Source organism: Halorubrum sp. LN27 (assembly GCF_016635065.1).
Taxonomy (GTDB): Archaea; Halobacteriota; Halobacteria; order Halobacteriales; family Haloferacaceae; genus Halorubrum; species Halorubrum salipaludis.
Genome location: NZ_JAEPET010000001.1, coordinates 2,566,758 through 2,622,055, shown reverse-complemented (window position 1 = coordinate 2,622,055; position 55,298 = coordinate 2,566,758). Strand labels below are relative to the sequence as shown.

The following is a 55,298-nucleotide window of genomic DNA, read 5'->3' as shown; positions in this document are numbered from 1 at the left end:
CGGGCCGCCGCACCACAGGGGCTCGACGTCCACGTCGAACCCGTCGAGCCAGTCGGCGAAGGGGCCGACGCGGTCCGCGGGGGCGCGGAGGGGGACGACCACGCGGGCGGGGTCGACCGACTCCAGCGCCGTCAACACCCGATCGGCCGCGAGCGTCCCGTACTCGCGTTCCGTCATCGGCACGACGACCGCCGCCCGGCCGGTGGGGGCGTCCGGCCGGTGGTCGGTCAACGCGTGCAGCGTGGTCACGCGCTCTTGTACGTACTCCATCTATCCGGTACACGGGCGGGACGCCCTAAATAGGTGCGATACCCGTCCCCCCTGCCGGTCTCCCCCTTCGGCGCGCCGCGCCACCCGTGCGCGGACGATCAGGCCGCGCGCTCCGCCCCCGCGGCGCCGCCGGGGACCCGACCGAGGCGCTCCAGGACCGCGTACGCGGCGACGACGACCGCGAGCCCCCCGGCGAGCGCGAGGAAGACGGCGTCGTAGCCGGCGCCGGCCTCGATCGCCTCGCCGACGACCCACGAGCCGGCCGCCTGCGTCGTCATCATCCCGGCGGAGAAGACGGCGTACGCCGACGCCCGCGACTCGTCCGGCAGCGACGCGAGCAGGTAGGTGTCGCTGGCGGGGAACAGCATGTGGATCGCGAAGCCGACGACGACGCTGGCGGCGACGACTGCGACCAGTCCCGAGGAGACGACCACGAAGACGACGCCGACGAGGAACGTCGACACGATGCCGAGCAGGTACGGGACGTGCGGGAGCCGGTCGGCGAGGTCGCCGGAGACGAGGAACGCCGGGACACCCGCGGCGAAGATCACCGTCAGCAGGTTCCGCGCGGTCGCCGCCGGGATCCCCTTGTCGATCATGTACAGCTCGTAGAAGTTGAAGAGCCCCTGCCAGACGAAGCTCGTGAGCCCCATCAGCACGACCCCGGCGAGGATCAGCTTCCACTCCGAGAGGGCGCCGGCGACGAAGTCCGTGTCGCCCGCGCCGGCGTCCGGGAGGTCGGTCCGGCGCGCGAGGGCGACGAAGACCGCGGTGGAGACGGCGGCGGCGAGCGCGAGCCCGTGGAAGGCGAGCCGCCAGTCGTACCAGAGCGCGACCGTCACGACCGGCGCGGCGGCGACGGCGGCGAGCTGGCTCGCCATCCCGTGCACGCCCATCACGCGCCCGACGCGGGTCGGGAACAGCTCCGAGATGAAGGGGTTGGCGGCGACGAAGTAGACGCCGGACGCCAAGCCGATCGCGAACGCCGCGGTCATCAACGTCGGCACGCCCGGCGCCAGTGCGACGCCGAGCGCGCCGAGCGTCAGCATCGCTCCCGAGACGAGGATCACGAACTGGCGAGAGAAGCGCGTCAGCGCCCAGCCCGCCGGGAGCCGCGGGGCCGCCGATCCGAGCCACGCGAGCGTGACGATCAGCCCCGCCGTTCCCTCGCCGATCGCGAACTCGCCGATGAACTCCCCCACGAGGGGTGCGAACACGACCCGCGCGAAGTTGACGAGGAAGACGATCGCACACAGCGACCCGAACAGCCGACTCCGTGACACGGGCGCCGTTGTCGACGGCGGGAGACAAGGGTTGCGAAAGCGACGCGTCCGACCGGCGTCGTACGGGGTTTTTATACGCTCACGCGATCAACTTCGAGCCATGAAATCGACGCGGAAGGGCCTTCGCGACGGCGACCTGTTCAAAGACACCTACGAGCGGTTGAACTGCGCCGACTGCGAGAAGGTGTTGAAAAAGCAGAACGACCCGGACGAGGTGTTTTCCGTCCGCGTCTGCCCCGAGTGCGAGGCGACGTTTAAAGAGCTGCGCTGACGAGTTCTCCCCCCTTCGTACCGTCGCTGAAGTCGATGGTCCCCGCGTCCCCGTGCCGCCTTCTCGGCCGCATCGCGTCCCGTCTCCAGACGCGATGACGATTGACGCGACCGATCACCGTGGATTACACCTCGATCGACTGCGGGAGTGGGTATAGCAAACTGGCTGATCGGTTGTTTATAAGTGGGATTGTGGTGTTGCTGTCGGCTGTTTATAAGTGATCGACGGTGTTGCGGTGAAGACCTGCAAAGCCCCAATCGCGAGGGCGCCGCACGCTCGCTGCGCGCCTCGCTGCCGCTCGCTACGCTCGCGGCGTCCCTCGCGCGCGCTCCGCGCGCCCTTATCAGGGCGCTCGGAGGCGCGCGCCACCGCAACAGCCGTTTTTAAGTAATCGTCGCCGCCGCTCACGCCCCGTTTAAATACGATATCGCTCTCCTCGATCTGCAAGACCCACCCCCGCTATCGGTCGAGACGATCCGATCAGTCGCCGCCCCCGGCCGCGCCGCTCTCCCCGTCCGCTCGCGAGACGACCTCGGCCGGCACGCCGGCGACCGTCGTTCCGGGCGGTACGTCCTCGGCGACGAGGGAGTTGGCGGCGACCTGCGCGCCCTCGCCGATCGTGACGCCCGGGAGGACGACCGCTCCCGCGCCGATCATTGCGCGGTCCTCGACGACCACGTCGCCGAGCCGGTACTCGTCCTGGAGGAACTCGTGACAGAGCAGGGTGGCGTCGTAGCCGACGATGGCGTCGTCGCCGACCGCGATCCGCTCGGGCCAGAACACGTCCGGGGTCGACTCCAACCCCCACGAGACGCCGGCGCCGACCGTGACGCCGATCCGGCGCAACAGCCAGTTCTTCAGCCGGAGGCTCGGGCAGATCCGCGCGAGCACGATCACGACGTAGTTGCGGACGACCGCGAGCGGCGACTTCGCGTCGGGCCACGACCACAGGGAGTTCCGCACGCCGCCGGTCGGGTGGCGCTCCAGCCGATCGGTGCGGTGGCCGCCGGACTCCGCCTCGTCCGTCTCGGACCCCGCGCCGGCGGTCTCGGACCCCGCGCCGCCCGTTCCAGACCCCGCGCCGTCGGTGTGGGCGGCGTCGGAATCTCCGTCCTCGTGAGTCACGGACGCCCGTTCGGGCGGCTCCGGTAAAAGGGTCGCTGACGCGGCGCGCTACTCCCGCAGCTCGGCCATGTGGTCGATCCGGCGCTGGACGAGATCCGCTTTGCCGATGTCGTGGCGGATGCGGACCCGGTCGCCGGCGGCGGCGAGCGCGTCCTCGGCCTGGGCCTCCGCGGCCGCGATGGAATCACCGCGGCCGACGACCGCGAACGACCGCGAGGTGGTGGTGTACAGTCCGTCCTCGCGCTCGTCGACGCTCGCGTAGTAGAGGAGCGCGTCGCCGACGCTCTCCTCGTCGACCGCGACCTCCGCGCCCGCGTCGGGGTCGGTCGGGTACCCCTCCGGGACCGCGTACTTACAGACGGTCGCCTCGCCGGAGAAGTCGAGTTCGGGGAGGTCGTCGCCGTCGCGCGCGGCGGTGAGAACGTCGAGGAAGGGGGTCTCTAGGACGGGGAGCGTGTTCATCGCCTCGGGGTCGCCGAAGCGCGCGTTGAACTCGACGACCTTCGGGCCCGCGTCCGTGAGCATGAACTGGCCGTAGAGGACGCCCTTGTAGTCGGGCAGCGCGTCGACGACCGCCTCCAACACGTCGACGGCGGCGTCGTAGTCGCCCTCGGCCATGAACGGGAGCGAGAGCCCGGTGTCTGTGTACGAGCCCATCCCGCCGGTGTTCGGCCCCTCGTCGCCCTCGTAGGCGCGCTTGTGGTCCTGCACCGCGGGGGTCGTGCGGAGCTCGCCGTTCGCGACGAACGCCTGCACCGTGAACTCCTCGCCGACGAGGCGCTCCTCGAGCACGACCCGATCGTAGTCGGAGTCGCGGAGGTACGCCTTGGCCTCCTCCGCCGTCACCTGATCGCCGATCACCTTCACGCCCTTGCCGCCGGTGAGCCCGGCCGGCTTCACCGCGAGGTCGCCGTCGTACGCGTCGATGTACTCGCAAGCGGCCTCGATGTCGTCGAACACCGCGTAGTCCGGGCAGCCGGGAACGCCCGCCTCGTCCATGAACTCGCGCTGGTACGCCTTGTCCGTCTCCAGGCGTGCCTCCTCGGCCCGCGGGCCGAACGCGTACACGCCCGCCTCGTCGAGGGCGTCGGCGACTCCCGACTCCAGCGCCGACTCCGGCCCGATCACGGCCAGGTCCGCGCCGACCGCGGTCGCGTAGTCGGCGACCGCCGCGGCGTCGGTCTCGTCGATCGTCTCGAAGCCGTCCGCGAGCCGGCGGATCCCCGGGTTCCGGTTGCTCGCGCAGGCGTACAGCGCGCAGTCGTCGGCGACGGCGCGGGCGATCGCGTGCTCGCGTCCGCCGCCCCCCACCAAGAGTACGGTCTCCGTCATGTGCGACCGATCACTACACGGTAGTGTAAACTTTACTCTCCATCTGCGTTCGGATATACATGTTCGTGCAGTACTTCCGGCGGACGCTCGTGTGACGGGTTTTTGCCGCGCCGGGCCGAATCGGACGTATGTCACAGCCGACCGAGCGGAACCGCCTCGACGGGGAGGCAAGTCCGTACCTCCGACAGCACGCGGACAACCCCGTCAACTGGCAGCCGTGGGGCGAGGAGGCGTTCGAGCGCGCCCGGGAGCACGACGTGCCGGTGTTCGTCTCGATCGGGTACTCCTCGTGCCACTGGTGTCACGTGATGGCCGAGGAGAGCTTCGAGGACGAGGCGGTCGCGGAGGTGCTCAACGAGGAGTTCGTACCGATCAAAGTCGACCGCGAGGAGCGGCCCGACGTCGACAGCACCTTCATGACCGTCTCGCAGCTCGTCACCGGCGGGGGCGGGTGGCCGCTCTCGGCGTGGTGTACGCCCGAGGGAGAGCCGTTCTACGTGGGGACCTACTTCCCGCCGGAGCCGCGCCGGAACCAGCCCGGGTTCCGTGACCTCTGCGAGCGCATCGCCGACTCGTGGGCGGACCCGGAGCAGCGCGAGGAGATGAAGCGGCGCGCCGACCAGTGGACGACGAGCGCCCGCGACGAGCTGGAGTCGGTGCCGGAGTCGGAGCCCGTCGGCGACGCGGACGTCGCTGGGGACGCCCCCGACGCCGAGGCGCCCGGCCCCGACCTCCTCGACGAGGCCGCGGCCGCGGCGATCCGCGGGTACGACGACGAGTACGGCGGGTTCGGGGGCGGCGGCGTGAAGTTTCCGATGCCGGGCCGGATCGACGTGCTCATGCGGGCGTACGCGCGGACCGGCCGCGACGCCGCGCTCACCGCCGCGACGGGCACCCTCGACGGGATGGCCCGCGGCGGGATGTACGACCAGATCGGCGGGGGATTCCACCGGTACGCGGTCGACCGCCAGTGGACGGTCCCGCACTTCGAGAAGATGCTCTACGACAACGCGGAGCTCCCGATGGCGTTCCTCGACGCCACCCGGCTCACGGGCGACGCCTCGTACGCCCGGGTCGCGAGCGAGACCCTCGGCTTCCTCGACCGCGAGCTCCGCCACGAGGACGGCGGGTTCTTCAGCACGCTCGACGCCCGGAGCCGACCGCCCGAGAGCCGGCGCGGTGACGCGGGCTCCGACGGGAGCGACGACGACGCTGCCGATGTCGAGGGGGCCTTCTACGTCTGGACGCCCGGCGAGGTCGACGCCGTCCTCGACGAGCCCGCGGCGTCGCTCGCGACGGACCGGTACGGGATCGAACCCGGCGGGAACTTCGAGCGGGGCACGACTGTCCCCACGATCGCGGCGACGGTCGCGGAGCTCGCCGACGAGCACGACATGTCCGCGGAAGCGGTCCGTGAGACCCTGACCGAGGCCCGCGTCGCCCTCTTCGAGGCGCGCGAGTCGCGGCCGCGGCCCGCCCGCGACGAGAAGGTGCTCGCGGCGTGGAACGGCCGGGCGATCTCCGCGTTCGCCGCCGCCGGACAGGTTCTCGGCGAGCCGTACGCCGAGATCGCGAGCGACGCGCTCGCGTTCTGCCGCGAACGGCTGTACGACGAGGAGACCGGCGACCTCGCGCGACGCTGGCTCGACGGCGACGTGCGCGGCCCGGGCTACCTCGACGACCACGCCTTCCTCGCGCGCGGCGCGCTCGACGTCTACTCCGCCACCGGCGACCCGGAGGCGCTCGGCTTCGCGCTCGACCTGGCGGAGGCGATCGTCGCGGACTTCTACGACGACGATGACGGCACGATCTACTTCACGCGGGATCCCGACGAGACCGCAGGAGGGGGAGACAGCGAGGCGCAACGCGCCTCTGGCAGCCGGACGCAGTCCGGCGACAACACCCTCTTCGCCCGCCCGCAGGAGTTCACCGACCGGTCGACCCCGTCGAGCCTCGGCGTGGCCGCGGAGACGCTCGCGGTCCTCGACGGGTTCCGGACCGACCGCGAGTTCGCCGACGTGGCGGAGCGTGTCGTGACGACCCACTCCGACCGGATCCGCGCGAGCCCGCTTGAGCACGTCTCCTTAGTGCGCGCGGCCGACCGCGTCGCGTCCGGCGGGATCGAGGTGACCGTCGCCGCCGACGCGGTGCCGGACGCGTGGCGCGAGACGCTCGGCGAGCGCTACCTGCCGGGCGCGCTCGTCGCCCCGCGCCCGCCGACCGACGACGGGCTGGCGGCGTGGCTCGACCGGCTCGGGATGGACGAGGCGCCGCCGATCTGGGCCGACCGCGACGCGGTCGACGGCGAGCCGACCGCCTACGTCTGCGAGGGCCGGACGTGCTCGCCCCCGGAGACCGACCTCGACGCGGCGCTGGAGTGGCTGGCGGCGCGGGAGCGGTCCGAGTAAGCCGCGTCGCAGTTATAAGTCCCCGTCACCACGCTCCCTCCATGCACGATTTCGTCGTCGTGGGCGCGGGGCCGCCGGGGTCGCGGTTCGCCCGGCGCGCCGCCGCGGCCGGCCGCGACGTCGTCGTCTTCGAGAAGGGGTCGGTCGGGACCCCGCTGGCCTGCTCCGGACACGTCTCCGACGACGTGTGGGAGTACGTCCCGGACGACGCGCGCGGCGAGCTCCTCCAGAACCGGGTGTACGGCGCGCGCTTCCACGTCGGCGGGCCCGGGTCGAAGGCGTATCCCTTCTACAAGCCCGAGCCCGTCTCGAACGTGATCGACCGGGTCGGGCTCGACCGGACCCTCGCCGACTGCGCGCGGGAGGCCGGCGCGGACGTGCGAGAGGGCCACACTGTCGTCGGCGTCGACGAGCGCGACGACCGGGTCGTCGTCGAGGTCCGGACGCCGGCGGGCGACGTGGAGTCGGTCGCGGCGCGGATGGTCGCCGGCTGCGACGGCCCCACGTCGCGGGTCCGGCGGTCGCTCGACCTCCCCGAGCCGGACGAGCTGCTCCACGGGGTGCTCGCGTTCGACGACGCGCCGGACGACGGGGACCTCGTCGACGTCCACCTCACCGCCCCGACGTTCTTCGCGTGGCGGATCCCCCGCGGCGACGCGGGCGTGGAGTACGGGCTCGCGGCGCCGCCGAGCGACGACGTGTCCGCGATGTTCGACCGGCTCACCGACGCCTACGACGTGACGACGGACCGGTTCTGCTCGGGGGCGATCCCGATCGGTCCCCCCGAGCGCGTGACGACCGACCGGGCGTTCCTGATCGGCGACGCCGCCGCGCAGACGAAGCCGTTCACCGGCGGGGGGATCCTGTACGGGATGACCGCGGCGGACGTGGCGGCCGAGGCGATCGACCCCGACGACCCGGACACGCTCGCCCACTACGAGTCCGGGTGGCGGGAGGCGATCGGCACCGAGATCCGGCTCGGCGCGGCGATCCGCCGGTGTTACTCCCTCCCAGAGCCGGTCCAGCGGGCCGGGCTGCGGGCGCTGTCGGGCGAGATCGGCGTCCACATGGACCGGCCGAGCTCCTTCTTCTCGCCGGGGCACCTCAGGAAGCTGTTCTCGCGGAGCGACCCCGAGGACGCGCCGCGGTAGACGACCTCGCCGGACGAGAGAGAAGAGACCTACTCCCCGACGACTTCCGCGAACGAGACGTTCTCGCGGACGCTCGTGATCTCGACGGTCGGCTCGTCGCCCGGCTCGGAGTCCGGGACGATGACGACGTACCCCCGCTCGATCTTCGCGATCCCGTCGCCCTTGTCGCCGAGCGTCTCGATCGTCACCTCTCGCACGTCGCCCTCGGAGACCGGCGGGCCGGAGGCTTCGGCGTCGGTCGCCGCTCGCGTCGTCGTTGACGCTGGGCTTCCCCCCGCGCCGTTGGTGGCGACGGCGCCGGCGTCGTCGGCCGCGACGGTCGCGCCGCCGTCGTCCCCCTCCCGTTTGATCAGGGCGACCCGGTACGACTCGCCCGCCTCGATCGTCCCGTGTTCGATCTCCGTGGCGGGGATCCGAACGACGTGCTCGTCGCCGCGCTCCTCTACTGTCCCGGTAAAGAGACACTTCAGCGAATCCGTGAGTTCGACCATGCGGACAGTTGCGGACACGTCAATGAAAAACCCCCTATTTACGCGGGGGACGGAAAGCGGCGTTCGCGCCGAGCGAACCCTTCCTCAGAGGAACATAAACGTTTACCCTGTTCCGAATGAATCGCCGTCTATGAGCCGAAACTACGAGTCGCTCCACGACCCGAACGCGGAGTACACGATGCGGGAACTCTCCGCCGAAACGATGGGGACCACGGGCTCGCGCGGCGGCGGGCGCGACGTCGAGATCACGGACGTACAGACGACGATGGTCGACGGGAACTTCCCGTGGACGCTGGTCCGCGTGTACACCGACGCGGGCGTCGTCGGCACCGGCGAGGCGTACTGGGGCGCCGGCGTCCCCGAGCTGATCGAGCGCATGAAGCCGTTCGTGATCGGCGAGAACCCGCTCGACATCGACCGGCTCTACGAGCACCTCATTCAGAAGATGTCGGGCGAGGGCTCCGTCGAGGGCGTCACCGTCACCGCGATCTCCGGGATCGAGGTCGCGCTCCACGACGTGGCCGGCAAGATCCTCGACGTGCCCGCCTACCAGCTGCTCGGCGGCAAGTACCGCGACAAGATGCGCGTGTACTGCGACTGCCACACCGAGGAGGAGGCCGACCCCGAGGCGTGCGCCGACGAGGCCGAGCGCGTCGTCGACGAGCTCGGCTACGACGCCCTGAAGTTCGATCTGGACGTGCCGAGCGGCTTCGAGAAGGACCGCGCGAACCGCCACCTCCGTCCCGGCGAGATCCGCCACAAGGCGGAGATCGTCGAGAAGGTCACCGAGCGCGTGAAGGACAAGGCCGACGTGGCCTTCGACTGCCACTGGACGTTCTCGGGCGGCTCCGCGAAGCGCCTCGCGGACGCCATTGAGGAGTACGACGTGTGGTGGCTCGAAGACCCCGTCCCGCCGGAGAACCTCGAGGTGCAGGAGGAAGTGACGAAGAACACGATCACGCCGATCACGGTCGGCGAGAACCGCTACCGCGTCACGGAGCTCCGCCGCCTCATCGAGAACCAGGCGGTCGACATCGTCGCGCCCGACCTGCCGAAGGTCGGCGGCATGCGTGAGACCCGCAAGATCGCGGACGTGGCGAACCAGTACTACGTCCCGGTCGCGATGCACAACGTCGCCTCCCCGATCGCGACGATGGCGGCGGCCCACGTCGGCACCTCCATCCCGAACTCGCTGGCGATCGAGTACCACTCCTACGAGCTCGGCTGGTGGGAGGATCTGGTCGAGGAGGACGTCATCGAGGACGGCTACATCGAGGTGCCGGAGAAGCCCGGGATCGGCCTCACGCTCGACATGGACACCGTCGAGGAGCACATGGTCGAGGGCGAGACGCTGTTCGACGAAGCCTAGCGAAGCTGACCCGTCACGCGGCGTTATTTATCAGCGATCGTCGCCGACGACGCGGTTACTTTTGAGTACTACCTCGATCCCGACCACGGAAACGTTCAATTCGCCGGGCGGCCTATCGGAGCGTATGGACACGACAGCCCCCGCGACGGAGCCGCGTTCCGACCGAACCGAGGTGGCGGGCGCCCGCCCCTGAGGTCGTCGGCGTCGACATCAGCGGTCGCCACGAGGAGGCCGGCGAGTACCTGATGGTCGCGGCCGCGGTCCACGCCCGGATCGACTCGACGCGGATCCGGTCGGTCGAGGGGATGGGCTTTGCCGCCGTGCGCGAGGGGCCGACCCTCGAGGCGACCGTCGCCCTCACGGCGGAGGCGGTCGGGGGCCTCCCGGAGCCGCCCGAGGGACCGATCGTCGCCGAACACGGCGAGTTCTACGAGGAGCCCGCCGAGCGGGTGGGACTGAGCTTCCAACCCGAGTTTAAATACGTCGAGAGCATAGGGGAGCGCGAAACAGTGCAGGCAGCACACCACGCCGCGTACGCCGCCCGGGACCTCCTGTTATGACCGGGAGCACTCAGGGGACGGCGACCGACACCGAGCCGACCGCCGCGGAGAAGCGCGCGGTCGTCGCCAAGCGCGTCGAGTCCGGATCGGCGGACCTGACCGAGATCAGCCAGCTCGCGGCCGCCGCGGGCTACGACGTGGTCGGCGAACTCACCCAGACCCGGACCGAGGACGCCGCGTTCATGTTCGGGAAGGGGAAGGTCGCGGAGCTCCGCGACCTGGTCCGCCGGACCGACGCGACCGCCGTGATCGTCGACAACGACGTGGGGCCGTACCAGACGTTCAACATCGGGGGCGAGCTCCCCGAGGGCGTCGAGGTGATCGACCGGTTCACGCTCATCCTCGAGATCTTCGGGCAGCGCGCGAACACCCGGAAGGCCCAGCTGCAGGTCGAGCTCGCGGAGCTGCGGTACGAGCTCCCGCGCGCCGAGGCGAAGGCGAGCCTCGCGAAGCGCGACGAGCGGCCGGGGTTCATGGGGCTCGGCGAGTACGACGAGAGCGTCGAGCGCGACATCAAACGCCAGATCTCGGAGATCCGCGACGAGCTCGAGTCGATCGCGGAGAAGGAGGAGGCGCGGCGCGAGCAGCGCCGCGACTCCGGGTTCGACCTGGTCGCGCTCGCGGGCTACACCAACGCCGGCAAGTCGACGCTGATGCGCCGGCTCGCGGCCGAGATCGATGTCGACGAGAACGCCGAGCGCCACCCCGATCTCGACACGACCGCGGAGTCGCAGGACATGCTCTTTACCACCCTCGGCACCACCACCCGCCGCGCCGAGATGGAGAAGCGCGACGTGCTGCTGACCGACACGGTCGGGTTCATCGCGGACCTCCCCCACTGGCTGGTGGAGTCGTTCGAGTCGACGCTCGACTCCGTGTACCGCGCCGACCTCGTGCTGCTCGTCGTCGACGCGAGCGAGCCCGTCGAGGAGATGCGCGAGAAGCTCGTCACGAGCCACGACACCCTCTACGAGCGCAACGAGGCGCCGATCGTCACCGTGTTCAACAAGGTCGACCGGCTGGCGCCGGGCGAGCTGGCGGACAAGCGCGCCGCGCTCTCGGGGGTCGCGCCCGACCCCGTCGCCGTCTCGGCGAAGACGGGCGCCGGCGTCGCGGAGCTCCGCGACCGTGTCGAGGCCGAGCTGCCGGACTGGGAGCGCGAGCGGCTCGTCCTTCCCCTCTCCGACGACGCGATGAGCCTCGTCTCGTGGGTCCACGACCACGGCCACGTCGAGGCGGAGACGTACGCGGACGACCAGGTCACGCTCGACTTCGAGGCGAAGCCGTCGATCGTCGCGCGCGCTCGGTCGAAGGCGGCCGGGCTCGCGCCAGCGGAGTCGACGTAGGATTCTGGCTCTCTGTCGGCTCCGGTCTCCACCACCCTTCGTCGGCTCCGGTCTCCACCACCCTTCGTCGGCTCCGGTCCCCCGTTTCCGATCGATCCGGGCGCCGGGTTCGCGGACAAAGTATACATTCCTTCGATTGTGAGGTAGTATCATGGATTACGCCGGAGTCGACGGCCGGCGGACGGACGAGGCCGCCGCCGGCGACGACGAGGAGGTCGTCGAGCCGCCCGCCGCGTTCAGCGACCGGGCTGTCGCGAGCGACCCGGAGCTGTACGCGGCCTTCGCCGAAGAGGGGCCCGAGGCGTGGCGCCGCGCCGCCGACCTGCTCGACTGGGACCGTCCCTACGAGACCGTCCTCGACGACAGCGACCCGCCGTTCTACGAGTGGTTCCCGGACGGGCGGCTCAACGCCGCGGCGAACTGCGTCGACCGCCACCTCGACGAGCGCCGGAACCAGCTCGCGATCCGCTGGTTCGGCAAGCGCGGGGAGCGGCGGTCGTACACCTACCTCGACCTCCACCGCGAGGTGAACGCGCTCGCGGCCGGACTGCGGGAGCTGGGCGTCGAGGAGGACGACGTGGTGACGTTATACCTCCCGATGATCCCGGAGCTGCCGATCGCGATGCTGGCGTGCGCCCGGATCGGCGCGCCTCACAACGTCGTCTTCGCGGGGCTGTCGGCCGAGGCGCTCGCGACCCGGATCGACGCCGCCGACTCGGAGTTCCTCGTCACCTGCGACGGCTACTACCGCCGGGAGGACGCGTTCAACCAGAAGTCGAAGGCGGACAACGCCCGGCTCCGGGCGGACGCCGACCTCTCGGCGACGGTGGTCGTCGACCGGCTCGGCGACGCGCTCGACGTGACCCTCGGGGACGGCGAACACGAGTACGAGGCGCTCGTGGACGCCCACGACGGGGAGGCGGTCGAGCCGGTCGCGCGCGACGCCACCGACCTGCTCTTCGTGATGTACACCTCCGGGACCACGGGGCGCCCGAAGGGCGTCGAGCACGCCACCGGCGGCTACCTCTCGCACGTCGCGTGGACGACCCGGAACGTGCTCGACGTGCGCCCCGACGACACCTACTGGTGCGCGGCCGACATCGGCTGGATCACGGGCCACTCCTACGGCGTGTACGGGCCCCTCTCCGTCGGGACCACGACCCTCCTCTACGAGGGCTCGCCCGACTACCCCGACCGGGACCGCGTGTGGGACCTGATCGAGCGCAACGCCGTCAGCGTCTTCTACACCTCGCCGACCGCGATCCGCTCGTTCATGAAGTGGGGCGCGGAGTACCCCGAGGCCCACGACCTGTCGTCGATCCGCCTGCTGGGGACGGTCGGCGAGTCGATCACCCCGAAGGCGTGGCGCTGGTACCGCGAGCACGTCGGGGGCGGCGAGGCGCCGATCGTCGACACATGGTGGCAGACCGAGACGGGCGCCATCTCGCTGGCGACGCTGCCGGGGGTCACGCCGATGAAGCCCGGCAAGGTCGGGCCGCCCCTGCCGGGGATCGACGCGCGCGTCGTCGACGAGGACGGCGAGCCCGTCGACCCCGGCGAGCCGGGGTACCTCACGATCGCCGCCCCGTGGCCGGGGATGCTCCGCGGGCTCCGCGAGGGCGACGAGCGCTACCGGCGAGAGTACTGGCTGGAGGGCGAGGACGGATGGCGGTACCGCACCGGCGACGGCGCCACCGTCGACGAGGACGGCTACGTGACCATCCTCGGCCGCGTCGACGACGTGATCAACGTCCGGACCCACCGGTTCAACACCGCGGAGCTGGAGTCGGCCATCGTCGGGTGCGACGGCGTCACGGAGGCCGCGGTCGTCGGCGACGACGACGGGCGGATCGTCGCGTACGTCACGACCCGCGGCGACGTCGACCCCGACGAGTCCCTCCGCGAGCAGATCGGAGAGCGGCTGGCGCGGGCGGTCGGCGACGTGGCGCGTCCCGACCGGATCGTGTTCACGCCGGATCTCCCGAAGACCCGGTCCGGGAAGATTATGCGCCGTCTGCTGGAGGACATCGCGCGCGGCGACGAGTTCGGCGACGTGAGCGCCCTCCGCAACCCCGAGGTCGTCGGCGAGATCGAGTCGGCCGTGCACAATATGTAACCATTTGAAGTTTCACAGGAAGTTTTTGGAAACGTCTGGTGGTTTCTTACTCTCGGAGACCGTTGTTCGACCCATGAGTGGACTCGTCTCGCGCTCCGCGATCCACGACCGGAAGCGGGCCGTCGCGAAAACGGTGTGTTACCGGGCGCTCATGGTCGCGATCACGGTTCTCGTGGCGTGGGTGGTCGTCGGAGATGTCGCCGCGGCCGTGAACATCGGAATCGTCGCCAACGTGGTGAAAACGGTAACGTACTACAGTTACGAGCGGCTGTGGGACCACGTCACGTGGGGAGTCGCCGAGACGGCCTGAATCGCGGAGCGGAGTGAGCCGCTGAGCCGATCTGAGTCCGGCAGCGCAGCACGGGGGTCGACGGCGTTCGGATTTTGTTTCGGTTTCGTATTGAGGGGCGAAACAGATCGTCGACATATCGCGCTCATTGAAGCATATATCGATATCCCCGACCGCACTCCGAGAGTCGATCGCCGAATTAGAGCGTCGATGGCTCGGTTGCGGGGAGTTACAGGGAAAGACTTACTTCGCTTTTCTGAGTGTACACGAAACGAATGGCAGACGGACTGGACGACGAGGCGTACGAGGCGCTCGTGACCGCGGCGGAGACGTACCGCGCCGCGCTGACCGTTCGCCTCGCCGGCGAGGCCGGCCTCCGGACCGGCGAGATCACGCGCGTCGCCCCGCGTCACCTCCGGGAGCCGGAGGGCGACGCGGACCTCTCCGTGCTCGCGGTCCCGTCCGACGACGCGGCGACGGGTGTGGAGGCGGGCGCAGACGACGGCTCCGAGTCGGAGGCCGCGGCGCGTGACGGGAGCCCGATCGACCGCGAGACGGCAGTTCCGGCGTCGCTGGCGGCGGAGCTGCGGCGGTACGCCGAGAGCGCCGACCTCGGGGAGTCGGAGCCGTTCGTCGACGTGTCGCCCCGCCGCGTCCAGATGATCGTGAGCGAGACCGCGGAGCGCGCGGCGGCGCGGACCGACGGCCTCGTCGACCCCGGGGTTACCCCGCGGGACCTGCGGCGGACCTTCGCGCGGCGGCTCCTCGTCGACCGCGGCGTCGACCCCCACGCCGTCCGCGAGGCCGGGGGCTGGGAGACGATGGCGACGCTCGACGGCTACCTCGGACCGCTCGACGGGGAGGCGATCGCCGAGGCGTTCGGCGGCGACGGTGTCGGTTCGCCGGACGGATCGGGGGCGATGACGGCGCCGACCGCGCTCGGCGGGTTCGAGGCGCTCGCGGACCGCGAGGGGCGGGAGGACCCCCTCGCGGCGGTCCCGGACGGGGTCGTCGAGGCCGACCGCTGGGCCGAGTCGTGGGTCGTTCGCAGGGCGGGCGACCGCGACCGCGTCGAGATCGCGGGCGCGGCCGGCGTCGGTCGGGAGGCGCTCCGCGACCGTGGCGCGACCGCCGAGGGCCCGTGGCGGGACGCGGTCGCGGAGGGGGAGCCGGTCGCGACTGAGGGGGCGACCGCGACCGCGGGGCGGCCGGCGATCGCGGTCCCCGTTCGGTACCGCGACGTGACCCACGGCGCGCTGTGCGTCGTCGCCGGCGGAGACGCTCCGATTTCCCCCGTCTCGTCGGCGGAGCGGCGTGAGATCGCGGCGCTCGGTCAGTGCCTCGGATGGGCGGTGACCGCGGGGCGCTGGCGCGACCTGCTCCACTCCGACGCGGTGACCGAGGTGGAGTTCCACACCGGCGACGAGGGGGCGTTCCTCGCCCGCGCGAGCGCGGCGCTCGGCTGCCGGATCGGGCTGGCCTCGACGGTGGCGGTCGACGACGACGCCTCCCGCTTCTACCTCTCGGTCGAGGGCGCGCGGCCGCAGGCGCTCGCCGACGTGATCGCCGGCGCGTCCGGCGTCTCCGACCTCCGCGTGATCGAGACCCGCGAGGACGGCTGCGACGTGTCAGCGCGCGTGGCGGGCGGGTCCGCGGTCCGGACGCTCACCGAACACGGCGCGACCGTCCGCGACGCGACTGCCGAGGACGGGCGAGTCCGGGTCGTCGCCGACCTCCCGGAGGGGGCCGACGTCCGCCCCGTCGCCGACGGGTTCCGAGACGCCTTCGCCGACGCGCGGCTCGCGAGCAAGGAGTCGGTGCCGCGGTCGCCCCGGAGCGAGGACTCGCTGCGGGAGGGCGTCGCCGACCGGTTCACCGACAGGCAGTGGGCGGCGCTGTCGGCCGCGTACCACGGCGGGTACTTCGACTGGCCGCGGGGGAGCACCGCCGAGGAGGTCGCCGACGCCATGGACGTCTCCTCCCCGACGTTCCACAACCACCTCCGGAAGGCACAGCGCAGGCTGCTCGACGAGCTCTTCGAAGACGGTCGTCGGACGCGGCGCCCCGATCGGGAGTGAATCGGCTCCGAGGCGGTCGGAGCGTTCCGAATTACACCGCGTATCTATAACGATTTTTCGTATTTAGCGCCAGCGTTTATATGCTGAGATCGGTTGGGTATGCCCGTACCATGACAGAGGGAGACGGTCAACTGGAAGCGAGACTGGCAGAGCAGGAGGTGTTCGAGCCGCCGGAGTCGTTCGTCGAGCAGGCGAACGTCTCGGATCCCGGCGTCTACGACGAGTTCGACGAGAACTGGCCGGAGTGTTGGGAGGCGGCCGCCGATCTGCTCGACTGGGAGACGGACTACGACCAGGTGCTGGACGACAGCAACCCTCCCTTCTACGAGTGGTTCACCGGCGGCGAGCTGAACGCGTCGGCCAACTGCCTCGACCGACACCTCGACGAGCGCGGCGACGAGGTCGCGATCGAGTGGGTCGGCGAGCCCGTCGACGAGGACGACCGGTCGTTCACCTACGAGGAGCTGCACCGCGAGGTGAACGAGTTCGCGGCCGCGCTCCGAGCGCAGGGCGTCGAGGAGGACGACGTGGTGACGATGTACATGCCGATGATCCCGGAGCTGCCCATCGCGATGCTGGCGTGCGCCCGGATCGGCGCGCCCCACAGCGTCGTGTTCGCCGGGTTCTCGGCGGACGCGCTCGCGACGCGAATGAACTCCGCGGACTCGGAGTACCTCGTCACCTGCGACGGCTACTACCGCCGCGGCGACCCCCTCGACCACCTCGACAAGGCCAACGAGGGGCTCGCGGACGTCGAGCACGACACGACCACGGTCGTCGTCGACCGGCTCGGCCCGAACGGCGACGACTTCGGTCACGAGCTCGGCGACGACCAGATCGACTACGGCGACCTCGTCGCGGACCACGAGGGCGCCGAGGTCGAGCCGGTCACCCGCGACGCCGAAGATATGCTGTTCCTGATGTACACCTCGGGGACGACGGGGAAGCCGAAGGGCGTGAAACACACGACCGGCGGCTACCTCTCGTGGGTGTCGTGGACCTCGCAGTCGGTCCTCGACATCAAGCCGGATGACACGTACTTCTGTTCGGCCGACATCGGGTGGATCACGGGTCACTCCTACATCGTCTACGGGCCGCTCGCGCTCGGGACGACGACGATGATGTACGAGGGGACGCCGGACCACCCGGAGCGCGACCGCCTCTGGGAGATCGTCGAGGAGCACGAGGCGACCCAGCTGTACACCGCGCCCACCGCGATCCGCGCGTTCATGAAGTGGGGCGAGGAGTTCCCCGACCGCCACGACCTCTCCTCGCTCCGGCTGCTCGGCACGGTCGGCGAGCCGATCAACCCGCGGGCGTGGAAGTGGTACTACCAGCACATCGGGAACGAGGAGTGCCCGATCGTCGACACCTGGTGGCAGACCGAGACCGGCGGCATGATGGTGACGACGCTGCCCGGGGTCAAAGACATGAAGCCCGGGGCGGCCGGACCGCCGCTCCCGGGGCTCGACGTGCAGATTCTCGACACGCTCGGCGACGAGGTCGAGCCCGGAAAGGCCGGCTACCTCACGGTACAGAAGCCGTGGCCCGGCATGCTCCGGACGCTGTACAACAACGACGAGCGCTACATCGAGGAGTACTGGGCGGAGTACTCCGACACCGACAGCGACGACCCCGACGACTGGGTGTACTTCCCGGAGGACGGCGCCAAGATCGACGAGGACGGCTACATCACCGTCCTCGGGCGCGTCGACGACGTGCTCAACGTCTCGGGCCACCGGCTCGGGACGATGGAGATCGAGTCCGCGATCGTCGGCGTCGAGGGCGTCGCCGAGGCCGCCGTGGTCGGCGGCGACCACGACATCAAGGGCGAGGCCGTCTACGCGTACGTGACTACCGAGGACGGGTACGAGGGCAACGACGAGCTCCGCGACGCGATCGTCGCGGGCGTCGAGGACGCCATCGGCCCGATCGCCCGGCCGGAGCAGGTCGTGTTCACGCCCGACCTGCCGAAGACCCGGTCCGGGAAGATCATGCGTCGCCTGCTGGAGAACATCGCCGACGGCAAGGAGCTGGGGAACACCAGCACGCTCCGGAACCCGGAGATCGTTGAGGAGATCCAGCGGAAGGCGAAAGGCGAGTAACCGCCACACCACCGTTTTCGAGACACCAGACGACGACGCGTTCGACACCGCAGACAACTATCACGAAAAAACCGCACAAACGAACCACGTCAATACACACCACAACACATGACAGACAATAGCTCACGAAACTCGGACGGCGCGGTCACCGATGGTGGCAGCGTAGCCGACGATGCAGCCACCGACGGGGGACGCGCAGCGGACGACGCGGCCACCGACGGGGGGCGCGCAGCAGACGACGCGGCCACCGACGGCGGCGTCGCCGCGACCGGCGCGGCACAGGCGCACAACGACACCGACTACCTCGGCGCGGAGGTGAACATCCTGAATCCGAGCACGCCGTACATGCGCGATCACCTCCGCATCGTCTGGGCCGGGTTCGCGGTCTGGGTCCTCGCGGTGTGGGGACCGGTAACGCTGACGCGGCTCGCGCCCGATACGATGACGTCGACGATGCCGATCCTCGGGTTCCCGATCCACTACTTCCTCGTGGCGTTCGGCGCGCCGACCAGCGCGCTAATCTTAGCGTTCTGGTACTCGCGCAAGCGGGACGCGCTCGACGACAAGTACGGTATCGATCACGGCGCCGCTGACGTCGCGGCCGACGGAGGGACCGACGAATGACGGCGAGTTCGATCCTCCTCCAGAGCGACCTCCTTCCGGAGGCCCTCGACATCTCGTTCAAGGCCGCCCCGGCGCTCCTCGTGCTCGGGATGCTGGCGCTGTTCCTCACCATCGGCTTCGTCTTCCGCGTGGCCGACACGGACGACATGTGGGTCGCCGGTCGGTCCATCGGGAACGTCGAGAACGGGATGGCGATCGGGGCCAACTGGATGTCGGCCGCGTCCTATCTCGGGATGGCGGCGTCGATCGCGCTGGCCGGGTTCTACGGACTGGTGTTCGTCGTCGGCTGGACGACGGGTTACTTCATCCTGCTCATCTTCCTCGCCGCGCAGCTGCGCCGGTTCGGGAAGTACACGGCGCCGGACTTCGTCGGCGACCGCTTCAACTCCGACACCGCGCGCGCCATCGCGGCGGTGACGACGTTCCTCATCGGCTTCGTCTACGCCATCGGGCAGGCGAAGGGGATGGCCTTGGTCGGCCTGTACATCTTCGGTGACTACGGCGGCCTCATCCCCGGCTTAGACGGGTACCAGGTGATGGTCGTCGCCATGATGGTCGTCACCGTCGGCTACCTGACGCTGTCCGGCATGCTGGGCGCCACGAAGAACCAGGCGGTCCAGTATGTCATCCTCATCCTCGCGTTCGTCGTCGGGCTGTTCGTCGTCGGATACACCAACGGCTACTCCACGGTGCTGCCGCAGCTCGAGTACGGGATGCTGATCAGCGAGCTCGGCGGCGAGTTCTCCGAGCCGTTCGCGTCCTCGAGCTACTACCTCTGGGTCGCCACGACGTTCTCGCTGATCGTCGGCACCTGCGGGCTGCCGCACGTCCTCGTCCGGTTCTACACGGTCGAGAGCGAACGGACGGCCCGCTGGTCGACGGTCTGGGGGCTGTTCTTCATCTGTATCCTCTACTGGAGCGCCCCGGCCTTCGCGGCGTTCGGGACCGACCTGTACACCCAGAACGTCGGCGCCACCTACGGCGATCCCGGCATGTCTGGCGCGGCCAGCGAGGTCATCGTCGTGCTGGCGGCGCAGCTGTCCGGGCTGCCCGAGTGGTTCGTCGGCATCGTCGCGGCGGGCGGTATCGCCGCGGCCATCGCGACGGTCGCCGGGCTGTTCATCGCCGGCTCGTCGGCGATCAGCCACGACATCTACACCAACATCATCAACGAGGACGCGACGCAGCGCCAGCAGATCCTCGTCGGCCGCCTCTCGATCGTCGCGCTCGGCGCGCTGACCACGCTGGCCGCGCTCAACCCCGCGTCGTCGATCGCGGCGCTCGTGGGCTACGCGTTCTCGCTCGCCGGCTCCGTGCTGTTCCCGATGTTCTTCCTCGGCATGTGGTGGGAGAACGCCAACCGGCAGGGGGCGCTGGCCGGCATGACGACCGGGCTCACGCTCTGGTCCATCCCGATGATCAACCAGATCGTCCCGACGTACATCAGTTCGCTCGAGGCGCCGCTGTCGGCCGGGCTCGCGACCTGGATGCCCGCCATCGGCTCGGCGCTCATCACGCTCCCGGTCGTGTTCGTCGTCACCATCGTCGTCTCGATGGCGACCGACGAGCCGTCGCTCGAGACGAAGCGGATCGTCCGGCAGTGCCACAGCCCCGAGCCGATGGGGCAACAGGAGACCGCCGAGGACGTCGTCGCCGCGGACGGCGGCGAGGACGTCGCGACCGACGGCGGCCGCACGGTCGACGACGCGGCCGCAGACGGTGACCGCGCAGTCGACGAAGACGCCACGGAGGAGGCGGAGTAATCATGTACGAACGCATTCTCGTACCCACGGACGGAAGCGACGTCGCGGAGTCCGCCGTCGACCACGCGCTCGACCTCGCGGAGAAGTACGACGCCGAGGTCCACGCGCTGTACGTGGTCGACATCGACTCCGTGAACTTCAGCCTCGGAACCGAACAGGTCGACCGGCTCAAGCAGGGCCGGTTCGACGAGATGGGAGAGCTGAAAGACCGGGCGGACGAGGCGACCGGCGTGGTCGCCGGGCAGGGCGCCGAGCGGGGCGTCGACGTCGTCGAACACGTCTCCGGCGGTCGGCCGCACAAGGTGATCGGCGACTACGCCGAGGACCACGACATCGACCTCATCGTGATGGGGAGCCACGGGCGCGCTGGCGTCCGCCGCGCGCTCCTCGGGAGCGTCACCGAACGGACGCTGCGGTCGACGCACGTGCCCGTCCTCGTCGTCGACTACCTCGAAGAGGACTGACGCGGCGCGGTTCCGCCTCTCTCCGCTTTCGCTGCGAAGTACCAGCTGACCAGCCGACCAACCGAGACGCCTTCCTCCGCCCCTCGCGTCTGCGACGGGCGGGACCGACCCGGTCGGTTCCGGAACACCGACGTAGCCAGCCACACACGCCCACCCATGACCGACGCGAACGACACGGACTACGCGAACGACTCGGAGCCCGACGAGACGGTCGCCGACCGCCTCCGGAGACACGTCAGCGAGAACCGAGGTGGGATGCTCTACGACCTCGCGTTCGCGGTCGTGTGGGTGACGACCGTCTCGCTTCTGTACGACTTCCTGTTCTCGAACTCCCCGCGGTGGGTGCTGTACATGTTCATGCTCGCCGGGATCCCGGCGTATTTCGGGTTCTTCATCTCGCTGGAGATGGCGCGGAAACAGGGGTAATCCGAGGGTTCCGGGCCGCGTATCCGGAATTTACGTCCGATTCCGGCGGCACACAACACTTATGACGCAGTCGGGAGTGTGTCCAGACGCGATGGCGACAGGCAAGGTCGACTTCTTCAACGACACCGGCGGCTACGGATTCATCGAGACTGACGACGCTGACGAGGACGTGTTCTTCCACATGGAAGACGTCGGCGGCCCGGACCTCGAGGAGGGACAGGAGGTAGAGTTCGAGATCGAGGAGGCGGACAAGGGTCCGCGCGCGAAGAACCTCACTCGGCTGTAACTCGTTCGGCAGCATCCGCTACCGGCGACATCGGACAGCTCTCGAAACGCGTCTCGCGTATATGACACGCCCCAGCGGCGGCGCCGGTATTTTGACCGTCGAGCGGGGACCTCCGACATGGACGCCGACGACCTCGACAGCGCCGACCTCGACAGCGCCGACCTCGACGCGTTCGTCTCCGAGCATCTCGATCGGTACGCGGAGACGCAGGGCGTCCTGCCCGAGCGGCTCGACGAGTTCGGCGAGACGTACCGGTCGCAGGGGTACCTGACGCGCGACCAGCTGTACGAGATCGCCTACGAGTCGTCGACGCGGAGCGCGTACCACGTCGAGAAGAACCCCGAGGCCCGCTGCCGAGAGGTGACTCGCAACGCCCGGACGGTCGACGGCGACTTCTCGGCGATCCAGCTGATCACCGGCCTCTCGGGGTTCAAGGCGCCGACCGCGTCGTGCGTGCTGGCCGCGCTCGACGGCGACCGTCACGCCGTCGTCGACACCCGCGTGTGGGCCTCGCTGGAGCGGCTGGGCTACCTCGACCGGCGGAAGGAGTCGTTCGACGCCGCCGACTACGTCGCGATGATCGGTCCGATCCGCGAGATCGCCGACCGGACCGGTCATCGGGCGGTCGACGTGGGATACGCGCTGTTCGCCCACGACGACCGCGTGCGGGAGGGAACGTTACACTAGCGCGGGCCGCCGACTCAGACCGGGAACTCCACGCCGGTCGCCTCCTCGGAGTACTCCCAGAGCTTCCGGGCGTCCTCGCGGTCGTAGGAGGCGTCGTTTGACCGGCCGATCGTCGGCGCGCCGCGCATGTTCAGCAGTCCGCCGGGCTCGACGTAGGCGCCGCCGTCGACGTCGGCGGTGGTCGCGTACAGCATCGGAAGCGCACCGGTGGCGGCGTCCTGCCCGAGCACCGCGTTCGCCAGCCGCATGCCGACCTTCATGAGGGGGTTGCCGCTCTCCTCGCCGGTCCGGATCTGGAGGTTCGTGTCCGCGTATCCGGGGTGGCACGCGACGCTGCGGACGCCGAGGTCGTCGTCGCTCGCGGCGTCGATCCGGCGCTGGAGCTCGTAGGCGAAAAGCAGGTTCGCGAGCTTGCTCCGGCCGTACGCCTTCCACTTCCCGTACGACTCCTCCCAGTTGAGGTCCGAGAAGTCCATCTCGCCGCTCTCGTGGGCGCCCGACGACTGGGTGACGACGCGCGCGTCACCCTCGATCCCCTCGGCGGCGTTGAGGAGATCGAACACCCGTCCGGTGAGCGCGAAGTGCCCGAGGTGGTTGACGCCGAACTGCGTCTCGAAGCCGTCCTCGGTCTCGCTGCGGGGGATCGCCATCACGCCGGCGTTGTTACAGAGGGCGTCCACCGCGTCGTAGTCGTCTCTCAGTCCCTCCGCGAAGGCCGCCACCGAGTCGAGAGAGGCGAGGTCGCACTCGCGCACGTCGAGCTCCCCCACGACCTCGCCGCCGGCGTCGGCCCGGAGCTCGTCGGCCGCGCCCTCGCCGCGCCCGACGCTCCGGCACGCCAGCACCACGGTGGCGCCCTTGGCGGCGAACGCGCGCGTCCCCTCGTAGCCCAGCCCGCTGTTCGCGCCGGTGACGACCACCGTCTTCCCGTCCAGTCGCGGCATCTCGTCGGTCGTCCAGCCTGACATGGCCGAACGGAGGGGCGTCACGGGGAGAAAGCTGTCGGCGGGATCGGACGTTGCTCGTTCGTGCGACGCGTTGTCGATCAGGGCGACGAGACGGCGTCTGACGCCGGGATACACTTTCACCGCGCCGGCGGTGCGTTTTTAGGTGCCTCGGTGAAAGGGGAGGGTACCGAATGACGTCCTTCCAGTCGACGATCGGCGACGAGGAGGGGATCGCGGAGGAGCTGGCCGAGGGCCAGCGCGAGATCTCCATCGCCGAGTTCTTCGAGAAGAACAAACACATGCTCGGGTTCGACTCGGGCGCCCGCGGGCTCGTCACCGCCGTCAAGGAGGCGGTCGACAACGCCCTCGACGCGACCGAGGAGGCCGGCGTCCTCCCCGACATCTACATCGAGATCGAGGAGGTGGGCGACTACTACCGGCTCGTCATCGAGGACAACGGGCCGGGCATCACCAAAGAACAGCTCCCGAAGGTCTTCGGGAAGCTCCTGTACGGCAGCCGGTTCCACGCCCGCGAGCAGTCGCGCGGCCAGCAGGGGATCGGGATCTCGGCGGCCGTACTGTACTCACAGCTGACCTCCGGCCAGCCCGCGAAGATCACCTCGCGCCCGAAGGGGCAGTCCCGGGCGCAGTACTTCGAGCTCATCATCGACACCGACACGAACGAGCCGGAGATCAAGGCGGACGAGGAGACGACGTGGGACCGCCCCCACGGCACGCGGATCGAGCTGGAGATGGAGGCGAACATGCGCGCCCGCAACCAGCTCCACGACTACGTGAAACACACCGCGGTCGTCAACCCCCACGCGCGGCTCGAACTGCGCGAGCCGGGGCTCGACGAGCCGCTGAAGTTCGAGCGCGCGACCGACGAGCTGCCGGCGGAGACGAAGGAGATCCGCCCGCACCCCCACGGTGTCGAACTCGGCGCGCTGATCAAGATGCTGGAGGCGACCGAGTCGTACTCCGTCTCCGGGTTCCTCCAAGGCGAGTTCACGCGCGTCGGGAAGAAGACCGCCGACAGCGTGATCGACAACTTCCGCGACGTGTACTACGGGCGCGAGCTCGCGTGGTCGCCCCCCAGGGCCCACGACGACCGCGACGTCGCGAACGCGGTCGCGGACGCGGTCGCCAACAAGGGTGCGGAGGCGACGACCGCCTTCGCCGAGGGAGTCGCCGAGACGGTGTCGAACAGCGACCGGCTCTCTCGGTCCGAGCTCGCGACGATCGTCGACAACATTGCGGAGACGGTCGAGGGCGACACGGGCAAGACGTTCGGCGGGACGGTCCGCGAGAACGCGGTCGACGCCGCGTGGCGGGCGATCACCGGAGTCGGCCGCGAGGACGGCGCTGGCGGAGACGAGGACGGCGACGACGGTGGCGCGACCGAGTCGCCCCTCGTCGCCGACGCCTACGCCCTCGTCGACGACGCGACCTCGACCCGCAAGGACGACGCCGCGGTGCGGGCGATGGCCGAGGCGCTCGCGCGCCGGTTCGAGAACCTCGACGGCGACGCGTTCCGGGTCACCCTCGACGACCTCGAACGGCTCGTCGCGGACGCGGCCTCGTTCGTCGCCGAGCAGCACGACGCGACCTTCGGCGAGACCGCCCGCGAGAACGTCGTCGAGGCGTTCTGGTCGCGGGCGCGCACGGTCCCGGACGACCCGCCGAAGGTGAAGTCGATCGCGGGGAGCCGCGACGCCGCCGCCGACCTCCTGGAGGCGATGCGGACGACCGACATCCTCGCGCCCCCCACCGACTGCCTCGCACCGATCACGGAGGAACTGGTCGAGGCCGGGCTCCGCAAGGAGTACGACGCCGACTTCTACGCGGCGGCGACCCGCGACGCCGAGGTCCACGGCGGCGACCCGTTCATCGTCGAGGCCGGCATCGCCTACGGGGGCGAGATTCCGGCCGAGGGGTCGGTGGAGCTGCTCCGGTTCGCGAACCGCGTCCCGCTGGTGTACCAGCGCGGCGCCTGCGCGACGACGGACGTGATCAAGAACATCGGCTGGCGCAACTACGGGCTCGACCAGCCCGGCGGGTCGGGGCTGCCGAACGGCCCGGCCGTCATCAGCATCCACGTCGCCTCCACGAACGTCCCGTTCACGAGCGAGTCGAAGGACGCGCTCGCGAACGTCCCCGAGATCGAAGACGAGATCGAGCTGGCGGTCCGCGAGGCGGCCCGCGAGCTGAAGTCGTTCCTCAACAAGCGGCGCTCGATGCAGCAGCGCCGAGAGAAACAGGACGTGCTCGGGCGCATCCTCCCGGAGATGGCCGACAAGGTCTCGGAGGTCACGGGCCGGTCGCGCCCCGACATCGACGGCGCGCTGGCGCGGATCATGAACAACGTCAGCGTCGAGCGCGAGGTGACCGACGAGACGGTGACGCTCGTCGTCGAGAACCACTCGGACGTGAACGAGCAGTTGGAGATCACGGACATCGTCTCGTCGGAGCCGACTGACCTGTCCGACGGAACGGTGGTGGACATGGACGGCGAGTGGTTCGTCCAGTGGAAGCCCGAGGTCCCCTCGGGCGACGAGCGGGAACTGACGTACGCGATCGACGGCGACGCCGACTTCGAGGTCAGCGTCGGCGGCGTGGAGACGGAGAAACTCACGGTGAACGCCTAAATGACGACCGAAAGCGACGCGCGAGACGAGCTGATCGACCTGGCCGCGGACTTCTACGACCAGTTCGCCGACGGGGAGATCCCGGAGATGACGCTTCCCACGCGGACGAAGAGCAACATCGAGTACGACACCGAAAGCGGCGTCTGGACCTACGGCGACCGCACCTCGACGCGCAGCGCCAACTCGGTGCGGGGCGCGCGCAAGCTGCTGAAGGCCGCGTACACGATCGAGTTCCTCGCGGAGCAGCTCGACGAGGACCGCTCGTCGACCCTGCGTGAGCTGTACTACCTCTCGGAGTCGTGGGACAACGACGAGGCGCAGTTCTCCTCGCAGGACGAGTCGAACGACCTCGTGGAGGACTTGGAGATCGTCACGGGCGTCACCCGCGAGGACTTCCACATGCGCCCGGAGGAATCGGGCGCGACCCTGATGGGTCCGCTCCTCATCCGCGAGCAGACCCGCCGCGGGGAACGCGAGATCCACTGTCAGGAGGACGTGGGCGCGGGCGGGTACCAGATCCCGAACAACCCGGACATGATCGAGTTCCTCGACGACGACATCGACTTCGCGCTCGCCGTCGAGACCGGCGGGATGCGCGACCGGCTCGTCGAGAACGGGTTCGACGAGGAGTACAACTGCCTCGTCATCCACCTCAAGGGCCAGCCGGCGCGAGCGACCCGCCGGATCACGAAGCGCGTCCACGACGAACTGGACGTGCCCATCGCCGTCTTCGCCGACGGCGACCCGTGGTCCTACCGGATCTACGGCTCCGTGGCGTACGGCTCGATCAAGTCCGCGCACCTCTCGAAGTACCTCGCGACGCCGGAGGCGCAGTTCGTCGGGATCCAGCCGGAGGACATCGTCGAGTACGACCTCCCCTCGGACCCGCTCTCCGACTCCGACGTGAACGCCCTCGAGTCCGAACTCGAGGACCCGCGCTTCCAGACCGACTACTGGGAGGAACAGATCGAGCTCCAGCTCGACATCGGGAAGAAGTCGGAACAGCAGTCGCTCGCGAGCCGCGGGCTCGACTTCGTCACGGACACCTACCTCCCCGAGCGGCTCGACGCGATGGGCGTGCTGTAGGCGGGGACCCCTCCGTCGAGCCGCGGCGCCTCACTCGCTCTCGTAGACGATCTCGTCGATCTCGCGGCGCTCGCCGTCGGCGTCGTCGTTCGCGTACTTGTACACCACGCCGTCCTCCTCGTCTGCCGTCGCGTTGTGCGAACCGTCACAGAGCGGCTGCGTGTCCGAGAGGCCGCACCGGCAGACGTAGATCAGGTCGTCGTCGCCCATATCCGACTCGTCGAGCACCGTCGGGCCGCGCTCCTCGTGGGTCACTTCGCGTGCCATGGCGGTGGATCCGCCGCGAGGGGCAAACCGCTTGCGCCGCGGGCCGTGTCGGATCGCCGCAACCCCCTTGAGCGTGCGGTCCCTACCCGAGGTATGAGCGAAACGAGCGAGCCCGACGACACCGCTCCCGCGGACCTGACCGACGAGGAGTGGCGCGAGCGGCTCTCCGAGGAGGAGTACCGCGTGCTCCGCGAGAGCGGCACGGAGGCGAAGTTCTCCGGCGAGTACGTCGACCACCATCCCGACGACGGCGAGTACCGCTGTCGCGCCTGCGGGACCGTCCTCTTCGACGCCGAGACGAAGTACGAGTCCGGCTGCGGCTGGCCCGCCTTCTACGCCGCCGAGGAGGAGTCCGTGACGACGACGGTCGACACCAGCCACGGAATGCGCCGCACCGAGGTCCGGTGTGCGAACTGCGACTCGCATCTGGGTCACGTGTTCGACGACGGCCCCGAGCCGACCGGCAAGCGGTTCTGTATCAACTCCGTCGCGATGGAGTACGACGGGGAGTGAGCGGTCTCAGCGGCCCCGACCTCACATCCCCTCGTCGAGCAGCTCGCGGGCGATGATGTTCTTCTGTATCTCCGTGGTCCCCTCGTAGATCTGGGTGATCTTCGCGTCGCGGTAGAGCCGCTCGACGTCGTGGTCGTTGACGAAGCCGGCGCCGCCGTGGACCTGGACCGCCTCGTCGGCCACGTCGACGGCGACCCGCGAGGCGAACTCCTTCGCCATCGACGCGAGCGCGGTCAGGTCGCCGGCCTCGTTGTCGACCGCCCACGCGGAGCGGTAGGTGAGCCACCGGGCCGCCTCGGTGTTGGTGTGCATCTCCGCGAGCTTGTGTTTGATCGCCTGGAAGTCGCTGATCGGGCGGTCGAACTGCTCGCGCTCTTCCGCGTACTCCAGGGCGCGCTCGGCCGCGCCGCGGGCGATCCCGACGCCCTGCGCCGCCACGGCGGTCCGGGTCTCGTCGAAGAACTGCATGAGCTGGAGGAACCCCATCCCGCGCTGGCCGATCAGGTTCTCTTCCGGCACGCGCACGTCGTCGAACCGGAGCTCGGCGGTGTCGCTCGCGCGGATGCCGAGCTTCCCGGTGATCTTGTCACGGGTGAGACCGTCGCGGTCGCCCTCGACGAGGATCTGCGAGTAGCCGGAGTAGCGGTCGTCGATCTCGGGGTCGGTCTCGCAGACGACGACGAAGTAGTCGGCGACGGTGCCGTTCGTGATCCACATCTTCGAGCCGTTTATCACCCACTCGTCGCCGTCCTTCTCCGCGCGGGTCGCGACCGAGGTCACGTCCGAGCCCGCCTGCGGCTCCGAGATCGCCGACCCCATCACCGCGTCCCCCGCGGTCACCTCGGGGAGGACGCGCTCCTTCTGCTCGTCCGTGCCGAACTCCATCAGCGCCTCCGCGCCGAAGCCGGCGCTGGAAACGCAGAGGCCGATCCCGGGGTCGGCGGCGAACAGCTCCTCGGTCAAGATCGCGTTCTCCAGCGAGGAGTAGCCGACGCCGCCGTACTCGACCGGGACGTGGGGCGCGAGCAGCCCCATGTCGGCGGCCTTCTCCATCACCTCGTGGGGGTACTCTTCCGCCACGTCGTACTCGGTCGCGACCGGTCGGATCTCCTCGTCCGCGAACTTCCGCACCTCCTCGCGGAGCTGTTTCTGCTCGTCGGTCAGCTGGAACTCCATGTCCGACCCTTTCGCCGAATCTATGATAATAATTCGCAAACGTTGAGAAATTCGGACCGCGTTTACAGTTTAGCGGTCGCGCACCCGTCGATCAGCGTCTCAGATCCCGCTCACGCCGAGCGCGGCGGCGATCCCGGGGAACGACGTGAGAAGCAGGTATCCGAAGCCGGCGACGAGGCCCGCACCGAGGAAGATGCTCCCCAGCGACCGCCCGAACATCCGCGCGACGGTCTCTAACTCGCCGCCGTCGGTGACTCGGAACGTCGGCGCCTCCTCGCCGTCGCCGATGTACGTCCGGTGATCGTCCAGGTCGGCGTCGGCCTCGTTCGCGGAGCGCTTCTGCCCGATCACGTGGACCCCGTCGCCGGGGTCGATGCGGCTCTCCGTCTTTTTGATGTCTCCCGTGCGATCGCTGTACTCGTTGTCCATCCCGAGTGTCGCCGCGGCGGGGTCGACCGGGATCGATCCGGTGTCGTCGGCGACGAGGAAGGGGACCGACTCGCTGCCCGACTCCAGAGTCCGCCACTCCGTCTCGTACTCGCCGTCCTCGTTCCTCTCGCGTTCCTTCCGTTTCTTCGAGTAGCTGTACGCGAGCGAGCGGGCGCCGTCGTACGGGGACCGGAGGGTCCGGGAGAGCTCCTCCGCCGTCCCTTCGACTTCGATCGTGCCGTCGATGAGGTGCGCCTCGCCGATCGGTGTCGGATCGCTCTTCCACACCGCGATCGTCCGCCTGAGTCCGTTAACGCCCCAGACGACGAGGTAGACGCCGACAACCGCCGCGGCGACGCCGCCGGCCAGCACGAGCATCTCCTCGGTTACCGGTCCGATCACGGTGGACACGATCGATCACTCCCGAGCGAATCTCATCGTGTCAACTGATTAATCTTGTGGTTGGATAACAAGAGACGAGATATGGTGGCGTGCGCCGTCAGTCCCGCGACTCGACGAACGACGCGATCCGGTCTGTCGCCTCCTTCAGCTCCCGCATCGAGGTCGCGTAGGAGACGCGAAGGTGGCCCTCGCCGCCCTCGCCGAAGACGGAGCCCGGGACGACCGCGACGCCCTCCGCCTCCAACAGCTCCTCCGCGAAGACTTCGTCGTCGCCGCCGCAGTCTGGGAACGCGTAGAAGGCGCCGCCCGGCTCGAAGGTGTCGAGGCCCATCTCGTTGAACCGAGAGACGACGAGCCGTCGCCTGCGGTTGTACTCGTCGACCATCTCGGTCACCTCCTCGTCGCACCGGTCCAGCGCCTCGCAAGCCGCGTACTGCGGCGTCGTCGGCGCCGACAGCATCGTGTACTGGTGGATCCGGTTCATCGCGTCGATCGCCTCCGCGGGGCCCAGCGCGTACCCGAGGCGGAGGCCGGTCATCGCGTAGGCCTTCGAGAACCCGTTGACGACGACGGTGCGCTCGCGCATCCCCGGCTGCGTCGCGATCGAGGCGTGATCGGTGCCGTAGGTGAGCGCGGAGTAGATCTCGTCGGCGATCACCCGGAGGTCGTTGTCGCGACAGAACGCCGCGACCTCGGCGTACTCCTCCTCCGTCATCGTCGCACCCGTGGGGTTGTTCGGGTAACAGAGCACGAGCAGATCGGCCTCCGCGGCGCCAGCGGCCTCCAGCGACTCCCGCGTGAGTGCGAAGTCGTCCTCGGCGCGCGTGGGGACCGTCAGCTGCTCGCCGCCCGCCAGCTCGATCCCCGGCCCGTAGGAGATGTAGGTCGGCTCGTGGACCGCGACCGTGTCGCCGGGGTCGACCAGCGCCCGGAAGGCCAGGTCGACCGCCTCGCTCGCGCCGGTCGTGACCAGGATCTCGTCGGCCGGGTCGTACGGCTGGTCGTAGCGCTCGTGGTGGTCGGCGATCCGCTCGCGGAGCGCGGCCATCCCGCGGTTCGAGGTGTAGGAGGTCTTCCCGCGTTCCAGCGAGTCGATCGCGGCGGTGCGGGCGGCCCACGGCGCCGAGAAGTCGGGCTCGCCGACGCCTAAGGAGATCACGTCGTCGCGCGCCTCGGCGAGCTCGAAGAACTTCCGGATCCCCGACTCCGGGAGGTCGCTCGCGCGGTCCGAGAGTCTCATGGCGAGACGGAGAGCCGATCGTCGTCATCGCCGTCCTCGAACCGGATCCCGCCGTCCTTGTAGGTCTCCATGATGTAGTGGGTCACCGTCTGGGTGACCTCCGGCATGGGCGCGACCTGCTCGGAGATGAACCGCGAGACGTCCTGCATCGTCTCGCCGAGCACCTCGACGGCGAAGTCGTAGTCGCCGGAGACCAGATGGAGGGCGTCGACCGCGGGGAACTTCGCGATCCGGTCGGCGACCTGCTCGTAGCCGGTCTCGCGGTCGAGTTCGACGTTGATCTCGACGATCGCGCGGATCTTCCCCTCGTCGACGCGGTCCCAGTCGACGACCGCCTGGTAGCCGTGAACCACGTTATCCGCCTCCAGCGCGTCGATCGCCGCCGCTACCGCGTCCGCGTCGAGGCCCGTCTGGGCCGCGATGTCGTCGATGTCCTCGCGGGCGTTCCGCGCCAACACGTCGAGTACCTCGCGCTCGGCGTCCATACCCCACGATCACGCGGGGGCGGTTTATGAGTAGCGACGCGCGCAAGACGGGCGATCGGTCGGACCGATCGGTCGAGGATCGAAAGGACGCACCGCCACGCGCGTTTCCGCCTCCCGCGCTTCCGCCATCCCCACGGCTTTCCGCGTGGCGCGCGACCGTTCGCCCATGGCTTCAGACCCTACCGACCGCAGCGACACGTTCGACATCGGCGGCGACCTGACCGTCAACCGCCTCGGCTTCGGCGCGATGCGGGTCACCGGCGAGGAGATCATCGGCCGACCGGACGACGAGGAAGAGGCCAAGCGGGTCCTCCAGCGGGCCGTGGACCTCGGCGTCGACTTCGTCGACACCGCGGACTCCTACGGCCCGGGCGTCTCGGAGCGCCTGATCGGTGAGGCGCTCGGCGACCCCGATGACGTGGTCATCGCCTCGAAGGCCGGCCTGCTCCGCAACCGCGAGGGGGACTGGCTGCCCCACGGCGACCCGGACTTCCTCAAGAACCAGGTGCTGTGTAGCCTCGATCGGCTCGGGACCGACACGATCGACCTGTACCAGTACCACCGCCCGGACCCCGACACCGACTTCGAGGAGTCGGTCCACGCGTTCGCGGAGATGAAGGACGCCGGCCAGATCGCCCACGTCGGGCTCTCGAACGTCACCGTCGAACAGCTGGAGACCGCCATGGAGATCGTCGATATCGCGACGGTCCAGAACCGGTACAACGTCGGCCACCGCGACGACGAGGACGTGTTGCGGGCCTGCGAGCGCCACGACGTGGGGTTCATCCCGTGGGGTCCGATGTATGCGGTCGACGGAGACGAGACCCCCGGCGCGCTCGCCGAGGTCGCCGACCGGCGCGACGCGACGGCGCGGCAGGTCGCGCTCGCGTGGCTCCTCGACCACTCCGACGTGACGCTGCCGATCCCGGGGACCTCCAGCGTCGACCACCTCGAGTCGAACCTCGCGGCCGCGGACCTGTCGCTGACCGACGAGGACCTCGCCGCGCTGAACGGCGTCGACGCGCAGGAATAGTCGGGAAGTCCGAACGACGGACGAGCGAGAGACTACTCGTCGAACGGGTTCGTCAGCTCGACCGTTTCCTCGCGGTCGGGGCCGACGCCGACCGCGTAGACGGGGGTGTCGATCTCGTCGGCGACGAACTCCAGGTACTCGCGGGCCGCCTCGGGGAGCGCGTCGTAGCCCTCCTCGGCGACCGCGGCCGAGTCGAACGGCTCCCACGTGTCGAGCGTCTCGTAGACGGGCTCGCACTGCTCCCAGCGCTCGGTCGTCGTCGGGACGGTGTCGAGCTTCTCGCCCTCGAGCTCGTAGCCCGTACACACCTTCAGCTCGTCGAGCCCCGCGAGCACGTCGACGTGGTTGACCGCGACGCCGGTGAACCCGGAGACGCGCGCGGCGTGTCGGAGCATCGGGAGGTCGAGCCAGCCGATCCGACGCGGACGACCGGTGACGGTGCCGAACTCGCCGCCCTTCTCGCGGATATCGTCGGCGAGCGCCTCCTCGTCGGCGTCGCCGTCCAGCTCGGTCGGGAGCGGCCCCTCGCCGACCCGCGAGAGGTACGCCTTCACGATGCCGACGACCTCGCCGTCGCCGACCTGGGTGACGCCGAGCCCTGAGCCGACTGACGCGGCGCCGGCAGTCGGGTTCGAGGAGGTGACGAACGGGTAGTTCCCGTGATCGACGTCGATGTGGGTGCCCTGCGCGCCCTCGAAGAGGATCTCGTCGCCCGCCTCGCGGCGGCGGTAGAGGTAGTCGGAGCAGTTGACGGTCATCCCCTCGTCGGCGAGGCGCTCGCCGATCGCGGCGAACTCCTCGTGGAGCGCGTCGACGTCGAACGCGTCGGCGCGGTCGTCGTCAGCGAGGTCGAGCTCGTACACGTCCTCGACGAGCGCGCGCTTCTGCGGGACGACGTACTCGAGTTTCTCGCGGAGCACGTCGGGGTCGAGCAGGTCGGCGATCCGGATCCCCCGCCGACCGGCCTTGTCCTCGTAGGTCGGGCCGATGCCGCGGCCGGTGGTACCGACTTCGTCGCCCGCGTCGTCGTCCGCCTTGACCTCCTCTTCGATCCCGTCCAGCACGCGGTGGTACGGCATGATGACGTGCGCCCGGCGGGCGACCCGCACGTCGGGGTCGAGCCCGCGTTCGCGCAGGTCGTCGATCTCGGTGAACAGCGTCTTGGGGTTGACGACGCAGCCGTTGCCGAGGATCCCGGTCGTGCCCCGGACCGCGCCGCTCGGCACGAGCGACAGCTTGTACTCGACGCCGCCCTCGACGACGGTGTGGCCGGCGTTGTCGCCGCCCTGATAACGGACTACGACGTCCGCGTCCCCTCCCCACCGGTCGACGAGCGCGCCCTTGCCCTCGTCTCCCAGCTGGGAGCCGACGATGGTGAGTGTCATACGACCCGGTGGTTTCCGGCGGGGGGTAAAACCGATTACGGTCCAGCGCCGGGAATACACCACGAACGTGCATTAGATCCGACCAGCGTGTGCGTCGCTATCGCCGTTCGTGCAGGTGCCTTCGCCGCCCGCGACGGAGTGGTCCGCTCGCGTCGGCGGTCGGCGCGATCGAATGCGTTAACTACTCCCACGTCAAAGCGTCGGGTCGAGCGATTCCGGGCCGGTCCCCGACAGCAACTTTTAAACGGGGGCATGACGAGTTAACATGTGCCATGATAGATCGACTAGAGAAGGAGGTAGACATGCTCGAACGTCACCTCCAGGTCCTGCGGATGGTCATCGAAAACGAGCCGATCGGCATCGTGAAGATGTCGAACGAGACGGGATACCCCCATCACAAGGTCCGCTACTCGCTGCGCGTGCTCGAGGAGGAGAACCTCATCGAGCCGTCCAGCCAGGGCGCGATCACGACCGAGCGCACCCACGAGTTCGTCGACGAGCTCGACGAGAAGCTCGACGAGACGGTCGACAAGCTCGGCTCCATGCGGATCGACGACGCCGCAGAGCTCGAGAACTGAACCGATTCGACTTCGCGCGGGGCGACGCACGGATCGTTTGTGACGGCGGGAAGCGGCGTTTACGTCGCGTTTGAACCGCGTTTGAATAGGCGTGTTTCCTGCGATTGACCGCGTTTCGACCGAATTTTCACCGGACATTCTCGACCACCTGCCGGAAATACTGCTGGCCCGGCCAGCTACAGGTCCGGGACCGTCATGTGGAAGCCGCCGTCGCGGGCCTCGACCAGACAGAGGTGGTACCCCCGCTTGCGCGAGAGCTTCACGAAGCTCGCGCGCTTCGACCGGCTGAACAGCCCGCCGCCGACCGCGTCGCTCGCGGTCTCTAGGGCGCCCGGCTCGAAGAAGCTCTCCGTCACCGCGAACGCCGCGGCGAAGGGCTCGTTCGACTCGGCGATGTCGCGCCCGTTCTCGACCAGCGACTCCAGCGTGCCCTCGGCGGTCGGGTCGCGGCTGTCGTTGAGGTCGGCGACGAACAGGGGGTTCCCCATCCGGTCGCGCAACACCAGGTCGAACGAGCGCTGTTCGCGGGTCTCCTCGCCGTTCTCGCGGATCGCGATCGACACGCTGCCGCCGATCTCCGCGCGGTCGATCTCCGGGATGGCGTCGTACAGGTCCCGGAGCACGCTCTGGTTGCCGGTGCCGCTGACCTCGAAGGGGAGGTCCTCGACGAGCCACCGGGTGAAGCCGTACTCGATGGTGTCCTTGAGGAACTCCTCGTACGGGCGGCCGTCGACGGCCAGCCCGTCCGTCTCGAAGCTCGTGTGGTGTTCGATCCGGAGGTTCTCGCGGAGCGCGTCGCGGTCGACCGTCCCGTCGTGGGCGTCCTCGAGCGTCGCGCCGCCCTTGGACTCGTACCTGACGAAGAGGTTCGTCCCGCTCCGCGCCTCCGCCGGCGAGATCGTCCGGTCGCTCTCGGGGAGCCGGTCGCGGGCGGCCGACAGCTCCGACTTCAGTCGGTCGCGCTCCTCTCGGAGCGTCGACAGCTCCGACTCCAGCCGGTCGACCTCGGACGCGAGCTCGTCGCGCTCCGCGGCGACCTCGTCTCGTTCGCTCGCCAGGTCGTCGCGTTCCGCCTCCAGGGACGCCCGCTTCTCCTCGGCCGCCTCCAGCTCGCGCCGGAGCTGTCGGAGCCGCTCGTCGACGCCATCGCCCGAGTCCGACTGCGACGCGCGCTGCGAGACGGCCGACCGGTTCGAGCGATCGCGGTCCGTGGAGCGCGGCTCCGGGGACCGGTCGTCGCCGTTCGCGGCGGCCGAGCCGGACGCTCCGCTCCGACCGCCGCTCCCGGAGCGCTGTCGCGCCTGATCTCCGCGCTGAGACTGCTCGCCGCCGTTCGGACCGGCCTCACCGCGACGGCGGCCGCCAGCCGGCTCGCTCGCCTCGGACGGGTCGAGCGCCGGGATCGACTTCTGCTCGCGCCACTCCTCCTCCTCCGAGAACACGTCGTCGCCCGGGCGATCGCCATCGGAGTCGGGAGCGTCGGAGGGATCGTCGACCGACTGCGGGCCGGCCCGATCGGTCAGGGGATCGGACCGATCGCCGGCCGCTCCGCGCCCGCCCTTGCGTCCGGACCCCGGCCGCTCGGTCGCGTCCGCGGCGGTGTCGGCGGCGGTGTCGCCGTCGTTCGAGCCGTCGGACCGCCCCGCGTCTCCGGTCTCCTCTCCGCCGGCCGACCCCGGACGGACCTCTGTGTCGGAGGGCCGCCCTCCGGAACTCGCTCGGTCGGGTGATTCTGGGTCGGTCGATTCGCGGCCTGTTGCACGGGTCCCGGCCGCGTCCTCGTCGTCGGGTGACGCGTCGGGTGCGGCGTCGTCGGTCTCGTCGTCGACGACCACCGGGTCGTCAGTGCCCGCCTCGGCACCCCCGACGCCGGCCTCGTCTTCGGTGTCGGTCGCGCCCGTCTCGTCGGAGCTCGCGTTGTCGGTGCCCGGCCGGTCGGTTCCCGCCACGTCCGCGATCGCTTCGTCCGCGTCCGATGCGTCGGTCGCTTCGGCCGCCGGCTCGGGCTCTGGGATCTCCCGGACGTTCAGGTCCACCTCGTAGACGGTGTAGATCCCGACCTCGTCGTCGGCCAGCTCGAAGGCGTCGTCGCCGGTCTCGAGCCGGCGCGAGTTGCCGACGTACGCCGCGGCCATCGACTCGCCCGCGGTGTAGGTGACGTAGTAGTCGCCCGAGAGCACGTTCTCCGACAGCTCGACGTAGCCGGTGAATCCCCCCTCGGAGAGCTTCCGGTCGGCCTCCGACAGCGGCGTGTCGTTCGTGTAGTACTGCGCCCGCGGCTCGCCGCCCCGCTCCTGCATGGCGAACAGGACCGGGAGAACCTCCGCCGGTGCCTTGTAAATCGTCCCGGAGGCGTCCGCGAACGCGTCGAGGTCGGCGTCGGCGGTGCCGACGACGCGGCCCTCGAACACGAACAGCCACCCCGTGCCGTTCGTCACCGCGCCGGAGAACCCCCGGTCGACGAGACGCCGGAGCCCCGCGAACCCGTCCGAGAACTCCCGGGCGTCCCACCCGGTTATCTCCGCTCTTCGCTCTGCGTCCATTTGCGTTTACGTCGCCTGCAACGACCCAAATACCTTCCGGAGCGTGAGACGGCCGTCTGACGCCGGCCGTCGGCCGATCTGTCACTAATTCTGATCGTTCCGCTCCCGGCTACGCCTCGTCGACGGCGGCGATCGCCTCGCGGCCGAGCTCGATCACGTCGGGCTGGAGGTCGCTCTCCGCCAGCTCCGCCGGCGTGTACCAGCGCCAGCCGTCGGGATCGACCTCGTCCGAGCCGTTCGGCGCGATCTCCCGCGAGTCGACCCGGGCGTAGTAGAGGTGGTCGACGTGTTGGTGGCCGACCGACCCGTCCTCGTGGACGTTGATGTCGTGGAGCATGAGGTGGGCCGGCTCCGGGAGCCCGCGCGTGTTCGGCCCCGCGATCGACGACTCGGTCGCGACGAGCTCCGCCTCCAGCCCCGTCTCCTCGCGGACCTCTCGGAGCGCGGCCTCGTGCGGGAGCTCGTCGCGGTCGACGTGACCGCCCGGCGGGAGCCGGATCCCCAGCCGCTCGTGGGCGTGGAGCGCGGTCGCGCCGTCGTTGACGACGTACGTCGTCGCCGTGAAGTGACGAGTGGTCTCCATACCCGTGGCTCGCCCTGCGGGGGCTTGGGCGTTCGGAAAAGCGGCGGGCGCCGACGGGACGAATCGGTTCGGAGCGGCGTCAGTTCAGCGCGACGCCGTCCTCGGCTTCGAGCAGCTCGTGGTACCGGTTCCGGATCGTGACCTCGCTGATGTTCGCCACGTCGCTGACTTCGCTCTGGGTCACCTTCTCGTTGACGAGGAGCGAGGCGGCGTAGACGGCGGCGGCCGCGAGTCCCACGGGCGATTTGCCCGAGTGGATCCCCTGCGACTTCGCGGTGTCGAGCAGGGAGCGCGCCCGACGCTCGGCCTCGTCGGAGAGGCCGAGATCGGAGGCGAACCGCGGGACGTAGCTCTCGGGGTCGGCGGGCTGGATCTCCAGTTTCAGCTCGCGGACGACGTAGCGGTACGTCCGCGCGATCTCGTCTTTCTCGACGCGGGAGACCGCCGAGATCTCGTCGAGGCTCCGGGGGGTCCCGGCCTGCCGGGCGGCGGCGTACAGCGACGCCGTCGAGACGCCCTCGATGGAGCGTCCCGGCAGGAGGTCCTCGTCGAGCGCGCGACGGTAGATGACCGACGCGGTCTCGCGGACGTTGTCCGGGAGGCCGAGTGCGCTGGCCATGCGGTCGATCTCGCCGAGCGCCTGTTTGAGGTTGCGCTCCTTCGAGTCGCGGGTGCGGAACCGCTCGTTCCAGGTGCGGAGCCGCTGCATCTTCTCGCGCTGCCGGCTGGAGAGGGACTTGCCGTAGGCGTCCTTGTCCTGCCAGCCGATGTTGGTCGAGAGCCCCTTGTCGTGCATCATGTTCGTCGTCGGGGCACCCACGCGGCTCTTTTCGTCTTTCTCCTTCGAGTCGAACGCGCGCCACTCCGGCCCGCGGTCGATCTCGTTCTCCTCGACGACGAGCCCGCAGTCGACGCAGACGGTCTCGCCGTGTTCCGTGTCGGTCGCGAGCTGGCCGCCGCACTCCGGGCAGCGCAGCTCCTCGTCGGCCGACTCGGTCTCGGACTCGGTCTCGTCGGCGTGCTCCGCCGTGTACGTTCGAACGTTTTCGCTCATTGGTTAGTTCAAGTGGAGGGAACGAGGGGACCGAGAGACGCGTCTCGGTTGGTTTCCTCACCGTTACGTAAGTGCCGAGAGTATTTAAATCCTTGGCCAAGTTTCGAATCAGAGAAAGTCTATTTGAGGCCCGAACAAGGCCGTATATGACGATTATTGCCGGCTTTTCGGTCGGCCTTAACATCGGTCTGAACCGATCGGCGTTCGGCGAGGCTCACCTATATAGCTATTTCGCGGGCCGAGCGTCGTCTCGGACGCACCGCGGCGTTCCGCGAGGGCAACGGATTTGGGGGTCGCCCGAGCAGGTGTCGTATGAACCGCGCGCGACTCGACGACCGGCTGGCCGACCTCGAGACGGACGGCTACCTGATCGACGCCTCGCAGGACGACGCCAACCAGCTGTACCTCTCCGGGTTCACCGGCCCCGACCCGTTCCTCACGCTGTACGCCGACGGCGAGATCCACGTCCTCGTCGGCGGGTTGGAGTACGGTCGGGCGAAGAGGGAGGCGGCCGCCGACGGGGTCGAGCGACACGCCGACTACGACTACGAGTACGGCGGCCGCGAGGCCCGCAACGATATGTACGCCCGGTTCGTCCGCGACAAGGGGGTCGAGTCCGTCTCGATGCCGCCGCGGGGTCCGGTCGGCACCGCGGACGCGCTCCGCGAGCGCGGGATCGAGGTCGCCGTCGACGCCGACGACCGACTCCGGGAGGTCAGGGCCGTCAAGACCGACGAGGAGGTGGACGCGATTCGCGAGGCCCAGCGCGCCAACGAGGCCGCGATGCGGGCCGCCGAGGACCTGCTCGCCGGCGCCGACGTGGCCGGTGACGGGGACGACGCGGAAACCGGGGTGCTGCTGCACGACGGCGAGCCCCTCACCAGCGAGCGGGTGACCGAGGAGATCGAGGTGACGCTGCTGCGGCGCGGCTGCGCGCTCGACCAGACGATCGTCGCCGGCGGCGCGCAGGCCGCGGACCCACACGACCGCGGGTCCGGGCCGCTCCGGGCGAACGAGGCGATCATCGTCGACATCTTCCCGCGGTCGAAGGCGACGAAGTACAACGCCGACATGACCCGGACGTTCTGCGTCGGCGAGCCGAGCGAGACGCTGCGCGAGTGGTACGAGCTCACCGAGCGCGCGCTCGACGCCGCGCTCGACGCGGTCGAGCCCGGAGCGACCGGCGAGGACGTGCACGCGGCGGCCTGCGAGGTGTACGAGGAGGCGGGCGAACCGACGTTCCGGACCGACCCCGAGACGGAGACGGGGTTCATCCACTCCACCGGCCACGGGGTCGGCCTCGACGTCCACGAGTCCCCGCGCCTCGCGACCGGCGGGGAGGAGCTGGAGCCCGGCCACGTGATAACCGTGGAGCCGGGGCTCTACGACCCCGACGTGGGCGGGGTTCGGATCGAGGACATCGCCGTCGTCACCGAGGACGGCTACGAGAACTTCACGGAGTACCCGATCGAGTTCGTCGTCGGGTGACCGCGGACGCGCCTCTCCGTCCGGACTCGGGGACCGCCGTCACGCCGCCGGCGCGGAGCCGGGATCGGTCGCACCGCTCTCGCCGGCTTCGCCTCGGGAGTCGCCCTCGCGGAGGCGCTCGAACGCCTCGGCGATCACGCCGAGGACCACGATGCTGAACGCCATCGAGATCGCGACGGTGACGAGCGTCGCCGCGCCCGACGCCGGACCGACCGCGATCGTGAGCGCGATCGACAGGGCGGTTATCGCGACGGTGAACGGGACGGTGACGATGAGGATCAGCACGAACAGCCGGATCCAGTTCCCCCGGGTGAGCCGCCAGCTGTCCCCCATCGCGGCGACGAAGTTCTCGTCTTCGACCGCGACGAAGACCGCCATGAACAGCAGGGCGACGTAGACGATGATTCCGGGAACCACGAACAGAACGGTCCCGACCATGACGAGCACACCGAGGACCATGCCGCCGACAACGAGGTTCGCCACGACCCAGCCGATCCGGCGGGTGACGAACTCGCGCGGAACGCGGTCGGTCTCGCCCGCGACGAAGGTCCGGATCGCCGCGACCGAGACGACCGGTAGCACGAGGAACGAAACGACCGCGAAGGCGGCGAGTACGGGGAACGGCGCGTCGACCACCGGCGCGAGCTGGCCGGCGACCTCGGGCGGGAGCGACGCCGCCATGGCGCTGTTGAACGCCACCTGCCACGCCGTCCCGACGAGGACGGACGCGAGGACCAGAAGCAGGCCGTTCCGATTCGCGACTCGGCGGAGACCGTTCGTTACCGTCGAACCGATCTGGAGGGACATGCGGGCCTTCGTTATTCGGGATGTAAAGTAAACCTATTGAAATGAACGCGGGATCGCGGCGAGGGCGAAGGCGTGCCGCGATCGGAGGCTCCCATGCCGCGATCGGAAGCCGCTTTTTGACCCGGACGCAACGGCAACCGTGAACTGGCGGTACAAACACGCCGCGCTCGCGCTCTGTACGCTCGCGTTCACCGCGACGATGGTCGCGCGCTTGGTCATCAGCCCGCTCGTTCCGGCGATCACGGCGGAGTTCGGGGTCACGAACGGAACCGTCGGTCTCGCGCTCTCCGGGATGTGGCTGGCGTACGCGATCTCGCAGTTCCCCTCCGGGGTGCTCGGCGACCGGTACGGCGAGCGCGCGGTCATCCTGACCGCCGTCGGCGCCACCGCGGTCGCCTCGCTGCTCATCGCCGTCTCCCCGTCGATCGCGGTCTTCGGGCTGTTCACCGTCCTCCTCGGCGCCGGCGCCGGGCTCCACTACTCGGTGGCGACCACCTTCCTCACGCGGCAGTTCGACGACATCGGCCGCGCCATCGGGGTCCACGTCGCCGGCGGGCCGGTCGCGGGACTGGCGGCGCCGCCGCTGGCAGCGCTCGTCGGATCGCGGTACGGCTGGCGCGCCGGTATCGCCCTCGGCGTCGCCGCCGCGGTTCCCGTGTTCGTCCTCTTCGCGTGGCGGGTGCGACCCACCGAGCCGCTCCGCCCCGACCAGGCGATGCGCGAGCGGTTCGCCCTCGGGCCGCTCGCGGAGCTGCTCTCCCGGCCCCCCATCCTCTACACGACCGCGCTGGCGACGATGGGCGCGTTCACGTGGCAGGCGACCGCCTCCTTCCTCCCGTCGTTCCTGGAGTTCGGAACGGGGCTCTCGACCGGGCTGTCGGCGCTTTTGTTCTCGCTGTACTTCCTCGTCCACGGCGCGACGCAGCCGGTGACGGGGTCGGTGTCCGACCGGATCGGCCGCGACGCGACCGTGATGGCGACGATGGCCGCCGGAGTCGTCGGCTACGGCCTGCTCGTCGCGTCCGCGGAGCTCGGCCTCGGCCGCCCCGCCACCGTCGTCGGCGTCGTGTTCGTCGGGCTCGCGATGTCGTGGGGCGCGCCGCTGCAGTCGCGGTTCATGGACCTCCTCTCGGACGCCGAGCGCGGCGCCGGCTTCGGGCTCGTCCGGACCGCCTACATGGTGATCGGCGCGTCGGGGAGCGTCGTCGTCGGCGTGATGTCGGACGCCGCCGGCTGGTCGGTCGCGTTCGGGCTCCTCGCCGGCGTGATGGGGCTGGCGCTGACCGCGCTGCTGGCGAACCGACTGCTGCGGCTCGGTTACTAGCGGGCCGCTCGTCGGGAAAAGGCGGGATCAGTGTGAGAGGCGAGCCGGCTACAGGCGGTCGTCTTCGAGGCTCCCCGGGTCCTGTGCCGTGTCGAACATGTTGTTCTCCGCGCCGTCGAGCATCTCGTCGCGGGGGTCGTCGTCGACGACGCTCACGTTGTACGCCTCGATGCCGGAGGCGATCAGGTCCTCGGCGGCCTGCTCCTCGGAGACGAACTCCTGTTCGGCGAGCTGCTGGAACTCCGCGTACACGTCGTCGGACAGGTTCAGCTCGAAGGTGGGCATACGCATCCGTTCCGCCCGGACGCTTTTAAGCGTTCCCTCGCCGGCGGCTCTCTGACAGTCTCACCGATTCCGATCGATCCACTCGCAGAACGCCTCGAAATCCTCCGCGCCGGCGTCGGCCGCGATGTCGTGAAGCGTCCCGATACTGATCGAGTCGTGTGCGGGTACGGTCACGACGCGGGCGTCCGTGTCCTCGTGTTCCGCCGGTGGATCCCATCGAAGGATCAGGTGATCTCCCGTCGTCCGAACGTGCTGGAACCCGCCGACGTTCACCAGTACCTTGTACACGTCTTCGCCGGAGAAGTCCCGCGTTACCATCGCTACTGCAGCGGATCTGGGAGATCGTCGTCCTGAGATCGAGCCACCTTCGGATCGACGCCGAGATCGCGGATCTCGTCGTCCGTCGGCGGGTTTCCCCCTTCGTTCTCGACCGCCTCGACGACGGCGTCGAGGTTGTCGAGGGCGGCAGTCCGGCTCTTGCCCTGTGCAGTCACCTCGGCGCGGAGGTCGCGAGCCGTCCACTGGCCGTCTGGATTCTCGATCAGCCTGATCTCCCGAGTGGGAGCGTCCGAGTCTCGCGGGTCGGCTCGGGCCATGACTGGCCGTAACTCGTCAAGACTCAAAGTGTTTCGGGGACCGCTGGGTTCGATGGGGAGAGCGTTTCGAGATTCCCACCAGGCCTCACAGGTCGCGCCACGCGCCGAGGAACCGCTGAACAGCCGTGAGGTGGCCGACGGCCGCGAACAGCGCGAGCAGGAGGCCGACGACGTTCAGCCCGGCGACGATCGGTGCGGCGTACGCCGCGGCGACGACGCCGACGATCCCCATCAGCGCGAGCCGGTCGGCGCGCCCCAGGAGGCCCCCGTACTCGCGGCCGATGCCGACCGCCTGGATCTGGGTGCCCATGTACGAGGTCATCAGCACGCCGGTCACGGCGGCGAAGCCGAGCGCGTACGCCCCGATCCCGACCGTGAAGCCGGCGATCACCGCGATGTCGGCGTAGCGGTCGAGGACGTGATCGAGGAGGTCGCCGCCGTCGGAGGAGACCTCGAGGTGGCGCGCGAGCGCGCCGTCGACGAGGTCGAGCCAGCCGTTGAGCAGGACACAGACCGCCCCGGCGACGTAGAAGGCGGGCTCGCCGACGGCGAACGCGGCGGCGGCGGCGACGGCGACGCCGAACGCGATCACGCTCACTTGGTCGGGCGAGAGGCCGATCTTGGCCGCGGCGCGCACCCACGGACCGAGCAGACGGTCCGCGACGGAGCGGTACTGGTCGAGGGTCATCTATCGACCCGAACCTCGCGGCGGGCTCATATATAATCGATGAAGTCGACGGTCCCCGCGCTCGGCTCGCGGTCGCCCTCGATCGCCGCCCGGACCGCGTCCGCGACGGCCTCGGGATCGCGGTCGGTGGTGTCGATCTCGTAGACGTTCTCGATCCCGTGTTCGTCGACCGCCTCCGAGAGGATCACGTCGAGCGCCTCGCTCTCCGCGTTCTCCTGGGCGGTCGCGGCTGATTCGCCGCGGGCTTCGAGCCGCCGTTCGATCTCCTCCGGGCGGCAGCGAAGGACCACCACGCGGTCGACGTCGAACCGGTGCGCGAGGTGGGAATCGAGCACGCCGGACCAGTCGCCGAGGCGCTCGCGGACCGCGTCGAGGTCGGCGACGAGCGTGTCGCGGTCGGCGTCGCGGTCGGTCCAGAGCTCGTCGTTCTCCTTTATCAGGTCGTTGAGGTGGATCACGTCGTACTCGTCTTCGAGCAGCGCCGTCGCCGTCGACTTGCCGGTCCCGGGGGTGCCGGTGACGGCGACGCGGTCGGCGGTCATGGCCGGGAACCGAGCTCCAGGTCCGACAGCGTCTCGTTGAGCAGGTCGACGGCCTCGCGGGTCCCCTCGCGCGTGCCGGTCGAGATCCGGACGTGCTCGGGGAGCCCGAAGGAGGTGCAGTCGCGGATGATCACGCCGCGCTCCTGCGCCGCCTCGGCGACCCGCTCCGCGTCGCCGACCTCGGCGAGCACGAAGTTCCCGGCCGACTCCACGGTCGGGGCGTCCAGTTCGGCCGCGATGTACTCGCGGGCCCAGCGCGCCGTCTCGACCGACTCCGCGACGTGCTCCTCGTCGTCGAGGGCGGCGAGCGCGGCCCGGCACCCCAGCTCGCTCGCGGCGAAGGGGGTGTTGACCCGGGCGTACGCCTCGCCCCACGCCTCCGGGACCACGCTGTATCCGACCCGGAGCCCGGCGAGGCCGTACGCCTTCGAGAACGTCCGGAGCACCGCCACGTCGTCGCGCTCGTCGACGAGCGGGATCGCGCTGTCGACCTCGGCGAACTCCCCGTACGCCTCGTCGACGACGACGAGCGTCTCCTCGGCGGTCGCGTCCGCGATCGCCTCGACCGCGTCGAGGGGCATCACCGAGCCCGAGGGGTTGTGCGGCGAGGTGACGTAGACGATCCGCTCGCCGCCGTAGGCGGACAGCACCGTCTCCGCGTCCTGCGCGAACCCGTCGTCGGGGGTGAGCGCGTACTCGGCGACCTCGCCGTGGTGGTAGCGGGCGGACATCGCGTAGTAGGCGAAGCCGGGCTCCGGGACGAGCACCTCGTCGCCGGGCTCCAACGCGGCCCGCGAGAGGTAGTCGATCGAGCCGTCGGCGCCGGGCGAGACCCACACCTGCTCGGTCGACACGTCCCACTTCTCCGCCAGCTTTTCCGTGAGGTCCGTGTGCGAGGACTTCGGGTACTGGTGGACGCGGTCGGCGTGCTCGCGGATCGCCTCGACGGCCGCCGGGCTCGGGCCGTGCGGGTTCTCGTTCGATGAGAGCTTGATGAGGTCGTCGGGGTCGAGCCCGCGGTCGCGGGCGACCTCCTCGACGCCCCGGCCGGGCACGTACGGCGAGTGATCGGAGAGATCCCGTGGTTGCATGCGCGTGGATCCGGGCGGGGCGCTCTTAAGGGTGGCCGAAGCGGCCGTTCACCGGAAACCCGGTGTGTTATCGGACGCCACGGCGGCCGAGGCGTCCGACTCGGACCGGCGTGGACCCGGTCAGGGGACCCGCACGTCGTGTTCGAGCGTCCCGACCCCCTCGACCTCCACCTCGACGGTGTCGCCGTCGGAGAGGGCGCCGACGCCCTCGGGCGTGCCGGTCGAGATCACGTCGCCGGGCTCTAGGGTGAGGTAGGTCGTGATCTCCTCGATCAGCGTCGGCACGTCGAAGATGAAGTGCTCGCGGTCGCTGGACTGCTTCGTCTCGCCGTTGACGCGGAGCTCGACGCTCGCGTCCGCCGGGACCTCGTCGGGGGTCGCCAGCACCGGGCCGAGCGGCGCGGCGTTGTCGAACGCCTTGCCGCGCACCCAGTTCTGCTCGCGGTTCTGGTCGTCGCGGTTCGACACGTCGTTCATGCAGGTGAAGCCCGCGACGACGTCCATCGCGTCGTCGGCGTCGACGTCCTTGCACTGCTCGCCGATGACGACCGCTATCTCGGCCTCCCAGTCGATCCGGTCTTTCCCGGCGGGCGTCGTGATCTCGTCGCCGTGGCTCGCCAGCGCGTTCGGCGGCTTCAAGAAGAGGAGCGGTCGGTCCGGCACCTCGTTGCCGAGCTCGGCGGCGTGGTCGGCGTAGTTGCGGCCGATACAGACGATCTTCGTCGGCTCGGCGGGCGGGAGCACGTCGATCGCGGGGTCGTCGAGGGCGTACTCCTCGCCGGCGAAGGCGACGGTGTCGGTCTCGGGGTCGTAGGTCCCCTCGCGGATCGAGCCGGCCGGGTCGCGGAACCGTGCGTGGTGCATGTCTCGGCAATCGGGCGGCCGCCCGAAAAGCGTTCCCGGAGAGGCAAACGCGACGGGGCTACTCGGCCCGGTCGACCGCGGACTCGGCGTCAGTCCGGTGGTCCCCGTCTGGCACGACCGCTCGGCCCCACTCGCGACACCGGTCGGTCCGCGGGACGCGGTCGTTCCGCTGGGAGGGCATCGGCGGCCGTTCGTGCGGCGGGCGGTTAACTCCTCTCCCGGCGGGGGCAGTGGCCGCGGCGTCGACTTTTATTACGGCTCGCCGAGACGTACCAGGCGTACCATGGAACTCACCTGGCACGGCCACTCGACGTGGCACGTCGTCGTCGACGACACGGAGCTGCTGATCGATCCGTACTTCGACAACCCGAAGACCGACGTCGACCCGGAGGAGCTCGACCCCGACTACCTCCTCTTGACCCACGGCCACGCGGACCACATCGGCGACGTGGACCGCTACGAGGGCGCGACGGTGGTCGCCACCCCGGAGCTGACGGGGTACATCCAGGACAACTTCGGCCACGAGGACGCGGTCGGCGGCATGGGGATGAACATCGGCGGCACCGCCGAGTGCGGCGACGCGTGGGTGACGATGGTCCGCGCGGACCACTCGAACGGGATCGAGACCGGCTACGGCACCTCCGCCGGGATGCCGGCCGGCTTCGTGATCGGCGACAAGAAGCCGACCCAGGAGTCGGACCCCGACTGCACGACGTTCTACCACGCCGGCGACACCGGGCTGATGTCCGAGATGGTCGACGTGATCGCGCCGTACCTCGAACCCGACGCCGCCGCCCTGCCAGCCGGCGACCACTTCACGATGGGTCCCGCCGGCGCCGGCATCGCGGCCGACTGGGTGGGCGCCGACGTGGTGTTCCCGATGCACTACGACTCGTTCCCGCCGATCGAGATCGAGACGCAGGAGTTCGTCAACGAGGTGAAGGCGGCGGGCGCTGCGGCCGAGCCCGTCGTCCTCGACGGCGACGAGACGTACGTGCTGGAGTAGCCAGTCCGACGCGCGACTGCGGTTTTTTCACGCGACATCGACATCGGAGAGCCGCGGTGTTCCGACCGTCGATCGGCGACCGGACCGCCGCGTTCCCACGGGTGTAGAATGCTATTCGGAGACGAATAAATATTATACGAACCTCGGTAGATTCCGTATGTCTCCAAGGGCACAAAATAACTTCATAGATGTAAATTAATAATAAATCAGAAGCCTTCTAAATAAAAGACGGTTACGGTCGGATTGGTACCTCATGTCAACCGCAGATATGCGGGCTGTGATCCGCGGGGAGGGCGGACGGTTCGTGTACGTCGTCTCCGCGCTCGCGGCGCTCAACGGACTCCTGTTCGGGTTCGACACCGGGATCATCTCCGGAGCCATCCTCTTCATCGACACGACCTTCGAGCTGACCCCTCTGGTGGAGGGGATCGTCGTCAGCGGCGCGATGGTCGGGGCGGCCGCCGGCGCGGCCGTCGGCGGACAGATATCCGACCGCGTCGGCCGCAAGCGGTTCATCCTGCTCTCGGCCGGGGTGTTCTTCCTCGGCTCGTTCCTCATGGCGGTCGCGCCGACCGTCGAGGTGCTCGTCGCGGGACGGATGATCGACGGGATCGCCATCGGGTTCGCCTCGATCGTCGGTCCCCTGTACATCTCTGAGATCGCGCCGCCCTCCGTCCGCGGCGGGCTCACGTCGCTGAACCAGCTGATGGTCACCGTGGGGATCCTCTCGTCGTACTTCGTCAACTACGCCTTCTCCGGCTCCGGATCGTGGCGGATCATGCTCGGCGCGGGGATGGTCCCGGCCGTCGTGCTCGCGATCGGGATGCTCCGGATGCCCGAGAGCCCGCGGTGGCTCTACGAGCAGGGCCGGACCGACGAGGCCCGCGCCGTGCTCCGCCGCACCCGCGAGGGCGACATCGAGTCGGAGCTCTCCGAGATCGAGGCGACCGTCGAGGCGCAGTCCGGAAACGGGGTCCGCGACCTGCTCAGCCCCTGGATGCGTCCGGCGCTCGTCGTCGGGCTCGGGCTCGCGATCTTCCAGCAGATCACCGGGATCAACGCCGTGATGTACTACGCCCCGACGATCCTGGAGTCGACCGCGTTCGGGAGCTCGCAGTCGATCCTCGCGTCGGTGGTCATCGGCACCGTCAACGTCGCGATGACGGTGGTCGCGATCCTGCTCGTCGACCGCGTCGGCCGGCGTCCCCTCCTGCTCGTCGGCACCGGCGGGATGATCGGGTCGCTGGGCGTCGCCGGCCTCGTCTTCCAGTTCGCGGACCCGACCGGGGGGATGGGCTGGCTGGCGACGCTCACGCTCGTGTCGTTCGTCGCCTTCTTCGCGATCGGGCTCGGCCCGGTGTTCTGGCTGCTCATCTCCGAGATCTACCCGCTGGCCGTCCGCGGGAGCGCGATGGGGATCGTGACCGTCGCCAACTGGCTCGCGAACCTCGCCGTGGCGCTGTCGTTCCCCGTGTTACTCGACGGGATCGGGACGCCGATGACGTTCTGGCTGTTCGGCGCCTGCAGCGTCGTCGCGCTCCTCTTCACCTACCGCGTCGTCCCCGAGACCAAGGGCCGGACGCTGGAGGCGATCGAGGCGGACCTCCGGAGCGCGACCGGGGCGGCGGCCGACGTTCCCGGCGACGACTGAGGGCGGCCGCGATCCGAGCCCCCGCCGCGGGGCGATGCCGGTAACCTTTATCCTCGGGAGACCGAACCAAAGAACGACCATGGCAGACATCGAGACATCCACCGTTTCCGAGGAAGGGTACGCCTGCACGAGCCAGGTCGGCGAGTTCGACCTGCAGATCGACGCGACCGACGAGACGGGGCCGAACCCGAACGCCGCGCTCGTCGCGACGTACGCCTCCTGTTACCTCCCCGCGTTCCGCGTCGGCGGGAGCCAGCGCGGCGAGGAGGAGCTCGGCAAGGTCCAGATCGACGCGAGCGCGGAGCTCGACGACGACGACGATCTGGAGTCCATCGCCTTCGACGTCCACGTCGAGGCCGACCTCGACGAGGAGACCGCGGCCGACATCGCCGAGCGCGCCGAGGGCATCTGTCACGTCCACAGCGCCCTTCGCGACGACCTCCACGCCGACATCAGCGTCTACCCCGGCGCGTTCTGAGCCGGCGATCCGGCCGCTTCGACCGCTCGGCGAAGACGGCGACTCGAAAATTTTTCGCGACGACGACCGGACTCGGGAGCCGCGGGACCGCCCGAGGTGCTCCTCAGGGCCGCTCGACGCCCGTGAACTCGAAGCGGGCGCCCCCGTCGTCGCCCTCGGTCAGCGTCACCTCCCAGCCGTGGGCCTCCGCGATGCGCTCGACGATCGCCAGCCCGAACCCGGTCCCCGACTCGGAGGTCGTGTGGCCGCTCTCGAACACCTCGTCGCGCCGGTCCTCCGGGATCCCGGGGCCGTCGTCGGCGACGTAGAACCCGTCCGGCAGGTCGCCGACGACGATGCGGTCTCCGCCGTGTTCGGCGGCGTTCCGGAAGAGGTTCTGCAGCAGGCGCTTGAGCCGGCCGGGATCCGCGAGCACGTCGTGCTCGGTCTCGACGGCGACTTCGATCGGCTCCGCCGATTCGTCGCCCTCGTCGCCGTCGATTGACCCGACCGCGTCCTTCGCGTAGCGGGTCGCCAGCTCGTCGAGGGGGACCGGATCGACCGATCCGACGGCGTCGCCCTGCCGGGCGAGGGTGAGCACGTCGTCGATCAGCCGCTCCATCTCGTCGAGCGCGGTGTCACAGCGGTCGAAGTACGAGTCGTTTCCCGTTTCTCGGGCGAGCCGGAGGTAGCCGGAGAGCACGTTGAGCGGGTTCCGGAGGTCGTGCGAGACGATGCTCGCGAACTCGTCGAGCCGCTCGTTCTCGCGCTCGATCCGGCGCTCGTACGCCTTCCGCTCCGAGATGTCGCGGCTGGTGGCGAGGAACCGGTCGTCCCCCTGCACGTCGACGCGGCGGACCTGCACCTCGACCGGGAAGGTGGTGCCGTCGGCCCGACGGAACGTCGTCTCCAGCCGGCGCGTCTCACCCATCTCGATGCTCTGCCAGAGGTCGATCCCGGTCTGTGGGTCCAGCTCCGTGTCGATCTCCCAGACGTCCATCCCCACGAGCTCCTCGCGGTCGTAGCCGAGTTCCGCCGCCATCACGGGGTTCGCGTCGACGATCTCGCCCGCCTTGTCGTGGATGTCGACCATGTCCGGGGAGTCCTCGAAGAGGGCCTCCAGCCGGGCCGAGGTGCGTTCGAGCGCCCGCTGGCGGCGGCGCTTCTCGGTCACGTCGCGGCTGACGGCGAGCACCCCGTCGAACTCGCCGTCGATGACGAGCCGCCGCAGGGTGAAGTCGATGATCGCGTCGGACCGCTCGGGGAGGTCCAGCTCGATCGTGCCGGACACCGCCTCCCGGTCGCCGGCGACCAGCGCCGCGAACGGGTCGTCCTCGCGGGTCTCTCGGAGCCGCCGTAACAGGGGACTCTTCCGACCGACGAGCTCCTCGGGGGTCGACTCGTACACCTCGGTCAGCCGGTCGTTGACCACCGCGAACCGACTGTCGGCGTCGTAGAGTGCCACCGGGTTCGGAAACTCGTCGACGAGTCGCCGGTAGCGCTCCAGGTCGCGCTCGCGCTCCTTCTCCTCGGTCACGTCGATGTGGATCCCGACGGCGCGGACCGGCTCGCCGTCGTCGTTTCGCTCGACGACGCGGCCGCGGTCGCGGATCCACTTCCACTCGCCCGACTTCGCCTCCATCCGGTGATCGCACCGGTAGTACTCCGTCTCGCCGGCGAAGTGCGCCTCCAGCGCCGCCCACACCTCGGCGAGGTCGTCGGGGTGGACGCGGTCTTCCCACTCCGAGAGCTCGAAGGCGATCTCGGATTTGTCGTATCCCAGCATGCCGGCCCACCGCTCGTCGAACCGCACCTCGTCGGTGCGGATGTCCCAGTCCCAGACCCCGACGTCGGCGCCCTCAACCGCGAGGCGGAACCGCTCGGAGAGTTCGCGGAGCTCGCGCTCGCGTTCGCGCTCGTCGGTCACGTCGCGGAAGTACACCGAGAGGCCGGTGTCGGAGGGGTAGGCGTCGATCGCGAAATCCAGGTCGGGACCCTCGAAGTGGTACTCGAAGGCGGTCGGCTCTCCGGAGGCCACGGCGTCGCGGAACTCCGTCTCGATCCGAGTCCCGCGGAGCGTCGGAAACCGGTCCCAGATCCGCTCGCCGAGCAGCTCTCCGGCGTCGCGTTCGAGCAGCTCACGCGCCCGCTCGTTGAGGTACGTGAGCCGCCAGGACTCGTCGATGCCGCAGAACGCGTCCGTCATCCGGTCGAGGTGCTCTGTCTCTTGGTGCTCGGTCCGCGACCGGGACACGGCGCGGTCGACGCGCTCCGCGAGCGCGGCGTAGGGGTCGGCGTCTGTCGGCTCGTCGTCCGGACGGTCGGTATCTGTCGTCTCGTCGTCCGGACGGTCGGTATCTGCCGGCTCGTCGTCGGCCGTCCCGTCCTCCGCGACCCCGTCGGCGTCACGCAGCGGGAGGTACTCGTCGACGCCCGCGGCCACCGCCCTGCTCGCGACCGCCTCCGACCCGCGGGCCGTGAACAGCACGAAGGGGAGGTCCCCGACCCGGTCCCGGACGGCGCGGAGGAACTCCACGCCGTCCATCCCGGGGAGGTCGTAACCGCTGACGACGCAGTCGACCTCGCCGGCGTCGACGGCGCCGAGCGCCTCGGCGGCGTCGTCCGCCGACGTCACCGCGAACCGCTCGCCGCGGTCCTCGATGGCCGCCGCCGCGCGGTCTCCGACTGACGGCCGCTCGGCGACGAGAAGCACTCGCACCGGGTCGGACCCTGCGTCGGCCGCGAGCGCCTCCGACTCGTACCGGTCCCGTGTCGTCATCCGTTCGTGTGTCGTTTCCCCGACATAGTAACTATTGGCATTTTGCTTGTCACGTCGCCGGGTCACGCCGACGCGTACGCCACGACGGCGCTGGACGCCGCGTACCCGATCGCCGCCAGGACGAGGGCCGCAACGAGCGCGACCGCGAACTCCCGGGCGACCGCGAACGCGAGCAGGAATCCGGCCATGCCGACCGCGTTCGCGCACAGCAGCCGGAGCGTTCGATACGACGGCTCTCGGGTGGACATACCCGCGGTACGAACCGTCGGACCAAAAAGCCACGAGTCGCCGGCAGATCGCGGGCCGTCGACGGAATTTGTCCCGTCGGGAGCCACCGCGCCGCCGGTCGCGGTGCGGGACGGCTTCGGCCGAAACCGGGGAACGGTTTAGGGCCGATGCCGCGGCCACCCGCCCCATGCGACTGCGAGACGATCCGACTGATCGGGGGCGGCGCCCGGCGGAACGCGGGCGGTGCTCGGCGGAGCGGCGGCGGCCCCCGCCGGCGGAGAAACGGCCTCCGGCGGAGCGGCGGCGACTGAGGCCCCGAGCGGGTCTCCGCTTCCGGCGAGCGGCGGAACGGGACCGAAGCGTCTCCGCGCCGCGGTGGCTCGCGTCACCGATGCTCGTTCCGGGCGGAACCCTCGCCGCGCTCGTCGTCGCCTGGGGGTTCGCGGCGGTGCGGACGGTGAGCGCGGCTCTTCGGGAATGGTCCCTCGCGATCGCGGCGGTCCTCGCCGCCGCGGGCTGTCTGCTGGCCGCCGTCGCCGTCGCGCACGCCGCGGCCGCGGTCGCCGCCGCCCGGGCCTGAACGGCCCGACGGGGACGCCCCGCGGAACGGTTTTGGGGACGGCGCCGGAAGGCACGGTATGGTCGCGACCGAATCCGACTCGGAGCTCGACCGCGGCGACGCCGCGCCGCCGTTCGAGCTCCCGGGAACCGACGGCGAGACGTACGCCCTCGACGACTTCGACGCGGACGCCCTGCTCGTGGTGTTCACCTGTAACCACTGCCCGTACGCGCAGGCGAAGTTCGACCTCCTCAACGACCTGGCGGCCGAGTACGACGATTTGGCCGTCGTGGGGATCAACCCGAACGACGCCGAGGAGTACCCGGACGACTCCGTCGAGGCGATGCGCGACCGCGTCGCCGACGGGGTGATCGGGTACGACGCGTACCTCCGCGACGAGACCGCCGCGGTCGCGGACGCCTACGGCGCGGTCTGTACCCCCGACCCGTTCCTGTTCGGCCGCGACGGCGACGGGTTCCGGCTCCGGTACCACGGCCGCCTCGACGACGCGTTGAACCCGGACGACGAGCCCACCGAGTTCTACATCCGCGACGCCGTCGACGCCGTGCTCGCGGGCGAGGAAGTCGACGTTCCGGACCGTCCCTCGCGGGGCTGTTCGATCAAGTGGCCGGGGGAGTGAGTGCGGAGAGCGAGGGACGGCGCCGACGAGTTCGTCGATCGCGCGGTAGCGCCCGCCGCCGAGTGCCTCGGTAGACCTGGTTCGGAGCGATTCGATGACCTCGAGCTGGAACCTCCCGAGACCCGGCGCTACGGAACGACCACGCCGGCCACCTCGAACCGCGCGCCGCCGGCGGCGCTCTCTCCGACCTCGACCGTCCACCCGTGGGCGTCGACGACCCCCTCGACGATCGAGAGGCCGAGCCCGATCCCGTCCGTGGCGGTCGTGTATCCCGATTCGAAGACGCGCTCGCGGTCTGCCTCCGGAATTCCGGGACCGTCGTCCTCCACGTAGAACCCGTCTCCGCCGTCGAGCGGTCCGACCCGGACGGACACGTCCGCGCCCCCGTGTTCCACGCTGTCGCCGGACTTCGTCCGGCTGCCAGTCGAGCCGTGCTCGACGCTGTTCCGGAACAGGTTCTCGAAGAGGTGCCGGACGCGGTCGGGGTCCGCCTTGAACTGCAGTTCCTCCGCGACGGTCACCGTCGCGCCGTCGGTGTCGGTCCCCTCCCAGCACTCCTCGACCATCGCACTGAGCGAGACGAGCTCCGTCTCCCCGATCTCGTGTCCCTGTCTGGCGACGGTGAGGACGTCGCCGATCAGGTTCTCCATTCGGTCCAGCGACCGCGAGACGATCTCTAAGTTGTCGCTGTCACAGGTCGATCGCTCGAGGTTGACGCGTCCCTGTGCGACGTTCAGCGGGCTTCTGAGGTCGTGCGAGACGACGCTGGCGAACTGGTCGAGCCGGTCGATCTTCGCCTCCGTCCGCTCCGCTTGAAGCTCCGTCTCCAACATCCGCGCGATCAGCTCCGCGAACAGCGTCTCGGCGTCGTCGAACGGCTCGGCGCGCGGATCCGCGGAGACGAAACACAGCGTCCCGAAGAGCTCGTCGTCGACGGTGATCGCGCTGCCGTGGTAACAGTGGAGGCCGTGCCGCTGAAACGCGGGGTCGTCGTCCCATCCCTGGTTGGGCGCGTCGTGCAGTCTGACCGGAGCCTCTCCGCCGATCGTCCGCCGGCAGTACGTCTCTCCGAGGTCCAGCTGGAGCCCGACCGGGAACGCCCCGTCCGCCGGGTCCGTGCTGGCGATCGCCTTCCAGTAGTCGCTCTCGGGGTCGATCCGCGTCAGGTGTCCGTTCTCCACGTCAAGATACGTCTCTCCGACGGAGAGCGCCAGCGTCGCCTTCTCCTCGAACGGCAGGTCCCGGTCCATCACCTCGTAGAGCCGCTCCCGGGCCGCCGCCGCGCTGAGAGCCTCGCCACCCATGGGTAACGTCCGAGGTACCGACCCCACCGACAAAAGTGGCCCTGTTATCTGGGAGTAAATTCTCTACTTTTTACACTACTCGTGGCGTTCCGGCGGTACGAATGCGAAATCACCGGACCGTGCGGACTCCGAGCACCGAGGCCGACGCGCCGCCGATCGCCACCGGCATCCAGTAG

Annotated in this window: 56 protein-coding genes (2 of these 56 cut by a window edge); 28 read left to right on the top strand and 28 right to left on the bottom strand. The window is 69.7% G+C overall.

What is annotated here, in order from left to right:
* Positions 1-270, bottom strand: the beginning of a protein-coding gene (locus tag JIN95_RS12890) for a glycosyl transferase family 2 (protein ID WP_200531743.1). It extends 924 nt beyond the left edge of the window; only the first 270 of its 1,194 coding nucleotides appear in the window; the start codon lies at positions 268-270; its stop codon lies beyond the left edge, outside the window.
* A gap of 98 nt (positions 271-368) precedes the next feature.
* Complete coding sequence (locus JIN95_RS12885) at positions 369-1,553, bottom strand: MFS transporter (protein WP_095635878.1); 1,185 nt, start codon at positions 1,551-1,553, stop codon at positions 369-371.
* Between the two features lie 100 nt (positions 1,554-1,653).
* On the opposite strand from JIN95_RS12885, the gene JIN95_RS12880 reads away from it, so the two are divergent.
* Entirely contained in the window at positions 1,654-1,824 is a 171-nt protein-coding gene (locus JIN95_RS12880; RefSeq protein ID WP_008849790.1) for an HVO_0758 family zinc finger protein, read from the top strand.
* A gap of 480 nt (positions 1,825-2,304) precedes the next feature.
* Here JIN95_RS12880 and JIN95_RS12875 read toward each other — a convergent pair whose 3' ends face one another.
* Entirely contained in the window at positions 2,305-2,811 is a 507-nt protein-coding gene (locus JIN95_RS12875) for an acyltransferase (RefSeq protein WP_200532155.1), read from the bottom strand.
* A 186-nt stretch (positions 2,812-2,997) separates the two neighbouring features.
* Complete coding sequence (purD, locus tag JIN95_RS12870) at positions 2,998-4,281, bottom strand: phosphoribosylamine--glycine ligase (RefSeq protein WP_200531742.1); 1,284 nt, start codon at positions 4,279-4,281, stop codon at positions 2,998-3,000.
* Positions 4,282-4,409: 128 nt separating this feature from the next.
* Here purD and JIN95_RS12865 point away from each other — a divergent pair, with 128 nt between their 5' ends.
* Positions 4,410-6,689 carry a thioredoxin domain-containing protein gene (locus JIN95_RS12865; RefSeq protein ID WP_200531741.1) on the top strand — a complete coding sequence of 760 codons (2,280 nt, stop codon included), beginning with the start codon at positions 4,410-4,412 and terminating at the stop codon, positions 6,687-6,689.
* 41 nt (positions 6,690-6,730) lie between these two features.
* The gene (locus JIN95_RS12860; RefSeq protein WP_200531740.1) at positions 6,731-7,840 is read left to right on the top strand and encodes a geranylgeranyl reductase family protein; all 1,110 of its coding nucleotides are present in this window, start codon (positions 6,731-6,733) and stop codon (positions 7,838-7,840) included.
* Positions 7,841-7,869: 29 nt separating this feature from the next.
* Here the strand turns inward: JIN95_RS12860 and JIN95_RS12855 are convergent, their stop codons facing one another.
* On the bottom strand, positions 7,870-8,331 hold the full coding sequence (locus tag JIN95_RS12855; RefSeq protein WP_095635882.1) for a TRAM domain-containing protein: 462 nt from the start codon (positions 8,329-8,331) through the stop codon (positions 7,870-7,872).
* A 130-nt stretch (positions 8,332-8,461) separates the two neighbouring features.
* On the opposite strand from JIN95_RS12855, the gene JIN95_RS12850 reads away from it, so the two are divergent.
* The 13 genes from JIN95_RS12850 to JIN95_RS12790 all read left to right on the top strand — a co-directional run bounded on the left by JIN95_RS12850 (position 8,462) and on the right by JIN95_RS12790 (position 22,444).
* Complete coding sequence (locus tag JIN95_RS12850; RefSeq protein ID WP_200531739.1) at positions 8,462-9,700, top strand: mandelate racemase/muconate lactonizing enzyme family protein; 1,239 nt, start codon at positions 8,462-8,464, stop codon at positions 9,698-9,700.
* A gap of 209 nt (positions 9,701-9,909) precedes the next feature.
* On the top strand, positions 9,910-10,260 hold the full coding sequence (locus tag JIN95_RS12845) for a DUF2209 family protein (RefSeq protein WP_200532154.1): 351 nt from the start codon (positions 9,910-9,912) through the stop codon (positions 10,258-10,260).
* The gene (hflX, locus tag JIN95_RS12840; protein ID WP_200531738.1) at positions 10,257-11,606 is read left to right on the top strand and encodes a GTPase HflX; all 1,350 of its coding nucleotides are present in this window, start codon (positions 10,257-10,259) and stop codon (positions 11,604-11,606) included. Before JIN95_RS12845 ends, hflX begins: the two co-directional genes overlap by 4 nt.
* Positions 11,607-11,757: 151 nt before the next feature.
* Positions 11,758-13,722 carry an acetate--CoA ligase gene (acs, locus tag JIN95_RS12835; protein WP_200531737.1) on the top strand — a complete coding sequence of 655 codons (1,965 nt, stop codon included), beginning with the start codon at positions 11,758-11,760 and terminating at the stop codon, positions 13,720-13,722.
* 73 nt (positions 13,723-13,795) lie between these two features.
* The gene (locus tag JIN95_RS12830; protein WP_200531736.1) at positions 13,796-14,032 is read left to right on the top strand and encodes a DUF2061 domain-containing protein; all 237 of its coding nucleotides are present in this window, start codon (positions 13,796-13,798) and stop codon (positions 14,030-14,032) included.
* A 254-nt stretch (positions 14,033-14,286) separates the two neighbouring features.
* Positions 14,287-16,089: a bacterio-opsin activator domain-containing protein gene (locus JIN95_RS12825; RefSeq protein WP_095635888.1), complete on the top strand. Its 1,803-nt coding sequence runs from the start codon at positions 14,287-14,289 to the stop codon at positions 16,087-16,089.
* Positions 16,090-16,199: 110 nt separating this feature from the next.
* Positions 16,200-18,194: an acetate--CoA ligase gene (acs, locus tag JIN95_RS12820; protein ID WP_200531735.1), complete on the top strand. Its 1,995-nt coding sequence runs from the start codon at positions 16,200-16,202 to the stop codon at positions 18,192-18,194.
* 108 nt (positions 18,195-18,302) lie between these two features.
* Positions 18,303-18,818, top strand: a complete 516-nt coding sequence (locus JIN95_RS12815; protein WP_200531734.1) for a DUF4212 domain-containing protein — start codon at positions 18,303-18,305, stop codon at positions 18,816-18,818.
* Positions 18,815-20,581: a VC_2705 family sodium/solute symporter gene (locus tag JIN95_RS12810; protein WP_095635891.1), complete on the top strand. Its 1,767-nt coding sequence runs from the start codon at positions 18,815-18,817 to the stop codon at positions 20,579-20,581. Before JIN95_RS12815 ends, JIN95_RS12810 begins: the two co-directional genes overlap by 4 nt.
* A gap of 2 nt (positions 20,582-20,583) precedes the next feature.
* Complete coding sequence (locus JIN95_RS12805; protein WP_095635892.1) at positions 20,584-21,045, top strand: universal stress protein; 462 nt, start codon at positions 20,584-20,586, stop codon at positions 21,043-21,045.
* Positions 21,046-21,201: 156 nt separating this feature from the next.
* A complete protein-coding gene (locus JIN95_RS12800) occupies positions 21,202-21,471 on the top strand; it encodes a hypothetical protein (RefSeq protein WP_095635893.1) in 270 nt (89 codons plus the stop codon).
* 91 nt (positions 21,472-21,562) lie between these two features.
* Positions 21,563-21,757: a cold-shock protein gene (locus tag JIN95_RS12795; RefSeq protein WP_095635894.1), complete on the top strand. Its 195-nt coding sequence runs from the start codon at positions 21,563-21,565 to the stop codon at positions 21,755-21,757.
* A gap of 117 nt (positions 21,758-21,874) precedes the next feature.
* Positions 21,875-22,444, top strand: a complete 570-nt coding sequence (locus JIN95_RS12790; RefSeq protein WP_200531733.1) for a hypothetical protein — start codon at positions 21,875-21,877, stop codon at positions 22,442-22,444.
* Positions 22,445-22,458: 14 nt separating this feature from the next.
* On the opposite strand, the gene JIN95_RS12785 is transcribed toward JIN95_RS12790, so the two are convergent.
* Positions 22,459-23,412, bottom strand: a complete 954-nt coding sequence (locus tag JIN95_RS12785) for an oxidoreductase (RefSeq protein WP_200531732.1) — start codon at positions 23,410-23,412, stop codon at positions 22,459-22,461.
* 170 nt (positions 23,413-23,582) lie between these two features.
* Here JIN95_RS12785 and JIN95_RS12780 point away from each other — a divergent pair, with 170 nt between their 5' ends.
* Together JIN95_RS12780 and JIN95_RS12775 are read left to right on the top strand one after the other, a co-directional pair.
* Positions 23,583-26,039 carry a DNA topoisomerase VI subunit B gene (locus JIN95_RS12780; RefSeq protein ID WP_200531731.1) on the top strand — a complete coding sequence of 819 codons (2,457 nt, stop codon included), beginning with the start codon at positions 23,583-23,585 and terminating at the stop codon, positions 26,037-26,039.
* The gene (locus JIN95_RS12775) at positions 26,040-27,125 is read left to right on the top strand and encodes a DNA topoisomerase IV subunit A (protein WP_095635898.1); all 1,086 of its coding nucleotides are present in this window, start codon (positions 26,040-26,042) and stop codon (positions 27,123-27,125) included.
* A gap of 30 nt (positions 27,126-27,155) precedes the next feature.
* On the opposite strand, the gene JIN95_RS12770 is transcribed toward JIN95_RS12775, so the two are convergent.
* On the bottom strand, positions 27,156-27,392 hold the full coding sequence (locus tag JIN95_RS12770; protein ID WP_200531730.1) for a CDGSH iron-sulfur domain-containing protein: 237 nt from the start codon (positions 27,390-27,392) through the stop codon (positions 27,156-27,158).
* 93 nt (positions 27,393-27,485) lie between these two features.
* Here JIN95_RS12770 and msrB point away from each other — a divergent pair, with 93 nt between their 5' ends.
* Positions 27,486-27,905, top strand: coding sequence for a peptide-methionine (R)-S-oxide reductase MsrB (gene msrB, locus JIN95_RS12765; RefSeq protein ID WP_200531729.1), 420 nt, complete (start codon positions 27,486-27,488; stop codon positions 27,903-27,905).
* Between the two features lie 21 nt (positions 27,906-27,926).
* Here msrB and JIN95_RS12760 read toward each other — a convergent pair whose 3' ends face one another.
* The 4 genes from JIN95_RS12760 to JIN95_RS12745 form a co-directional block, all read right to left on the bottom strand.
* Positions 27,927-29,081: an acyl-CoA dehydrogenase family protein gene (locus tag JIN95_RS12760; protein WP_095635901.1), complete on the bottom strand. Its 1,155-nt coding sequence runs from the start codon at positions 29,079-29,081 to the stop codon at positions 27,927-27,929.
* 99 nt (positions 29,082-29,180) lie between these two features.
* Complete coding sequence (locus JIN95_RS12755; RefSeq protein ID WP_200531728.1) at positions 29,181-29,921, bottom strand: GIDE domain-containing protein; 741 nt, start codon at positions 29,919-29,921, stop codon at positions 29,181-29,183.
* Between the two features lie 88 nt (positions 29,922-30,009).
* On the bottom strand, positions 30,010-31,152 hold the full coding sequence (locus tag JIN95_RS12750) for an aminotransferase class I/II-fold pyridoxal phosphate-dependent enzyme (protein WP_095635903.1): 1,143 nt from the start codon (positions 31,150-31,152) through the stop codon (positions 30,010-30,012).
* A complete protein-coding gene (locus JIN95_RS12745; protein WP_095635904.1) occupies positions 31,149-31,637 on the bottom strand; it encodes an Lrp/AsnC family transcriptional regulator in 489 nt (162 codons plus the stop codon). The genes JIN95_RS12750 and JIN95_RS12745 overlap by 4 nt, the downstream gene beginning before the upstream one ends.
* A 166-nt stretch (positions 31,638-31,803) precedes the next feature.
* Between JIN95_RS12745 and JIN95_RS12740 the strand changes: the two genes are divergently transcribed.
* Positions 31,804-32,670 (top strand): aldo/keto reductase, encoded by an 867-nt coding sequence (locus tag JIN95_RS12740; RefSeq protein ID WP_200531727.1) that lies wholly within the window; start codon positions 31,804-31,806, stop codon positions 32,668-32,670.
* Between the two features lie 32 nt (positions 32,671-32,702).
* On the opposite strand, the gene JIN95_RS12735 is transcribed toward JIN95_RS12740, so the two are convergent.
* Positions 32,703-34,055 carry an adenylosuccinate synthase gene (locus JIN95_RS12735; protein ID WP_200531726.1) on the bottom strand — a complete coding sequence of 451 codons (1,353 nt, stop codon included), beginning with the start codon at positions 34,053-34,055 and terminating at the stop codon, positions 32,703-32,705.
* Between the two features lie 272 nt (positions 34,056-34,327).
* On the opposite strand from JIN95_RS12735, the gene JIN95_RS12730 reads away from it, so the two are divergent.
* Entirely contained in the window at positions 34,328-34,633 is a 306-nt protein-coding gene (locus tag JIN95_RS12730; RefSeq protein ID WP_004045854.1) for a hypothetical protein, read from the top strand.
* 176 nt (positions 34,634-34,809) lie between these two features.
* Here JIN95_RS12730 and JIN95_RS12725 read toward each other — a convergent pair whose 3' ends face one another.
* The 3 genes from JIN95_RS12725 to JIN95_RS12715 form a co-directional block, all read right to left on the bottom strand.
* Complete coding sequence (locus JIN95_RS12725) at positions 34,810-37,176, bottom strand: hypothetical protein (RefSeq protein ID WP_200531725.1); 2,367 nt, start codon at positions 37,174-37,176, stop codon at positions 34,810-34,812.
* A gap of 109 nt (positions 37,177-37,285) precedes the next feature.
* A complete protein-coding gene (locus JIN95_RS12720) occupies positions 37,286-37,759 on the bottom strand; it encodes an NUDIX domain-containing protein (RefSeq protein WP_200531724.1) in 474 nt (157 codons plus the stop codon).
* A 79-nt stretch (positions 37,760-37,838) separates the two neighbouring features.
* On the bottom strand, positions 37,839-38,813 hold the full coding sequence (locus JIN95_RS12715; RefSeq protein WP_200531723.1) for a transcription initiation factor IIB: 975 nt from the start codon (positions 38,811-38,813) through the stop codon (positions 37,839-37,841).
* A gap of 312 nt (positions 38,814-39,125) precedes the next feature.
* Between JIN95_RS12715 and JIN95_RS12710 the strand changes: the two genes are divergently transcribed.
* Complete coding sequence (locus JIN95_RS12710) at positions 39,126-40,301, top strand: Xaa-Pro peptidase family protein (RefSeq protein ID WP_200531722.1); 1,176 nt, start codon at positions 39,126-39,128, stop codon at positions 40,299-40,301.
* Positions 40,302-40,340: 39 nt separating this feature from the next.
* On the opposite strand, the gene JIN95_RS12705 is transcribed toward JIN95_RS12710, so the two are convergent.
* The gene (locus JIN95_RS12705; protein ID WP_095635911.1) at positions 40,341-41,108 is read right to left on the bottom strand and encodes a hypothetical protein; all 768 of its coding nucleotides are present in this window, start codon (positions 41,106-41,108) and stop codon (positions 40,341-40,343) included.
* Between the two features lie 139 nt (positions 41,109-41,247).
* Between JIN95_RS12705 and JIN95_RS12700 the strand changes: the two genes are divergently transcribed.
* A complete protein-coding gene (locus tag JIN95_RS12700; RefSeq protein WP_200531721.1) occupies positions 41,248-42,432 on the top strand; it encodes an MFS transporter in 1,185 nt (394 codons plus the stop codon).
* A gap of 48 nt (positions 42,433-42,480) precedes the next feature.
* Here the strand turns inward: JIN95_RS12700 and JIN95_RS12695 are convergent, their stop codons facing one another.
* The 8 genes from JIN95_RS12695 to JIN95_RS16425 form a co-directional block, all read right to left on the bottom strand.
* Complete coding sequence (locus tag JIN95_RS12695; protein ID WP_008003406.1) at positions 42,481-42,717, bottom strand: hypothetical protein; 237 nt, start codon at positions 42,715-42,717, stop codon at positions 42,481-42,483.
* Between the two features lie 60 nt (positions 42,718-42,777).
* Positions 42,778-43,035: a type II toxin-antitoxin system HicA family toxin gene (locus JIN95_RS12690; RefSeq protein WP_095635913.1), complete on the bottom strand. Its 258-nt coding sequence runs from the start codon at positions 43,033-43,035 to the stop codon at positions 42,778-42,780.
* A 2-nt stretch (positions 43,036-43,037) separates the two neighbouring features.
* On the bottom strand, positions 43,038-43,313 hold the full coding sequence (locus JIN95_RS12685; RefSeq protein ID WP_095635914.1) for a HicB family protein: 276 nt from the start codon (positions 43,311-43,313) through the stop codon (positions 43,038-43,040).
* 85 nt (positions 43,314-43,398) lie between these two features.
* Entirely contained in the window at positions 43,399-44,001 is a 603-nt protein-coding gene (locus JIN95_RS12680) for a CDP-alcohol phosphatidyltransferase family protein (RefSeq protein ID WP_095635915.1), read from the bottom strand.
* 26 nt (positions 44,002-44,027) lie between these two features.
* Positions 44,028-44,543: an adenylate kinase family protein gene (locus JIN95_RS12675; RefSeq protein ID WP_095635916.1), complete on the bottom strand. Its 516-nt coding sequence runs from the start codon at positions 44,541-44,543 to the stop codon at positions 44,028-44,030.
* Positions 44,540-45,634, bottom strand: a complete 1,095-nt coding sequence (hisC, locus tag JIN95_RS12670; RefSeq protein WP_200531720.1) for a histidinol-phosphate transaminase — start codon at positions 45,632-45,634, stop codon at positions 44,540-44,542. The genes JIN95_RS12675 and hisC overlap by 4 nt, the downstream gene beginning before the upstream one ends.
* A gap of 120 nt (positions 45,635-45,754) precedes the next feature.
* On the bottom strand, positions 45,755-46,498 hold the full coding sequence (locus tag JIN95_RS12665) for a fumarylacetoacetate hydrolase family protein (RefSeq protein ID WP_200531719.1): 744 nt from the start codon (positions 46,496-46,498) through the stop codon (positions 45,755-45,757).
* A gap of 58 nt (positions 46,499-46,556) precedes the next feature.
* The gene (locus JIN95_RS16425; protein WP_255521287.1) at positions 46,557-46,679 is read right to left on the bottom strand and encodes a hypothetical protein; all 123 of its coding nucleotides are present in this window, start codon (positions 46,677-46,679) and stop codon (positions 46,557-46,559) included.
* Between the two features lie 102 nt (positions 46,680-46,781).
* On the opposite strand from JIN95_RS16425, the gene JIN95_RS12660 reads away from it, so the two are divergent.
* From JIN95_RS12660 to JIN95_RS12650, 3 genes are all read left to right on the top strand, one after another.
* The gene (locus JIN95_RS12660; RefSeq protein WP_095635920.1) at positions 46,782-47,504 is read left to right on the top strand and encodes a metal-dependent hydrolase; all 723 of its coding nucleotides are present in this window, start codon (positions 46,782-46,784) and stop codon (positions 47,502-47,504) included.
* 268 nt (positions 47,505-47,772) lie between these two features.
* On the top strand, positions 47,773-49,155 hold the full coding sequence (locus JIN95_RS12655; protein ID WP_198951503.1) for a sugar porter family MFS transporter: 1,383 nt from the start codon (positions 47,773-47,775) through the stop codon (positions 49,153-49,155).
* Positions 49,156-49,234: 79 nt separating this feature from the next.
* On the top strand, positions 49,235-49,633 hold the full coding sequence (locus tag JIN95_RS12650; RefSeq protein WP_200531718.1) for an OsmC family protein: 399 nt from the start codon (positions 49,235-49,237) through the stop codon (positions 49,631-49,633).
* 103 nt (positions 49,634-49,736) lie between these two features.
* Here the strand turns inward: JIN95_RS12650 and JIN95_RS12645 are convergent, their stop codons facing one another.
* Both JIN95_RS12645 and JIN95_RS12640 read right to left on the bottom strand, forming a co-directional pair.
* Entirely contained in the window at positions 49,737-52,391 is a 2,655-nt protein-coding gene (locus tag JIN95_RS12645) for a PAS domain S-box protein (protein WP_200531717.1), read from the bottom strand.
* A 62-nt stretch (positions 52,392-52,453) separates the two neighbouring features.
* Positions 52,454-52,639: a hypothetical protein gene (locus JIN95_RS12640; protein ID WP_095635924.1), complete on the bottom strand. Its 186-nt coding sequence runs from the start codon at positions 52,637-52,639 to the stop codon at positions 52,454-52,456.
* 371 nt (positions 52,640-53,010) lie between these two features.
* On the opposite strand from JIN95_RS12640, the gene JIN95_RS12635 reads away from it, so the two are divergent.
* Together JIN95_RS12635 and JIN95_RS12630 are read left to right on the top strand one after the other, a co-directional pair.
* Positions 53,011-53,199, top strand: a complete 189-nt coding sequence (locus JIN95_RS12635; protein ID WP_200531716.1) for a hypothetical protein — start codon at positions 53,011-53,013, stop codon at positions 53,197-53,199.
* A gap of 58 nt (positions 53,200-53,257) precedes the next feature.
* Positions 53,258-53,818: a thioredoxin family protein gene (locus JIN95_RS12630; RefSeq protein WP_200531715.1), complete on the top strand. Its 561-nt coding sequence runs from the start codon at positions 53,258-53,260 to the stop codon at positions 53,816-53,818.
* 128 nt (positions 53,819-53,946) lie between these two features.
* Here the strand turns inward: JIN95_RS12630 and JIN95_RS12625 are convergent, their stop codons facing one another.
* Together JIN95_RS12625 and JIN95_RS12620 are read right to left on the bottom strand one after the other, a co-directional pair.
* A complete protein-coding gene (locus tag JIN95_RS12625; protein ID WP_200531714.1) occupies positions 53,947-55,122 on the bottom strand; it encodes a GAF domain-containing sensor histidine kinase in 1,176 nt (391 codons plus the stop codon).
* 109 nt (positions 55,123-55,231) lie between these two features.
* Positions 55,232-55,298: the end of a lysylphosphatidylglycerol synthase transmembrane domain-containing protein gene (locus JIN95_RS12620; protein WP_095635928.1), read on the bottom strand. It continues 947 nt past the right edge of the window; 67 of the gene's 1,014 nt are visible here — the last part of the coding sequence; its start codon lies beyond the right edge, outside the window; the stop codon is at positions 55,232-55,234.

What these genes read in the sequence shown, in the direction of transcription:
- JIN95_RS12880 (WP_008849790.1), top strand. Translation starts at nt 1,654, where the DNA reads ATGAAATCGACGCGGAAGGGCCTTCGCGACGGCGACCTGTTCAAAGAC.
- purD (WP_200531742.1), bottom strand. Translation starts at nt 4,281, where the DNA reads ATGACGGAGACCGTACTCTTGGTGGGGGGCGGCGGACGCGAGCACGCG.
- JIN95_RS12865 (WP_200531741.1), top strand. Translation starts at nt 4,410, where the DNA reads ATGTCACAGCCGACCGAGCGGAACCGCCTCGACGGGGAGGCAAGTCCG.
- JIN95_RS12860 (WP_200531740.1), top strand. Translation starts at nt 6,731, where the DNA reads ATGCACGATTTCGTCGTCGTGGGCGCGGGGCCGCCGGGGTCGCGGTTC.
- JIN95_RS12855 (WP_095635882.1), bottom strand. Translation starts at nt 8,331, where the DNA reads ATGGTCGAACTCACGGATTCGCTGAAGTGTCTCTTTACCGGGACAGTA.
- JIN95_RS12850 (WP_200531739.1), top strand. Translation starts at nt 8,462, where the DNA reads ATGAGCCGAAACTACGAGTCGCTCCACGACCCGAACGCGGAGTACACG.
- hflX (WP_200531738.1), top strand. Translation starts at nt 10,257, where the DNA reads ATGACCGGGAGCACTCAGGGGACGGCGACCGACACCGAGCCGACCGCC.
- acs (WP_200531737.1), top strand. Translation starts at nt 11,758, where the DNA reads ATGGATTACGCCGGAGTCGACGGCCGGCGGACGGACGAGGCCGCCGCC.
- JIN95_RS12830 (WP_200531736.1), top strand. Translation starts at nt 13,796, where the DNA reads ATGAGTGGACTCGTCTCGCGCTCCGCGATCCACGACCGGAAGCGGGCC.
- JIN95_RS12825 (WP_095635888.1), top strand. Translation starts at nt 14,287, where the DNA reads ATGGCAGACGGACTGGACGACGAGGCGTACGAGGCGCTCGTGACCGCG.
- acs (WP_200531735.1), top strand. Translation starts at nt 16,200, where the DNA reads ATGACAGAGGGAGACGGTCAACTGGAAGCGAGACTGGCAGAGCAGGAG.
- JIN95_RS12815 (WP_200531734.1), top strand. Translation starts at nt 18,303, where the DNA reads ATGACAGACAATAGCTCACGAAACTCGGACGGCGCGGTCACCGATGGT.
- JIN95_RS12810 (WP_095635891.1), top strand. Translation starts at nt 18,815, where the DNA reads ATGACGGCGAGTTCGATCCTCCTCCAGAGCGACCTCCTTCCGGAGGCC.
- JIN95_RS12805 (WP_095635892.1), top strand. Translation starts at nt 20,584, where the DNA reads ATGTACGAACGCATTCTCGTACCCACGGACGGAAGCGACGTCGCGGAG.
- JIN95_RS12800 (WP_095635893.1), top strand. Translation starts at nt 21,202, where the DNA reads ATGACCGACGCGAACGACACGGACTACGCGAACGACTCGGAGCCCGAC.
- JIN95_RS12795 (WP_095635894.1), top strand. Translation starts at nt 21,563, where the DNA reads ATGGCGACAGGCAAGGTCGACTTCTTCAACGACACCGGCGGCTACGGA.
- JIN95_RS12790 (WP_200531733.1), top strand. Translation starts at nt 21,875, where the DNA reads ATGGACGCCGACGACCTCGACAGCGCCGACCTCGACAGCGCCGACCTC.
- JIN95_RS12785 (WP_200531732.1), bottom strand. Translation starts at nt 23,412, where the DNA reads ATGTCAGGCTGGACGACCGACGAGATGCCGCGACTGGACGGGAAGACG.
- JIN95_RS12780 (WP_200531731.1), top strand. Translation starts at nt 23,583, where the DNA reads ATGACGTCCTTCCAGTCGACGATCGGCGACGAGGAGGGGATCGCGGAG.
- JIN95_RS12775 (WP_095635898.1), top strand. Translation starts at nt 26,040, where the DNA reads ATGACGACCGAAAGCGACGCGCGAGACGAGCTGATCGACCTGGCCGCG.
- JIN95_RS12770 (WP_200531730.1), bottom strand. Translation starts at nt 27,392, where the DNA reads ATGGCACGCGAAGTGACCCACGAGGAGCGCGGCCCGACGGTGCTCGAC.
- msrB (WP_200531729.1), top strand. Translation starts at nt 27,486, where the DNA reads ATGAGCGAAACGAGCGAGCCCGACGACACCGCTCCCGCGGACCTGACC.
- JIN95_RS12760 (WP_095635901.1), bottom strand. Translation starts at nt 29,081, where the DNA reads ATGGAGTTCCAGCTGACCGACGAGCAGAAACAGCTCCGCGAGGAGGTG.
- JIN95_RS12750 (WP_095635903.1), bottom strand. Translation starts at nt 31,152, where the DNA reads ATGAGACTCTCGGACCGCGCGAGCGACCTCCCGGAGTCGGGGATCCGG.
- JIN95_RS12745 (WP_095635904.1), bottom strand. Translation starts at nt 31,637, where the DNA reads ATGGACGCCGAGCGCGAGGTACTCGACGTGTTGGCGCGGAACGCCCGC.
- JIN95_RS12740 (WP_200531727.1), top strand. Translation starts at nt 31,804, where the DNA reads ATGGCTTCAGACCCTACCGACCGCAGCGACACGTTCGACATCGGCGGC.
- JIN95_RS12735 (WP_200531726.1), bottom strand. Translation starts at nt 34,055, where the DNA reads ATGACACTCACCATCGTCGGCTCCCAGCTGGGAGACGAGGGCAAGGGC.
- JIN95_RS12730 (WP_004045854.1), top strand. Translation starts at nt 34,328, where the DNA reads ATGATAGATCGACTAGAGAAGGAGGTAGACATGCTCGAACGTCACCTC.
- JIN95_RS12725 (WP_200531725.1), bottom strand. Translation starts at nt 37,176, where the DNA reads ATGGACGCAGAGCGAAGAGCGGAGATAACCGGGTGGGACGCCCGGGAG.
- JIN95_RS12720 (WP_200531724.1), bottom strand. Translation starts at nt 37,759, where the DNA reads ATGGAGACCACTCGTCACTTCACGGCGACGACGTACGTCGTCAACGAC.
- JIN95_RS12715 (WP_200531723.1), bottom strand. Translation starts at nt 38,813, where the DNA reads ATGAGCGAAAACGTTCGAACGTACACGGCGGAGCACGCCGACGAGACC.
- JIN95_RS12710 (WP_200531722.1), top strand. Translation starts at nt 39,126, where the DNA reads ATGAACCGCGCGCGACTCGACGACCGGCTGGCCGACCTCGAGACGGAC.
- JIN95_RS12705 (WP_095635911.1), bottom strand. Translation starts at nt 41,108, where the DNA reads ATGTCCCTCCAGATCGGTTCGACGGTAACGAACGGTCTCCGCCGAGTC.
- JIN95_RS12695 (WP_008003406.1), bottom strand. Translation starts at nt 42,717, where the DNA reads ATGCCCACCTTCGAGCTGAACCTGTCCGACGACGTGTACGCGGAGTTC.
- JIN95_RS12690 (WP_095635913.1), bottom strand. Translation starts at nt 43,035, where the DNA reads ATGGTAACGCGGGACTTCTCCGGCGAAGACGTGTACAAGGTACTGGTG.
- JIN95_RS12685 (WP_095635914.1), bottom strand. Translation starts at nt 43,313, where the DNA reads ATGGCCCGAGCCGACCCGCGAGACTCGGACGCTCCCACTCGGGAGATC.
- JIN95_RS12680 (WP_095635915.1), bottom strand. Translation starts at nt 44,001, where the DNA reads ATGACCCTCGACCAGTACCGCTCCGTCGCGGACCGTCTGCTCGGTCCG.
- JIN95_RS12675 (WP_095635916.1), bottom strand. Translation starts at nt 44,543, where the DNA reads ATGACCGCCGACCGCGTCGCCGTCACCGGCACCCCCGGGACCGGCAAG.
- hisC (WP_200531720.1), bottom strand. Translation starts at nt 45,634, where the DNA reads ATGCAACCACGGGATCTCTCCGATCACTCGCCGTACGTGCCCGGCCGG.
- JIN95_RS12665 (WP_200531719.1), bottom strand. Translation starts at nt 46,498, where the DNA reads ATGCACCACGCACGGTTCCGCGACCCGGCCGGCTCGATCCGCGAGGGG.
- JIN95_RS16425 (WP_255521287.1), bottom strand. Translation starts at nt 46,679, where the DNA reads ATGCCCTCCCAGCGGAACGACCGCGTCCCGCGGACCGACCGGTGTCGC.
- JIN95_RS12660 (WP_095635920.1), top strand. Translation starts at nt 46,782, where the DNA reads ATGGAACTCACCTGGCACGGCCACTCGACGTGGCACGTCGTCGTCGAC.
- JIN95_RS12655 (WP_198951503.1), top strand. Translation starts at nt 47,773, where the DNA reads ATGCGGGCTGTGATCCGCGGGGAGGGCGGACGGTTCGTGTACGTCGTC.
- JIN95_RS12650 (WP_200531718.1), top strand. Translation starts at nt 49,235, where the DNA reads ATGGCAGACATCGAGACATCCACCGTTTCCGAGGAAGGGTACGCCTGC.
- JIN95_RS12645 (WP_200531717.1), bottom strand. Translation starts at nt 52,391, where the DNA reads ATGACGACACGGGACCGGTACGAGTCGGAGGCGCTCGCGGCCGACGCA.
- JIN95_RS12640 (WP_095635924.1), bottom strand. Translation starts at nt 52,639, where the DNA reads ATGTCCACCCGAGAGCCGTCGTATCGAACGCTCCGGCTGCTGTGCGCG.
- JIN95_RS12635 (WP_200531716.1), top strand. Translation starts at nt 53,011, where the DNA reads ATGCTCGTTCCGGGCGGAACCCTCGCCGCGCTCGTCGTCGCCTGGGGG.
- JIN95_RS12630 (WP_200531715.1), top strand. Translation starts at nt 53,258, where the DNA reads ATGGTCGCGACCGAATCCGACTCGGAGCTCGACCGCGGCGACGCCGCG.
- JIN95_RS12625 (WP_200531714.1), bottom strand. Translation starts at nt 55,122, where the DNA reads ATGGGTGGCGAGGCTCTCAGCGCGGCGGCGGCCCGGGAGCGGCTCTAC.